Origin of the sequence: Thalassobacillus devorans MSP14 (assembly GCF_000496835.1) — a bacterium.
GTDB lineage: Bacteria > Bacillota > Bacilli > Bacillales > Halobacillaceae > Thalassobacillus > Thalassobacillus devorans_B.
On record NZ_KI543237.1, the window covers coordinates 185521 to 243191 of the forward strand.

General features: G+C 43.6%; 54 protein-coding genes (1 of these 54 running past the window's edge). 9 read left to right on the forward strand and 45 right to left on the reverse strand.

Annotated features, from left to right (window positions below; all coding sequences use genetic code 11):
• Positions 1-150: 150 nt before the first annotated feature.
• The 22 genes from P855_RS0111410 to hprK form a co-directional block, all read right to left on the reverse strand.
• Complete coding sequence (locus tag P855_RS0111410) at positions 151-405, reverse strand: HPr family phosphocarrier protein (protein WP_028783695.1); 255 nt, start codon at positions 403-405, stop codon at positions 151-153.
• Between the two features lie 154 nt (positions 406-559).
• On the reverse strand, positions 560-1525 hold the full coding sequence (gene whiA / locus P855_RS0111415) for a DNA-binding protein WhiA (protein WP_028783696.1): 966 nt from the start codon (positions 1523-1525) through the stop codon (positions 560-562).
• Positions 1526-1558: 33 nt separating this feature from the next.
• Entirely contained in the window at positions 1559-2512 is a 954-nt protein-coding gene (locus P855_RS0111420; RefSeq protein ID WP_028783697.1) for a gluconeogenesis factor YvcK family protein, read from the reverse strand.
• A gap of 1 nt (position 2513) precedes the next feature.
• Positions 2514-3404, reverse strand: a complete 891-nt coding sequence (gene rapZ, locus P855_RS0111425) for an RNase adapter RapZ (protein ID WP_028783698.1) — start codon at positions 3402-3404, stop codon at positions 2514-2516.
• Positions 3405-3451: 47 nt separating this feature from the next.
• Positions 3452-3919 carry an NUDIX domain-containing protein gene (locus P855_RS0111430; protein ID WP_028783699.1) on the reverse strand — a complete coding sequence of 156 codons (468 nt, stop codon included), beginning with the start codon at positions 3917-3919 and terminating at the stop codon, positions 3452-3454.
• Between the two features lie 835 nt (positions 3920-4754).
• Positions 4755-5705 (reverse strand): thioredoxin-disulfide reductase, encoded by a 951-nt coding sequence (trxB, locus tag P855_RS0111435; protein WP_037986015.1) that lies wholly within the window; start codon positions 5703-5705, stop codon positions 4755-4757.
• Between the two features lie 133 nt (positions 5706-5838).
• Positions 5839-6849, reverse strand: a complete 1011-nt coding sequence (locus P855_RS0111440; protein WP_051353187.1) for a tetratricopeptide repeat protein — start codon at positions 6847-6849, stop codon at positions 5839-5841.
• Between the two features lie 103 nt (positions 6850-6952).
• Positions 6953-7579, reverse strand: a complete 627-nt coding sequence (gene hisIE / locus P855_RS0111445; RefSeq protein ID WP_028783702.1) for a bifunctional phosphoribosyl-AMP cyclohydrolase/phosphoribosyl-ATP diphosphatase HisIE — start codon at positions 7577-7579, stop codon at positions 6953-6955.
• A complete protein-coding gene (gene hisF / locus P855_RS0111450) occupies positions 7576-8334 on the reverse strand; it encodes an imidazole glycerol phosphate synthase subunit HisF (protein ID WP_028783703.1) in 759 nt (252 codons plus the stop codon). The genes hisIE and hisF overlap by 4 nt, the downstream gene beginning before the upstream one ends.
• Entirely contained in the window at positions 8335-9063 is a 729-nt protein-coding gene (hisA, locus tag P855_RS0111455) for a 1-(5-phosphoribosyl)-5-[(5-phosphoribosylamino)methylideneamino]imidazole-4-carboxamide isomerase (protein ID WP_028783704.1), read from the reverse strand.
• Positions 9060-9707 carry an imidazole glycerol phosphate synthase subunit HisH gene (gene hisH, locus P855_RS0111460; RefSeq protein WP_028783705.1) on the reverse strand — a complete coding sequence of 216 codons (648 nt, stop codon included), beginning with the start codon at positions 9705-9707 and terminating at the stop codon, positions 9060-9062. Before hisH ends, hisA begins: the two co-directional genes overlap by 4 nt.
• A 2-nt stretch (positions 9708-9709) precedes the next feature.
• Positions 9710-10303: an imidazoleglycerol-phosphate dehydratase HisB gene (gene hisB / locus P855_RS0111465; RefSeq protein ID WP_028783706.1), complete on the reverse strand. Its 594-nt coding sequence runs from the start codon at positions 10301-10303 to the stop codon at positions 9710-9712.
• Positions 10303-11574 (reverse strand): histidinol dehydrogenase, encoded by a 1272-nt coding sequence (hisD, locus tag P855_RS0111470; protein WP_028783707.1) that lies wholly within the window; start codon positions 11572-11574, stop codon positions 10303-10305. The genes hisB and hisD overlap by 1 nt, the downstream gene beginning before the upstream one ends.
• Entirely contained in the window at positions 11571-12209 is a 639-nt protein-coding gene (hisG, locus tag P855_RS0111475) for an ATP phosphoribosyltransferase (protein ID WP_028783708.1), read from the reverse strand. Before hisG ends, hisD begins: the two co-directional genes overlap by 4 nt.
• Complete coding sequence (locus P855_RS0111480; RefSeq protein WP_028783709.1) at positions 12202-13383, reverse strand: ATP phosphoribosyltransferase regulatory subunit; 1182 nt, start codon at positions 13381-13383, stop codon at positions 12202-12204. Before P855_RS0111480 ends, hisG begins: the two co-directional genes overlap by 8 nt.
• Before the next feature lie 296 nt (positions 13384-13679).
• On the reverse strand, positions 13680-15353 hold the full coding sequence (locus tag P855_RS0111485; RefSeq protein ID WP_028783710.1) for a glycerol-3-phosphate dehydrogenase/oxidase: 1674 nt from the start codon (positions 15351-15353) through the stop codon (positions 13680-13682).
• Positions 15354-15619: 266 nt separating this feature from the next.
• Positions 15620-16162 carry a glycerol-3-phosphate responsive antiterminator gene (locus tag P855_RS0111490; protein WP_028783711.1) on the reverse strand — a complete coding sequence of 181 codons (543 nt, stop codon included), beginning with the start codon at positions 16160-16162 and terminating at the stop codon, positions 15620-15622.
• Positions 16155-16703 (reverse strand): acyltransferase, encoded by a 549-nt coding sequence (locus P855_RS0111495; RefSeq protein WP_028783712.1) that lies wholly within the window; start codon positions 16701-16703, stop codon positions 16155-16157. The genes P855_RS0111490 and P855_RS0111495 overlap by 8 nt, the downstream gene beginning before the upstream one ends.
• Positions 16704-16707: 4 nt before the next feature.
• Positions 16708-17346, reverse strand: a complete 639-nt coding sequence (gene ppaX / locus P855_RS0111500; RefSeq protein WP_028783713.1) for a pyrophosphatase PpaX — start codon at positions 17344-17346, stop codon at positions 16708-16710.
• Positions 17321-18277, reverse strand: coding sequence for a nucleoside recognition domain-containing protein (locus P855_RS0111505; protein WP_028783714.1), 957 nt, complete (start codon positions 18275-18277; stop codon positions 17321-17323). The genes ppaX and P855_RS0111505 overlap by 26 nt, the downstream gene beginning before the upstream one ends.
• Before the next feature lie 16 nt (positions 18278-18293).
• Positions 18294-19121, reverse strand: a complete 828-nt coding sequence (gene lgt / locus P855_RS0111510) for a prolipoprotein diacylglyceryl transferase (RefSeq protein ID WP_028783715.1) — start codon at positions 19119-19121, stop codon at positions 18294-18296.
• A 12-nt stretch (positions 19122-19133) separates the two neighbouring features.
• Positions 19134-20069, reverse strand: coding sequence for an HPr(Ser) kinase/phosphatase (hprK, locus tag P855_RS0111515; protein WP_028783716.1), 936 nt, complete (start codon positions 20067-20069; stop codon positions 19134-19136).
• Between the two features lie 179 nt (positions 20070-20248).
• Here hprK and P855_RS0111520 point away from each other — a divergent pair, with 179 nt between their 5' ends.
• Entirely contained in the window at positions 20249-20506 is a 258-nt protein-coding gene (locus P855_RS0111520; protein WP_028783717.1) for a transcriptional regulator SplA domain-containing protein, read from the forward strand.
• Positions 20500-21528: a spore photoproduct lyase gene (gene splB / locus P855_RS0111525; RefSeq protein ID WP_028783718.1), complete on the forward strand. Its 1029-nt coding sequence runs from the start codon at positions 20500-20502 to the stop codon at positions 21526-21528. Before P855_RS0111520 ends, splB begins: the two co-directional genes overlap by 7 nt.
• Positions 21529-21861: 333 nt before the next feature.
• Here the strand turns inward: splB and P855_RS0111530 are convergent, their stop codons facing one another.
• The 9 genes from P855_RS0111530 to P855_RS0111570 all read right to left on the reverse strand — a co-directional run bounded on the left by P855_RS0111530 (position 21862) and on the right by P855_RS0111570 (position 33364).
• Entirely contained in the window at positions 21862-22206 is a 345-nt protein-coding gene (locus P855_RS0111530) for a phage holin family protein (RefSeq protein WP_028783719.1), read from the reverse strand.
• Positions 22203-22400, reverse strand: a complete 198-nt coding sequence (locus P855_RS0111535; RefSeq protein WP_028783720.1) for a PspC domain-containing protein — start codon at positions 22398-22400, stop codon at positions 22203-22205. The genes P855_RS0111530 and P855_RS0111535 overlap by 4 nt, the downstream gene beginning before the upstream one ends.
• Before the next feature lie 17 nt (positions 22401-22417).
• Entirely contained in the window at positions 22418-23485 is a 1068-nt protein-coding gene (locus P855_RS0111540) for a DUF4097 family beta strand repeat-containing protein (protein WP_028783721.1), read from the reverse strand.
• 741 nt (positions 23486-24226) lie between these two features.
• Complete coding sequence (gene bshB2 / locus P855_RS0111545; RefSeq protein ID WP_028783722.1) at positions 24227-24892, reverse strand: bacillithiol biosynthesis deacetylase BshB2; 666 nt, start codon at positions 24890-24892, stop codon at positions 24227-24229.
• Positions 24889-25260, reverse strand: a complete 372-nt coding sequence (locus P855_RS0111550; RefSeq protein ID WP_028783723.1) for a YojF family protein — start codon at positions 25258-25260, stop codon at positions 24889-24891. The genes bshB2 and P855_RS0111550 overlap by 4 nt, the downstream gene beginning before the upstream one ends.
• A gap of 75 nt (positions 25261-25335) precedes the next feature.
• Positions 25336-28212 (reverse strand): excinuclease ABC subunit UvrA, encoded by a 2877-nt coding sequence (uvrA, locus tag P855_RS0111555; RefSeq protein WP_028783724.1) that lies wholly within the window; start codon positions 28210-28212, stop codon positions 25336-25338.
• Between the two features lie 7 nt (positions 28213-28219).
• Positions 28220-30205 (reverse strand): excinuclease ABC subunit UvrB, encoded by a 1986-nt coding sequence (uvrB, locus tag P855_RS0111560; protein ID WP_028783725.1) that lies wholly within the window; start codon positions 30203-30205, stop codon positions 28220-28222.
• Positions 30206-30404: 199 nt separating this feature from the next.
• Entirely contained in the window at positions 30405-31991 is a 1587-nt protein-coding gene (locus tag P855_RS0111565) for a peptide chain release factor 3 (protein ID WP_028783726.1), read from the reverse strand.
• Between the two features lie 305 nt (positions 31992-32296).
• A complete protein-coding gene (locus tag P855_RS0111570; RefSeq protein WP_028783727.1) occupies positions 32297-33364 on the reverse strand; it encodes a multicopper oxidase domain-containing protein in 1068 nt (355 codons plus the stop codon).
• 375 nt (positions 33365-33739) lie between these two features.
• Here P855_RS0111570 and P855_RS0111575 point away from each other — a divergent pair, with 375 nt between their 5' ends.
• On the forward strand, positions 33740-36952 hold the full coding sequence (locus P855_RS0111575; RefSeq protein ID WP_028783728.1) for a DEAD/DEAH box helicase: 3213 nt from the start codon (positions 33740-33742) through the stop codon (positions 36950-36952).
• Between the two features lie 59 nt (positions 36953-37011).
• Here the strand turns inward: P855_RS0111575 and P855_RS0111580 are convergent, their stop codons facing one another.
• On the reverse strand, positions 37012-37908 hold the full coding sequence (locus tag P855_RS0111580) for a COX15/CtaA family protein (protein WP_028783729.1): 897 nt from the start codon (positions 37906-37908) through the stop codon (positions 37012-37014).
• A gap of 183 nt (positions 37909-38091) precedes the next feature.
• Between P855_RS0111580 and P855_RS0111585 the strand changes: the two genes are divergently transcribed.
• Positions 38092-38739, forward strand: a complete 648-nt coding sequence (locus tag P855_RS0111585; RefSeq protein ID WP_028783730.1) for a haloacid dehalogenase type II — start codon at positions 38092-38094, stop codon at positions 38737-38739.
• Positions 38740-39379: 640 nt separating this feature from the next.
• Here P855_RS0111585 and P855_RS0111600 read toward each other — a convergent pair.
• The gene (locus tag P855_RS0111600) at positions 39380-40711 is read right to left on the reverse strand and encodes a CoA-disulfide reductase (RefSeq protein ID WP_028783732.1); all 1332 of its coding nucleotides are present in this window, start codon (positions 40709-40711) and stop codon (positions 39380-39382) included.
• A 19-nt stretch (positions 40712-40730) separates the two neighbouring features.
• On the reverse strand, positions 40731-41651 hold the full coding sequence (locus P855_RS0111605) for an RluA family pseudouridine synthase (protein WP_028783733.1): 921 nt from the start codon (positions 41649-41651) through the stop codon (positions 40731-40733).
• Between the two features lie 121 nt (positions 41652-41772).
• Between P855_RS0111605 and P855_RS0111610 the strand changes: the two genes are divergently transcribed.
• Positions 41773-42102 (forward strand): four-helix bundle copper-binding protein, encoded by a 330-nt coding sequence (locus P855_RS0111610; RefSeq protein WP_028783734.1) that lies wholly within the window; start codon positions 41773-41775, stop codon positions 42100-42102.
• A gap of 62 nt (positions 42103-42164) precedes the next feature.
• Here the strand turns inward: P855_RS0111610 and P855_RS20845 are convergent, their stop codons facing one another.
• A complete protein-coding gene (locus tag P855_RS20845) occupies positions 42165-43280 on the reverse strand; it encodes a D-alanyl-D-alanine carboxypeptidase family protein (RefSeq protein ID WP_051353188.1) in 1116 nt (371 codons plus the stop codon).
• A gap of 189 nt (positions 43281-43469) precedes the next feature.
• On the opposite strand from P855_RS20845, the gene P855_RS0111620 reads away from it, so the two are divergent.
• The 4 genes from P855_RS0111620 (at position 43470) to P855_RS0111640 (ending at position 46103) form a co-directional block, all read left to right on the forward strand.
• The gene (locus tag P855_RS0111620) at positions 43470-44471 is read left to right on the forward strand and encodes a F510_1955 family glycosylhydrolase (protein ID WP_037986018.1); all 1002 of its coding nucleotides are present in this window, start codon (positions 43470-43472) and stop codon (positions 44469-44471) included.
• Positions 44472-44554: 83 nt separating this feature from the next.
• Positions 44555-44854 (forward strand): rhodanese-like domain-containing protein, encoded by a 300-nt coding sequence (locus P855_RS0111625; protein WP_028783736.1) that lies wholly within the window; start codon positions 44555-44557, stop codon positions 44852-44854.
• Between the two features lie 228 nt (positions 44855-45082).
• Positions 45083-45697, forward strand: a complete 615-nt coding sequence (locus P855_RS0111635; protein WP_028783737.1) for a class I SAM-dependent methyltransferase — start codon at positions 45083-45085, stop codon at positions 45695-45697.
• Between the two features lie 103 nt (positions 45698-45800).
• Entirely contained in the window at positions 45801-46103 is a 303-nt protein-coding gene (locus tag P855_RS0111640) for a hypothetical protein (protein ID WP_028783738.1), read from the forward strand.
• A gap of 138 nt (positions 46104-46241) precedes the next feature.
• Here P855_RS0111640 and P855_RS20850 read toward each other — a convergent pair whose 3' ends face one another.
• From P855_RS20850 to P855_RS0111690, 10 genes are all read right to left on the reverse strand, one after another.
• Entirely contained in the window at positions 46242-47777 is a 1536-nt protein-coding gene (locus P855_RS20850; RefSeq protein WP_037986020.1) for a multicopper oxidase family protein, read from the reverse strand.
• 126 nt (positions 47778-47903) lie between these two features.
• Positions 47904-50039, reverse strand: a complete 2136-nt coding sequence (locus tag P855_RS0111650) for a heavy metal translocating P-type ATPase (protein ID WP_084315686.1) — start codon at positions 50037-50039, stop codon at positions 47904-47906.
• Positions 50040-50061: 22 nt separating this feature from the next.
• Entirely contained in the window at positions 50062-50301 is a 240-nt protein-coding gene (locus P855_RS22705; RefSeq protein ID WP_051353189.1) for an SHOCT domain-containing protein, read from the reverse strand.
• A gap of 151 nt (positions 50302-50452) precedes the next feature.
• Complete coding sequence (locus tag P855_RS0111660; RefSeq protein ID WP_028783741.1) at positions 50453-50719, reverse strand: hypothetical protein; 267 nt, start codon at positions 50717-50719, stop codon at positions 50453-50455.
• A 74-nt stretch (positions 50720-50793) separates the two neighbouring features.
• Positions 50794-51474 (reverse strand): response regulator transcription factor, encoded by a 681-nt coding sequence (locus tag P855_RS0111665; RefSeq protein WP_028783742.1) that lies wholly within the window; start codon positions 51472-51474, stop codon positions 50794-50796.
• Positions 51474-52853 (reverse strand): sensor histidine kinase, encoded by a 1380-nt coding sequence (locus P855_RS0111670; protein ID WP_037986024.1) that lies wholly within the window; start codon positions 52851-52853, stop codon positions 51474-51476. The genes P855_RS0111665 and P855_RS0111670 overlap by 1 nt, the downstream gene beginning before the upstream one ends.
• 23 nt (positions 52854-52876) lie before the next feature.
• Positions 52877-53608, reverse strand: a complete 732-nt coding sequence (locus P855_RS0111675; RefSeq protein WP_028783744.1) for a sulfite exporter TauE/SafE family protein — start codon at positions 53606-53608, stop codon at positions 52877-52879.
• 778 nt (positions 53609-54386) lie between these two features.
• Complete coding sequence (locus P855_RS0111680) at positions 54387-55571, reverse strand: PDZ domain-containing protein (protein ID WP_051353190.1); 1185 nt, start codon at positions 55569-55571, stop codon at positions 54387-54389.
• 85 nt (positions 55572-55656) lie between these two features.
• Positions 55657-57183 (reverse strand): S41 family peptidase, encoded by a 1527-nt coding sequence (locus P855_RS0111685; RefSeq protein ID WP_028783746.1) that lies wholly within the window; start codon positions 57181-57183, stop codon positions 55657-55659.
• A gap of 133 nt (positions 57184-57316) precedes the next feature.
• Positions 57317-57671, reverse strand: partial view of a murein hydrolase activator EnvC family protein gene (locus P855_RS0111690; protein WP_028783747.1) — the end only. The gene runs 1010 nt beyond the window's last position; 355 of the gene's 1365 nt are visible here — the last part of the coding sequence; its start codon lies beyond the right edge, outside the window; its stop codon occupies positions 57317-57319.

The window sequence follows — 57671 nt, forward strand, 5'->3', positions numbered from 1 at the left end:
TCCAAGCTGATCAGGGTTTTTTACATTATTTTTATACATTCACGAAAAAAGGCCAGAGACAGTGTCTTGTCTCTGGCCTTTTCAGATTTATTGTTACTGATTCTAAACACAATCATTGTTCATTTATTCACATACGAACGACTAAGTAATTTATACCTTTACGACAAAAGCCTGCAATTCTTCCATAGCAGGTTCTTCATCAGAGCCGTCTATAATCAGAATGACTTCTTCTTCAGTTCCGATTGCAAGACTCATCAATCCCATGATGCTTTTGGCATTGACTCTTTTTCCGTCCTTTTCAATAAATATATCTGATGAAAAACGATTAGCTAATTGTACGAATTGTGCTGCTGGTCTTGCTTGCAGACCAGTATCCAATTCTATCTTCAATGACCGTTCAACCACCTGAATTCTCCTCTCTTTCATACTTCTGGATGGGGAAGCGCTATCATAGTTGGTGATAGAAAAAACGCCCTCGTTGAAAGCGTTTTTTAATTGCATTAATTATAGCATGAATCAACTGCATATGACACGGATTTAAATTAAGAAGTGATCATCTTCATCCCTTTGGAGTTGGATGTATTTCTCCTTTACGTAACTTTTCTGCAAATTCATCAATTTTTCTCAACCGGTGATTGACACCAGACTTACTGATCTTTCCGGTGGAAACCAGTTCTCCCAGCTCTTTCAAAGATACATCCTGATGAAGCAGACGCAGCATCGCGACCTCCTGCAGCTTTTCTGGTAAAGCTTCAATCCCTACTGTATTTTTAATAAGCTTGATGTTTTCGACCTGACGGAATGCCGCTCCAATGGTTTTGTTCAAGTTGGCTGTTTCACAATTGACCAGTCGATTGACTGAATTTCTCATATCACGAACAATACGTACATCTTCAAACTTGAATAATGCCTGATGAGCCCCGATGTTACTCAGGAATTCAGTGATCTTTTCGGCTTCTTTGATATAAGTGATAAAACCTTTTTTCCGTTCAAGGGTACGGGCGTGTAAATCAAACTCATTCATAAGTTCGCACAATGCTTCATTATGTTCCTGGTAAGAGTTATAGATTTCCAGATGGTAGGAAGAGGTTTCCGGATTATTGACAGACCCGCCTGCTAAGAACGCTCCACGTAAGTAGGCGCGTTTACAGCAAATGTCTTTCTTATGGCTTTCCGAAATCGACCGATTAAATGAAAAAGGGCCACCGTTCATGATCTCGAGTTTTTCTAAAAATACTTTAACTTCCTCTTTCATACGGACAATATAAACATTATTCTTTTTCAGTCGCATTTTTTTCCGTACAAGCAGTTCCACTGGCGAATGATAAACCTTTTTGATCAATGTATAAATTCGCCGTGCGATGGCTGCGTTTTCTGTTTGCACATCCAAAGCGTAACTCTTATTGGAATTCAAAGAAACGGATCCATTCATGCGGATTAATGCTGCTAACTCTGCCTCTACGCAGCACGGCTTCTCTGCCTGGGCATTGGTTAATTCTTTTTTTATTTCCGAAGCAAAAGACACGACGTTCACCTCCCTGCAAAAACTCCTTGCTTTCTACAGCATACTGTAGAGCAGGTTCGCAATTTTTTTCGTATCGTGGCGCAACATCGCTTTAGAATGATCGATGATATCTTCCTCAATAACTTCCAAATTCATGTTTCGAATTCTCTCATTATCGTACACGACCGGCTCGGCCTGTTCTTCGGCATATATCTTTCTTACATCATGTTCAATCGGTTGATTGTGTACAATGATGGAATGGACACAACCCTGGCCGACATGATCCAATATCGCTTTAACATGATCTCCTGCTGAGTAACCATCGGTTTCCCCATGCTGTGTCATTACATTACATACATACGTTACTTTCCCGGAAGTTTCTCTTAATGCTTTAGAAATCTCCGGAATAATTATATTTGGAAGCGTGCTTGTATAAAGGCTTCCGGGTGCGATGACAACCAAATCCGCACTTTCTATTTCTTCTACCGCTTCAGGTAGCGGCTTTACCGGGTCAGGCTCAAGAAATACCCGTTTGATCCTGCCCGGATGTTTAGGGATGTTTGATTCACCGGAGACTAACTTTCCATCCTCCATTTCAGCATGTAAATACATATTCTGGTTGGCAATCGGATAGATCTTCCCTTTCACATTGAGGACACGGGAAATTTCTTTTATTCCCGTGAAAAAATCCCCTTTCATCGAGGTCAATGCGGCTAACAATAGGTTACCCATGGAGTGTCCCGATAATCCATTCCCATTTTCAAAGCGGTGCTGGAACAATTCTAACAGCATCGGCTCTGCATCAGACAGAGCAGCAATGACATTCCGTATATCTCCTGGTGCCGGAATAGACATTTCACTACGCAAACGTCCCGAACTTCCTCCATCATCAGCTACCGTTACAATTGCAGAAAGGTCGATAGGAAGATCTTTCAATCCACGAAGCAGAACTGGCATCCCAGTCCCGCCTCCTAATACGACCACTTTGGGCAATACTTTTTTTGTCATATCAATGGCCCTTTCTTTTATCAATATCACGGTGACTGGCATGGGTTACGTAGTCCGTGGAAAAATGCCTGCGTAAATGTTCGGCAATAGCGACAGAACGATGTTGTCCTCCAGTACAGCCGATTCCGATTATCAACTGGCTTTTCCCTTCCCGTTTATACTGCGGCAGCATGAATTGTAATAAATCAATCAATTTCTCCAGGAACTTCTGGGTATCAGACCATTTAAAAACATAAGAAGATACTTCGCTATTCAGTCCGGTCAACGGCTGCATATGTTCAACATAGTGAGGATTAGGCAAGAAACGTACATCGAATATCAGATCCGCATCGATCGGCACACCATATTTGAAACCGAACGATACCATTTGAACAGAGAAAATCTCCCGTTTCTTTTGGGTATTCGCATAGGTCTGAATTATTTGTTCCCGTAACTCTCTTGGCTTCAAATCTGTTGTTTCAATGATTGTTTGCGCCCTTCCTCGTAACTCATCCAGCATCCGGCGTTCTTGTTTGATGCCATCCAGAGGCAAACCGTCTTTTGCCAATGGATGCGAGCGGCGTGTCTCTTTATAACGGGAAACAAGTGCCTTATCCTGGGCATCTAAGAATAAAATATGCTCCTGAAGCCATGGTTCATCCACGAGCTTATCGAGGACTTCAAACAGCGCATCAAAAAACTCCCGGCCTCTCAAGTCCATGACAAGCGCTACATTTTCTATATTATTAGATGAATCTTTCATCAATTCAAGGAACTTCGGCAGCAAGGCAGGAGGAAGATTATCGACGCAAAAAAATCCTAAGTCTTCAAAGCTTTGGACTGCCACCGTCTTACCAGCTCCTGACATTCCTGTGATGATTACCAATTGTGTTTCCTGGTCTTTTTTCGCCATATGAGAACCCTCTCCTTATTAAGCAGCAATCTTCTATCTAACGAAAGTTATTCAGGTTCAGTCGGATCCAGATCAATGTCTAGCAGCTGATAGTCGGGGGTATACACGAATGTCCCGTAAACTTGCTCATCAGTTGTCAGGATATGTTTGAAAATATGGCGATCACCTTCCGCCATCGGCTTACCCAATACATCATCGATATACACCCATTCCAGTTCTCCTTCTTCACTTTCTTCTAAAAGCGATCCGCTATAGTCTCTGCAATAAAAAGTGAACATCATCCACTCTTGCACTGTTTCTTCCCCATCACGGATGATAAAAGTAAAAGAGCCTTTCATTTCAGGGTTCTGAATGGATAGTCCTGTTTCTTCTTTGAACTCTCTGACAGCTGAATCTTTGATTGATTCTCCTGGTTCCATCTTGCCGCCAGGGGCTACATACCAGCCTCTTCTCGGCTTTTTTAACATTAAAATTTTATCGTCTATGTGTAAAATACAATTCGTCACTCGTTGCAATTACGTCACCTCATCCTTATTCGAGGACATCTTCTACTATTATACAATGAATGGGATTCGTCCCACAATGCTGCAGGCTTTATTAACAAACCAAAAGATTCTTTTGCATGTATCTGGTGATTTTTCATATAATCTTTCTTCAACAATATGGCCGGATTATGGAAGACTTGATTTCGAGATGTTTGGTCGAGTTTAGGGGCGTTGGGGAAGGATTCGCTTTCCGCGGGGAAGCCGGCAAGCCTCCTCGAGCTAAAGCTCTGCGGGGTCTTGCCAGTCTATCCTTTCCCGCAGGAGTCTCAACCTTCCCCTACGCCCCTTGCCACATGAGATTATCGAAATCGCTTTTGAATTTCCTTACCTGAATTTGAGAAAAACCCTGTCTCTATGCCGAATTGGTCATATTTTCTGCTTCGTAAGCACACCATTCTTGATAGGTGTTTCGAGATTCTTACAATCATATGGCGGCCGGGAAAACGGTGAGACTCCTGTGGGATGAACATGAGCGGTGAGATCCCGCAAGGCGAAGCCTGAGGAAGCTCACCACATGCCCACGGAAAGCGATCCGTTTTCCCAGCCGCCATAATCGCTACCTATAATCTCGAAACTGAGTCTTCAGGAAAAGCTTTAACTGAAGTTCAATAATGATGTTTAGCATGACCACAAAAAAATGCACAGGCGGCTAGGCACCTGTGCTTAATAGATCTATCTATTAAAAGGGGGTCAATTATTAATAATAGTGTACCCCACAATTGTTTCATGCGTGTTACAGGAGAATTAAGATGCAATTACTATTTTTAATACCCTGTATACACGCCTGCACATCAACCATTACAGCTTATTTATTGGCAACTTTCAATTCTTCCATCAAGTTTTCGATATAATGCTGTGCAGATTGAGCAGCGATACTGCCATCGCCGGTTGCAGTTACAATTTGCCGCAATGTTTTTTCACGGATATCTCCAGCTGCAAAAATTCCAGGAATCTTTGTTTCCATATTATCATCGGTTGGAATATATCCTTGCTCATTTGTAATGCCAAGGCTGGCGAATGGTTCGCTTAGAGGAATCATTCCGATATAGATGAACACCCCATCTGTATCGAATTCGTACTCTTCTTCTGTTTTTTTGTTATAAAGCGTGACACTTCCTACTTTTCCATCCTTTTCATTGATGGATTTCAGCACAGTATCCCACACAAATTCCACTTTTTCGTTATCAAATGCACGCTGTTGCAAAATCGGCTGCGCCCTCAGTTCATCACGACGGTGCACAATGGTCACTTTGCTTGCGAATCGAGTGAGGTAAACACCTTCTTCAACAGCAGAGTCCCCGCCGCCGATTACGACAAGCTCTTTATCGCGGAAAAACGCACCATCACATACAGCACAATAGGATACTCCGCGTCCGCCCAGTTCTTTTTCACCGGGTACGCCGATTTCCTTATATTTAGCACCAGTTCCTATGATTACAGCGCGTGCTTTATATTCTTTATTGCCTGCTACAACGGTTTTATATTCTTTTCCATCTATGATTTCTTTGATATCGCCATAGGCATACTCAGCGCCAAATTTCTTCGCATGTTCAAACATTTTGTTAGAAAGATCCGGCCCAAGGATACTTTCATAGCCCGGATAGTTCTCTACATCTTCTGTATTCGCCATCTGACCGCCCGGGATTCCCCGCTCAATCATCAGCGTATCTAAATTCGCACGTGAAGTGTAAACGGCAGCTGTCATACCAGCCGGTCCTGCACCTGCGATGATTACATCATAAATATGCTCTTCCATTTTTATTCAGCCCCCTAATATACATTGACTCGAACTGTCAGTATTCATACTATCATCCTATAAAATTGAGTCTCCTGCGTCTATTAATATGCTCACCAGGGTATATGCGGAACGTCATCTCCCCAGAAACACTTCAAGAAGCATTCCAGGGGCCACCTTCCTCGCTCAATTCCGGATACTTTTTACATCCCTCTTCCCATAAATGCAGAGCCTTTGCAGGTTTTCCGGTATGATAGGATGCTATGCTGTGCCATTTGTAAAAGGTTTTCGTCCGCTTAACATCCTTCGATCGGATCGATTGGAAACGCTCGCATGCTTCATGGTAATGGCCTGTTCGTGTCAATGCCTGGGCAATATAAAGCTTTTGATGATCATGGATCGGGAAAATCTTTCTTACCATCTGGATATGGTCATCACTACGAGCATCATTACGTACTTTATAAAATATTGCTAAATTGACATGGCTGTGCAGATTATCAGGCTTCTGCTCTAACCATTGCAGTTCTAATTCGATCGCCCCTTCTTCATCTCCATGATGAAATAAGGCGTAGGTATATTCATGCTTTGCTGCCGTATAATCTGGAAACATCTGCATCATTTCTTCCAGCAGGACAAGTGCTTCTTCCCATTCCTGATGCTGGATATGGTGAAGAGCTGTCTCCTGGTAGATAAGCAATTCATCTTCATCTTCCAGCGTCCACTCGTCCTCATCATCTTCTTCTAAGGAAGTGACCAATTCTAATAATTGCTCGGCAGCTTCTTTAAAATCTCCCTGCTGCGTCTTCGCCAAATATGTTTCCGCGTATTTCTTAGCATCTTTGAATAATCCAAGGTGCGCATAGTTATTGGCTATCAAATAATAACAATCCACATATTCTTTGCCGAACACTGATAATACCTCGGTCAATAATTGGTTCGCTTTATGATAGGAGCCTTGCTCTGTGTGGACCACGGCTAATTGACAAGCGTAGAGTGGCTCACGCGGGGACTTTTCTATCGCTTTCTTCAGCCATTTGACAGCCATCTCAAAATTTCTTTTTTGAAACGCCTGTACACCATAACTAAAATAAAACTCCCCGTCTGCTACAAAAGGAATCACGTTTTTATTCAAATTTTCTGTGGCTGCATTCCTGGAAGTAGGCATCCATATCCTCCTATCACCGTTTCAGTACGTATGACAGTATAACACAGATGATTCTGGGGATATAGAGGTTTTTTTGACAAAAACAGTAAATTTGACACTTGAATTATTTACTATGCCGTTCCTCTAAGACACCAAGCACCTGGTCAATAGAGACGTTACGGTCCGTAAGCAGAATTAACAAGTGAAACAGTAAGTCTGCGGACTCCATTGAAAGTTCTTCAGGATCATCATTTTTGGCCGCAATAATCACTTCTCCTGCTTCTTCACCGATTTTCTTTGCAATCCTGTCGACACCTTCCTGGAATAGCTTACTTGTATACGATCCTTCCGGCCTGGTGGCTTTTCTGTCAGCAAGTAAGGTTACCAGCCGGTCGAGAATTTCATACCGGTTCTCTTTAGGAGCTGCTTCTTCAATGGTCAATGATTCAGAAAAGCAACTGTAGTCTCCTTTATGGCAAGCTGGTCCATCCGGCACTACTTGCACGAGTAGTGCATCCTGATCGCAGTCATAATGGATACTGGTAACTGTCTGAGTGTTGCCCGAAGTTTCTCCTTTATGCCATAACTCCTCACGGGATCGACTGTAAAATACGGTTTCTCCCATTTCCAATGTTTTTTTCAGTGACTCTTTATTCATATAGGCAAGGGTCAGCACTGATTTACTGCGTACATCCTGAACAATTGCCGGAACCAGGCCTTTATCGTCAAATTCAATCTCTTCGATATTCATCGCACAACCACTCCTTTTTCTGAAAGGTAATCCTTCACCCGCTGCACGGATGTCTCTTTATAATGAAAAATCGACGCAGCTAATGCTGCATCTACATCTGATTCCTGAAAGACTTGATTAAAATGTTCGGCAGAACCTGCACCTCCGGAAGCAATAACCGGAACATTGACTACTTTTTGGACCGCCTTCAACATTGGCAGATCAAAGCCTGTCTTTTCTCCATCCTGGTTCATGGAAGTCAGTAAAATTTCTCCGGCACCCAGCCGAACCGCCTCTTTGACCCAATCTACCAATAGCCATTCGGTCGGTTTACGGCCTCCATGTGTATAAACACGCCATGTATCCACTTCGACATCAAATCTGGCATCAATGGCAACTACGATGCACTGGGTTCCGAAATAATCCGAACTTTCTTTGATTAAGTCCGGCCTTCGGACAGCAGCTGAATTGAGCGACACTTTATCGGCGCCAGCTCGAAGTATCGCCCGGATGTCCTCTAATGAACCAATGCCCCCTCCCACGGTGAAGGGGATAGCTAACTCGGAAGCAACCTGGCGGACCACATCTATCATGGTTTTACGTCCCTCATGACTGGCGGAAATATCTAAAAATACGAGTTCGTCCGCCCCTTGTTCATCGTATACCTTCGCCAGTTCAACCGGATCACCAGCATCACGGATTTCTACAAACTGAATACCTTTTACAACTCTTCCTTCTTTAACATCAAGACAAGGGATGATTCGTTTCGCAAGCATCTATTCTTCCTCCTTCAGCGCTTCTTCGAGGGAGAATTGATTTGTGTAAAGAGCTTTCCCGACGATCGAGCCAACAACCTGGCTGGACTGATATTTTTTCAACTCCCGTAAGTCCTCCAGCCCTTTGATACCGCCTGAAGCAATAACATTTGTATTCGTCTCTTCAGCCAGACGGACAATTTCTTTTGTATTTGGTCCGGAAAGCATCCCGTCTTTCGCGATATCTGTATAAATGAATGTGGATGCTCCTGCATCTGCAAGCTCTTTCCCAAGTGAAACAGCAGTTACTTCTGAACGCTCCAGCCATCCATCGGTTGCCACATAACCATCGCGGGCGTCAAGACCGATAGCGATTTTGTCCTTGTGCTTGGCAAGCAGTTCTTTTGTCAACTTTAAATCACGTATGGCCAGTGAACCAATAATTACCCGATCGACACCCTGGTCCAAGTAAAAACGGACATCCGCTTCGGTACGGATACCACCGCCTATTTGTACAGAACAGGATAGTTCCTTAGCCACCCGTATCACATGCTCTGCATTTTGTCTGCTTCCTTCTTTAGCTCCATCAAGATCAACCATATGAATCCAGCTCGCACCAGCTTTTGCAAAGCTTTTCGCTACCTCGAACGGGTTTTCTCCATACACCGTTTCTCTATCAAAATCCCCTTGTTCCAAGCGGACACATTTACCATTACGCATATCAATGGCCGGGTAAACTGTAAAGCTCATGCTTGTACTCCTCCTTGAGCAGGTACTACCTTCCTGCAAAAATTCTCTAACAGCTGCATACCTGCCTTGCTGCTTTTTTCCGGGTGGAATTGGCTTGCATATAACGAGCCTTTTCCGACTATTCCAGGTACTTCCACTTGATAATCAGCTGTAGCTAATAATATGGATTTGTCATTGGAATAAACGTAATACGAATGTACGAAATAGACGTAATCATTGCCAATCCCTTCCAACAGCGGATGATCCTTTTGCTTGATATCAAGCCGGTTCCAGCCCATATGAGGGACTTTATAGGAATGACCAGCTTCATCGATACCTGGAAACCTCACGATCCGGCCCGGGAGAAGTCCAAGTCCTTTCGTCAATTGATTTTCTTCACTTTCCTCAAATAACAACTGCATCCCAAGACAGATACCATAAAGCGGCACGCCTTCAGATGCTTTTTCTTTAATGAATTCAACAAATCCATGCTTTTGCAGCGCTTTGACAGCATCAGGAAAAGCACCGACACCAGGAAGGATATAACCATCGCAGTCTGCAATCTGCCCGGGACGCTCTCCGAACTTATAAGGAACACCCAAACGCTCCAATGCTTTGGAAACACTGAATAGATTCCCCATACCATAATCGATGATACCAATCATAATCATAGACTTCCTTTCGTACTTGGTACGCCTTGTATTCTCGGATCAATTTGTGTCGCTTCATCTAATGCACGGGCCAGCGCCTTGAACATCGCCTCGACAATGTGATGGCTGTTATGACCATGATGGACGATGATATGTAAATTGATCCTGGCTTCCAGGGCAAATTTCCAGAAAAATTCGTGAACATTTTCCGTATCGAATGTCCCTATTTTTTCAGAAGGAATCTCCGCTTTCCATTCCAAATGCGGCCGATCGCTTAAATCGACAGCTACAGTAACCAGAGTTTCGTCCATTGGCAAAGTCATCGAGCCATAACGTTTGATACCGGCTTTATCGCCTACTGCTTCACGAAAAGCCTGGCCGAGACAGATTCCGATATCCTCTGTCGTATGGTGATCATCAACCTCAGTATCGCCATGCCCTCTGATCTCTAAATCAAACAACCCATGCTTAGAAAACAATTCCAGCATATGAGAAAGAAATGGGACCTGAACATCGAGCTCTTGCTGACCGGTCCCGTCCAGGCTGATAGTCAGACTGATGTCCGTTTCTCTTGTTTTTCGTTCAATTGCTGCGGTACGTTTGTTGCTCATCATTTGTTCTCCTTCCGTGCCTCGACTGCTCGTGCATGAGCTTCTAACCCTTCCAGCCGGGCAAAACGGGCAATTTTCTCATGGTTATCCTGCCAGGCTTGCTTACTATAAGATATCACACTGGATTTCTTTACAAAATCATCGACATTCAATGGACTGGAAAACCGGGCTGTTCCGTTTGTGGGTAAAACATGATTCGGGCCGGCAAAGTAATCACCGATTGGTTCACTACTATATTTACCGAGGAATATTGCTCCGGCATGTTTTATTTTGGCCAACTGTTCAAATGGTGAACCAGTTACTATTTCCAGGTGTTCAGGGGCGATCAGATTGATAACTTCTTCTGCTTCGGCCATCGTATCGCATGTAATGATTGCTCCATAGTCTTCTATGCTTCTTCTTGCAATTTCTTCCCGCGGCAAAGTTTGGAGCTGCTGATCCACGGCTGTATGGACTGCTTCGGCCAATGAGTCACTGGTCGTCACCAGAACGCTGGACGAACGGGCATCATGTTCTGCCTGGGAAAGCAGGTCAGCTGCTACCTCATTTGCTTCAGCAGTTTCATCGGCAAGAATCGCGATTTCACTCGGACCTGCAATCATATCGATAGCCACATCACCAAATACTTCCCGTTTGGCAAGGGCTACGAATACATTGCCTGGGCCCACGATTTTATCGACAGGTGATATTGTTTCCGTGCCATAAGCAAGGCCTGCCACTGCCTGGGCCCCTCCGACTTTATAAATCTCATCGATACCAAGGATATCAGCAGCTACCAATACGCCGGCCGGCACCTCCCCATTTGGTCCTGGAGGAGTCGTCATTGCAATTCTTTCCACACCCGCCACCTGAGCGGGAATGACATTCATGAATACAGAAGATGGATACGCCGCTGTCCCCCCTGGCACATAAACACCGGCAGCATCGATTGGAGTGATCTTTTGGCCAAGAATCGTCCCATCAGCCTGGGCGTCAAACCAGGAAGTTGATTTTTGTTTGGCATGAAAACTTCGGATGTTTTCAGCCGCTTCTTTTAAGATCGTAACCAAATCAGCTTCGATTTGTTCGTATGCCTGTTTGATTTCAACCTTGTCTACCTTCAGACTGTCTAACTGAACCCCATCAAATTTTTCAGTATAGTGACGGATTGCTTCATCGCCTCGTTGTTTGACATCGGCTATAATCGATTTGACTGCGGCTCTTTGTTCCTCTGTACCTGCATCGACACTGCGCTTGAAGGAGGTAACTTTATCTTTTTTTATAATTTTCATGCGAAGTCCTCCCCTACCACTTCACTCAGCTGATTGACCATCTCATCGATTTCTTTACTTTTCAAGCGGTAACTTACCGGGTTGACGATCATTCGTGACGTAATCCCGACAATTTTTTCATATTCGACGAGTCCATTTTCCTTCAATGTCCTTCCTGTCGATACGATATCCACAATACGGTCAGCAAGACCAATCAACGGAGCTATTTCAATGGAACCGTTCAGAGGAATAATTTCAATCTGCTCCCCTTGTTCCCTAAAGTAGTCAGATGCCACTTTGGGATACTTCGTAGCTATTTTCGGTGCGATTTTACTAAGCGGCTGATCCGGCAGTCCGGCTACGGCAATATAGCAAGGGCTGATTCCAAGATCCAGCACCTCATATACATCCCTGTCCTGTTCTAATAAAACATCTTTTCCTGCAATTCCGATATCGGCTGTACCATATTCAACATAGGTGACGACATCCATCGGCTTGGCCATCATGATCCGTATATTCTGTTCGGGAAATTCAAGGATCAGTTTTCTTGATTCTTCCTGTTCACCTAGCAGATCATACCCTGCTTTTTTCATCAATTCTGCCGCTTCTTCAAAAATCCGACCTTTTGGCATGGCGATCGTCAATGGCTTACGCATCCCGACCACCTCCTGTCGTCAAATCGATCGCTTCAGCCAGATCTGCTTTGAATTGCTGCAGATCCGGTACTTGATCGACATGCTGAAGTATTACCTTTTTTCCTTCTGAGCGCAGATCCTGCGCCTGTTTTAACCCATCTGAAAATGTATCATCATCGACCAGAATACCAATGCGCTGTTCTTTTTCGGTCTGTGCCGCCAGTGCCTCTACCAGGCGCTCGAGACGGATTGCGAAACCTGTCGCAGATGCGTTGAGCTGGAATGAAGGGAGCAATTTATCATAACGTCCTCCATTGCATAACAGTGAACCCAGATTAGGAGCATATCCTTCAAAGAGAATGCCTGTATAATAATCCATATGACTGATCAAGTTAAGGTCGAAACTGACATACTGCTCAACCTCATACTGCTTCAGCATCTTATACAATTGTTTCAATTCGTTGATCGCCTGCAGACATTCCTGATTGCGGGCGAGAGATTTACTTTGATCGAACACTTCATCTTCTCCGCGAAGCTTCATCAATCCCATCAAAGACCTTTTTGCCTCATCACTAACTGCCAGTGCTTTTACTGCTTCCTGGTATCCCACGTGATTTTTCCGATATAAATAACTCATTAATTCTTCTGTAATAGCAGGGTCGTCTCCTAGAATTTCTTTAAAAAAGCAGCGGACATATCCGACGTGGCCGATTGTGATTTGAAAATCATCTAAACCAGCGCGCTGCAACGAACGGATCAATAAGGCGATCACTTCTGCATCACCATAAGAAGAATGATCACCGATCAGTTCCGTACCGACCTGCTCAAATTGCGCCGGCTTGCCTCCTTCTGTCTGCTGAGCACGGAAAACCGGACCGTCATATGCCAGCCGCAGCGGAAATTCCGCATTTTTCAATTGGGACGCTGCGACCCGTGCAATCGGTGCCGTCATATCCGGGCGTAAAACAAGCGAATGACCTTGCTGATCGAGCAATTTGAATAATTGCTGATCCAAGGTCGCGCTGGCTTCTCCGACTGTCTCGTAATATTCAAGAAATGGGGTGTCCATAAACAAATAACCGAACCTGCTGATCTCTTCCGTCAGCAATTCCCGGGCTTTTTTCTTCTGGTTATAAAAAAAGGGAAGCGTGTCCCGCATTCCCAGTGGCTTTTCAAACATTAATCGCTTTGCCATGGAGTGCATCCTTTCTGTATGAGAATATGCCAACAATCCTTTAGCTTGCTAATATGATAACGTAATAAAGGTAGAGCGTCAAACATAATCGGCTTATCATTATGTTCCCCATTCGCAATATTTTAGAACAACGTCATTATCTCTATCTTCATTTCTTCCCTTAGATTAGCCGATTTTAAATATGCTTGGAAATTTTAACTGCTCAGCTATCTTTTTGACTATAGTATAAATTTAAATCCAAATCTCCTGAAAAAAACCTTAGGAAAGCCAGTTGCTTTCCTAAGGTCTTACAAAAACTATGCCATCACAGCTTCGGTGGGCTCCACAGCTTCTTTCAGAAGCTGTTCTAATTCTTCGATATAAGCTTTTTTCTGTGCTTCAGTCCATTGCAATTCATTGGCCATATACTCTATAACAGCATATTTATGCGCGTGTACCCATTCAATTGCAAAGAATAAGGCTCCTGTACGGCGGACGAAAAAGTCGACTGGTCGATAGGCAAGCTCGTATGCCAATGCATATTGAAGCATGGCGAAGACAACCCGATCGACACCTGCTTTTTCAGCGGCTTCTTTTCCTGTTTTATAATACTCAAAGACGGTATCTGTATTGGAGCCATATAAGTCTGCAAGTTCTCTTGCGTCGTCTTCGGAGAGGCCGAGGCTGACCCCTTGCTTTGTTTTTTCGACCAGGAACTTTTCAAATCCTTCGGAACCGCCGACATCTCCGCCTGAAATCGGCATGTGCTTCGTTTCGGAATCCGAATAGCGGATACCTTCTTCTTCCATCAGCATATCGCGCACCTGGTCGATAACGTTTTGTGCCATTTTGCGATATCCCGTAAGTTTTCCTCCAGCCATTGATATCAAACCGGAATCAGAAATAAAAACTTCATCCTTACGTGAAATTTCAGAAGGGTCCTTGCCTTCTTCATGAACCAGCGGGCGCAGGCCGGCCCAGCTGGATTCCACATCCTCCACTGTAATATTGACTGTCGGGAACATATAGTTGATCGACTCAATCAAGTAAGTCCGGTCTGCTTCAGTCATCGTCGGGTGAGCGATATCGCCTTCATAATCCGTATCTGTCGTACCCACATAGGTCTTACCATCACGCGGAATAGCGAAAACCATCCGGCCATCTGGCGTATCATAGTAAATCGCCTGTTTCAGCGGGAATCGCTCTCCATCAAAAACAAGGTGCACTCCCTTTGTTAAGTGCAGGGTTTTTCCTTTTTTCGATCCATCGATCTCACGCAATCGATCCACCCAGGGACCGCCCGCATTAATTACTTTTTTTGCGTAAATATGATAGTGTTTCCCATCTGTTTGATCCTCGACAACAGCTCCATCGATTTTGCCTTCCTTGTTATATAGAAAATCAACCACTTTAGCGTAATTGGCAGACAATGCCCCATGCTCGACAGCCTTTTTCATGACTTCCAACGTCAACCTGGCATCGTCTGTTTTATATTCGACGTAAAATCCAGCACCTCTCAAGTTTTCCCGTTTAATCAACGGTTCCCGTTCAATAGCTTCCTCTGGTGAAAACATCGTCCGACGTTCTTTCTTTTTAACCCCGGCAAGGTAATCATAGACCCGAAGACCGAGGCTGGTAGAGAACGGACCAAAGTTTCCACCTTTATGGAACGGCAGCATCATCCATTCAGGTGTAGTCACATGTGGACCATTTTCATACACGATCTCACGCTCTTTTCCGACCTCTGCTACCATCTTCACCTCAAACTGCTTCAGATATCGAAGGCCGCCATGTACCAATTTTGTCGACCTGCTTGAAGTACCTGCAGCAAAATCCTGCATTTCAACTACCGCTGTCTTCATTCCACGGGAGGCAGCATCAAGAGCAATACCAGAGCCGGTGATTCCTCCACCGATGATTAAGACATCCATCCGTCCTTCGGCCATAGCTGATAGTGTTTCCTGACGTTTATAACTTGAAAATTGATTCATTTTGCACTCTCCTTCTGACGATACTGTAGGATCCGGTCGGAATCATCCTGTACTTCCTTTACCCATAAAACCAATATTTCATGTATTACCGAGAGAAAAGGATAAACAAAAAAAGAGACCACGAACTAACTTTATAGATAACTCTATAAAGAAGTGTGGTCTCTCCGTTTCTCCAACCGAATCTTATTAACTTATCTTTATTATAGCAACGGTACAGCAATTATACAACTAATATGTGATACTAAAAGTTTACTGCATAAGCCGCTTCAGAAATGCCATAAATCGCTGCGTGAAGTAGATATAGCTGTCGCTCCTGCTTCAATGGCCTGATCGACTTCCTGATGATTGCGTATTAACCCGCCGGCAATGATGGGAACCCCTATTGCTTCTTTAATTGCCGTTATTTGCCCGGGCAGGATACCGGGAAGAAGTTCTACATAATCAGGTTTCGTTTTCCGAAGAAGTTTCAGATTGTGATCGATTGCATGACTATCAATCAGGAACATCCGCTGGATAGCTGTCATTTTATACTTTTTAGCCTGTTGGATCACACTTGTCCGAGTGGAGATGACACCGTCCGGTTTGACCTCCTGTCCCAGGTACTCCATACCATATTCATCTGTCTTAAGGCCCTGAATCAAGTCCGTGTGAACAAACACTTTTTTTCCTGTTTTCTTACTGTAACGAACCAGACTTTTCAACAGAGCAATCCGCGTATCTAATAAGACGATATAATTGGTGTCGCTTTCCAGCAATTTCTCGAAGTCCTTCATATTTTTGACTGCCGGAAGAATTCTCTGTTCAATCATTCTGCCGGCTCCTTTCCTCCATGAAAAACTCGTCACTCTGTATACGCTCTTGTACCTCTTTTTCAGTATAAATGACCCGCATGGGGTTTCCCCCCACAAAACAGCCGGCTGGTACATCCTTGTGCACCAGTGTGCCAGCTGAAACAATAGCACCGTCACCGATTTCCACACCTGGAAGTATCGTAGAATTAGCGCCTATCATGACCTTATCACCGATACGGACATCACCCAGCCGGTATTCCCTGATTAAATATTCATGAGCAAGTATCGTTGTATTGTAGCCTATGATGCTGTTTTTTCCTACTGAAACTCTCTCCGGAAACATGACATCCGGCATGACCATCAGCGCGAAAGCCGTGTGCTCTCCTACTTCCATACGTAAGAACATGCGGTAGAGCCGGTTTTTCATACCGAGAAATGGAATGTATCTGGCAATTTGGATGACAAGGAAGTTTTTCACTACCTTCCAAAATGGTACCGTTTTAAAGATATGCCACAGCGAATTAGCATGGTCTATCCGGTATCGTTCAGTCCTGCGCATGGGATCATCCCCCTAAGATTTCGATCAGTTCACGCATTTCAGCTAACATATAATCCGGTTCTAATGCTTCCAGTACTTCTTTTCCTTTGATCGTCCAGGCAACCCCCGCTGTTTTGGTTCCTGCATTTTGTCCAGCAAGAATGTCATGGGTGTTATCACCAACCATCAGGGCCTCTGAAGCGGTCGATTCAAGAGCGCTCAATGCCTGGTTAATCGGTTCGGGATGGGGTTTTGCATTGGTCACATCATCTAACGTAATGACGACAGGGAAAAATTCCTTTAAACCTGTCAGCTTAAGGCCCATTTCCACAGTCTGACGCATTTTGGTTGTAACAATGCCTAATTTGTAGCCCTTATCCTTTAAGGTTTCCATCGTTTCGACGACCGTTGGATATGCTTCCACAAATTCATCATGATGCTTCATATTGTGTTCGCGATAAGTGACAATCATTTCTTCCACACGGTTTTTATCGACTTGTGCCAGACTCTCCCGAAGCGGCGGCCCAATGAAATTCATAATTTCTTCCCGTGAATATGCCCTGTCACCATATTGTTCTGTCGTATGCAAAAATGATGCGATGATTAATTCGTTTGTGTCAATCAGCGTCCCATCTAAATCAAAGAGTATTGTATTTATGCTCATGTATGTGTTCCTCTCTTTTCTGTTCTACTCTGTTCCATATAAACCCTATTGCTGCTGTCAACAGGACGGCTGTAACCAGGCGGAATACAAGCAGCGGCCAAACCGGGATACCTAATGGGAGAAAGATTAAGGTATCCTCCACGACTGCATGGCATGCTACCAGAAATATCATTGCCAGGTACATATCTTTTTTAGATACCCCGTCTTCTTTCACGGCCTGGATCATCATTCCTGCCCCGTAAGCTAATCCAATGGTCAGCCCTGCAACCAATGTCATAGAGGTATTTCGTTCCATTCCCAGAAATTTGGTGGCCGGTGCTACCCATCCAGAAAAAATATCAAGCCAGCCTTTTTCTCTTAAATACTGCATAAAAATCATCAACGGCAGGACGATAAGAATCAATTGCAAGATGCCCATAGAGGCTGTCTGCAGCCCTTGAAACAGGATTTCAGCCCAGCCCTCTGGAGCAGTTTGCTGCTGTGGTGCAAGTCCATAGTCAGCTGATTCACTGCCGCCCTTCCATACCAGGTTGATCACCACGGCAGCTAAAAGTGCAAGAGTTATACGGAAGCCGATGACGAACCACCAGCTGACACCCACCCTGGACGCAACGGTGGATTCAATCAGCAAATTGTGGGAAAAAGACATCATGACAGCAAGAATGAAGACTTCTTTGACCGTGAAATCAAAGGAAAGGATTGCTGCAATGCCAGCATATAAATTCAAAAAGTTACCAAGCACAAGCGGCACTGCCGCTTCTCCTGACAATCCCAGCCACGCCATGTATGGAGCGATCTTTTCCATGGCCCATGGCAGTGCCGGGGTGAACCGGAGGATAGTGACAATCAATGTCACAGGAAAAATCACTTTTCCCAACGTCCATGACACAGATACCCCTTGTTTAAAACCTCTCGTGATGATGCCTGTCACTTTTCCTCCTCCTCACTTAAACTTTCTTTCCGTTATAATGCTTATCTGCCATATTCGTTTTGCGGCGATAAATGATTGCCGCAACGCTGGCAATTACGAGTACGATGGATATAGCCTGAGCTGTCCGGATATCTCCCACCAGGTAAAGGCTATCTGTACGTAGACCTTCGATAAAGAAACGTCCTACAGAATACCAAATCACATAGCTTAAGAATACTTCACCACGAAGCGGGTTATAACGACGTAACACGAGCAATAGAACGAAACCGAGAATGTTCCATGTGGATTCGTATAAAAATGTCGGGTGGTACATCGTGCCCCCGATACACATTTGGTTCGTAATAAAATCAGGCAGGTATTGCATGAAGTTGTTATAAAAACTTTCCGATACCGGTCCTCCATGAGCTTCCTGGTTCATGAAATTGCCCCAGCGCCCAATCGCTTGCCCCAGAATTATGCTTGGGGCTGCAATATCCAATAGCATCCATACTGATACTTTTTTCACCCGGGCATAAACGATTGCTGTGATTACAGACCCTATTAAAGCACCGTGTATGGCAATGCCGCCTTCCCAAATAGCAAGTATGTTCAATAATGAACTTCCGGCATAACGTTCCCATTCAAAAATAACATAATAGATTCTAGCAGAAATAATAGCAACCGGGATAGCGATGACGACTGCGTCGATCATCAAATCCTTTTTCAATCCCAGCCGCTCCGTTTCCCGGACAGCCAGCCAGAGACCTAAATACGCACCAGCTGCTATAATGACGCCATACCAGTAGATCGATAAAGGTCCCAGCTGTAAAAACACCCTGTCCAGGGCTTCAGCGCTACATGACACGAGAACTCCTCCTTACTCTTCCATATGCTTATCGCGATCAATGACATTCGTCAAACGCTGTGAAAATTCTTCTGCGGCATTGACTCCCATCCGCTTTAACCGGAAGTTCATCGCTGCCACTTCGATGATGACAGCCAGATTCCGTCCAGGGCGTACAGGAATAGTCGCTTTCGGTAATTCCACATCCATTATTTTCATTGTTTCTTCATCCAGTCCCAATCGGTCATACTGTTTTTTCGGATCCCACAATTCCAGATTGATGACCAAGGTAATGCGTTTATAACTGCGTACTGCACCAGCACCAAATAAGGTCATCACATTGATGATACCCAGTCCTCGAATTTCCAGCAGGTGTTCGATCAGCGGCGGGCTGTTTCCAATCAATGTATCAAAATCTTCCTGGCGTATTTCTACACTGTCGTCAGCCACAAGGCGATGCCCGCGTTTTACCAGCTCAAGCGCAGTCTCACTTTTACCCACCCCGCTTTGACCGGTAATCAGCACACCGATACCGTAAATATCAACCAGGACACCGTGGATAGCTGTGAATGGCGCAAACTTCGTCTCAAGAAAATTAGTCAGCCTGCTGATGACCCTTGTCGTCTTATAAGGGGAACGCATTAGTGGCACACCAGCTTCACGTGCTGATTCAATCAATTCAGGGGGAATATCCATTCCCCTGGTTATCACAATCCCCGGTGTTACATCCGTACAAAGCTTATCTGTACGGTCTTTACGTTCTTCTGTATTCAGTTCATTGAAATAGGATAATTCCGTTTTTCCAAGCAACTGCAGCCGGTCCTTAGGGTAAAACTTGAAATAACCGGTCATCTCGACCCCCGGCCTGGAGATATCACTCGTATGTATTTCACGATGGACGCCGTCCTCGCCCGTCACCAATTCTAGTTCGAATCTGTCTAATAGGTCCTGGGTGCGAACTTTCGACATATCGTAGCCTCCTCTTATATCATCTCAATCACTGTACCTTATTGTAGCATTTTTTCCAAATAACTTGGACAAAAACAAGTTATTTAAGGATGGCGTAATATTTTACCATGAGTAATCATTCATAATAGAGGTCCTGGGAGGGATAATGAAAAAAAGACGGAAAAGGCTGGTGTAACTTAATGGAAATTTATAATCCGCAGCAAACGCTGGGTGCAGGTGAAATTGTTTATGTCATCTATCGCAATCCACATACACAAAACGTAGCGAATATTCAGGAAGCAGCCGTGGTTCATGATCCGGAAGAACCGGAACAGCTTGCTCTCTTTTTATACGAAACCTATTATCCACTGACGGAGGAAATAGCTGTATATCGTACGGAAGCTGAAGCGGAACAGGCATATGCTGATCATTTTGGCGGGAGTGACCTCCAGTGGTGAAACCATTCATACCACAACTTGTTTATATCGAGCCAAGAGCATTGGAATACCCTCTTGGAAGAGAGCTTCAGGAAAAGTTCGAGAATATGGGAATCGAAATAAGAGAAACCACCTCCCATAACCATGTCAGAAATCTCCCAGGAGACAATCACTTTCAGCAATACCGCGTGGCCAAATCCACCCTTGTCGTAGGAGTAAGAAAAACCTTAAAGTTCGACACTTCCAAACCATCGGCTGAATATGCCATTCCATTAGCAACCGGATGTATGGGGCACTGTCACTATTGTTATCTTCAGACAACGATGGGCAGCAAGCCATACATCCGTACTTACGTTAATGTAGAAGAAGTGTTTGAATCAGCAAACAAGTATATGGAAGAGCGAGCTCCGGAACCGACAAGGTTTGAAGCCTCCTGTACTTCCGATATCGTAGGAGTCGATCATTTAACCCACTCACTAAAAAGGGCGATTGAATTTTTCGGAGAGTCTGAATATGGAAAGCTTCGTTTTGTAACTAAATTCGCCCACGTCGATCATTTATTAGATGCTAAGCATAACGGTAAGACGCGCTTCCGCTTCAGTATGAATGCTGACTATGTCATTAAGTTCCTGGAGCCCGGAACCTCCAGGCTGGATGAACGGATTGAAGCCGCCGTAAAAGTAGCAAACGCCGGCTACCCTCTAGGCTTCATTATTGCACCCATTTATTTGTATGACGATTGGAAAGAAGGCTACCGTGAATTATTTGAAAAGCTGGAGGCCAAATTGCCTGCCTTCGCCAAAAAGGACCTTACCTTCGAACTCATCCAGCATCGCTTTACGCAACCTGCTAAAAAGACGATACAAAAGAACTACCCCATGACCAAACTGGAGATGGATGAATCTAAACGACAATATAAATGGGGGAAATATGGTATTGGGAAATACGTGTATAAAAAAGAAGAACAGCAGGATATGAAAGATACGCTTACAGAATACATTGAAAAATATCTTCCTGAAGGCAAATTTGAATATTTCACTTAAAGAACAAAAGCGCAAGCGCCTTGCTCACCCCCGACAAGCTTAAGACAAGCCTCGCCGTGACGTTCTTTGTACTTTTAGTCAAATCAAGTTTAATAAAGGTTTAAAGTATAAGTAAAACTAAGGCTTTCGCCATACACCTTTGGCGATAAGCCAAGTTTTTCTAATCACAGAGAGGATAGTCTTAAGACCTCGAGGGGGGTAGGAGCTGGATGACACCCACAACCTAAGTTACCCACAAAAAGAAAAATTTTATGATTTCCTAGACAACAAAAAATGGAGTATAAAATCCTGTGATTTTATACTCCATTTTTGTACGGACCTCTGAACTTTTAATCATTTTTTAACAAAAGAATTCAGAATCAAGTTAAGCAGGGAAATGACGATTGCAGCGAGAATCGCCATGAAAAAACCGTCGATCTCGAACATGGTGCCGAGAATCGCATCGGTCAACAATAAAGTTATAGCGTTCACGATAAATAAGAAAAAGCCAAGAGTCAAAATGGTAATCGGCAGTGTTAAAATCACCAAAACCGGCCGGACAATCGCATTTAAGATGGATAATATAAATGCAGCCAGCAATGCGCCGCCTGCACCATCGATATGGACCGCTTGAAATAATGCAGCAACAACAAAGATCGCTATAGCATTTAAGATTATATGGAGCAACCAGTTTTTCATGAATCCATTCTCCTTTCATTCGGCATGATAAATATGGCCGCAAGGTAGACGAGAATCAAAGGAGAAACAGGGATGGTCAACACGACAAAAACAATCCGAAGCAGTGTAACGTCTATCTTAAAATATTCTGATAATCCACCCAACACCCCTGCGAGCATTCGATTGGATTTTGACCTTGTTAATTTCCCTTCCATCCTTCCTGACCTCCTTCTTATTCCACTGTAACCGAACCTGTTTTGGTCTCTGCCTCTAAATGATATTCCTTTTCTTTCTGCTCATTAATCACAAATAACAACTCTTTGCGTACGACTTCTTTCTTCTCTTTATAAATTTTGGCATGATCCAGATTACACTTTAAACTGCCCATATTAGTTTGCAGTTTGCCATCAACTTTCACATCATGTGGTAAATGAACTTTAATACTACCGGTTGTCGTCTGGAAAAAACCGGTATGGGCTTTTTCCCCGAAGTATTCACACGTGACACTGCCAGTCACTGTAGATGCATCTAGCTTGCCAAAATCGCCGCTCAGCTTCACCGACCCGTTGATCGTGTCAGCTTCCAGCTCATCAAAAGCACTCCCTTTAACATGAAGGGTGCCATTCGATGTTTCGATATCCCCCATCCCGGCTTTTATCCGATTTAAATGAATCGATCCGTTGGAAGTTTTGAGCTCCAATTCATTAAGTTCCATATGCTCAAAGGAAATTGATCCATTGAACAGCTTAGCATGAACCTTTTCGTAGATTTGTTCCGGAACATAAAGTGTAAAATCAGCTTTAATTTTTTTCTCATCGAGGACAAGGGAGAGTTTTTCATCGGCTACCAGGAAGTTTACTTTATCCAGCAATTGTTGCTTAGCCGCTGCATGGTCTTCAGCTTGATAGACCTTGGCTTCACATTCAACCCTTGTCGCTGATTCCTTCCACGATTTTAATGTCAGCGAGCCATTGGTAACCGAAATATCCATTGAATTGTAAGCATCTCCGACATTTTGATAAATATGAGAGACTTCTACATAATCACCAAAATTAAAATCTAAATCAGCATTTTTTATTTTTAGAATCGCCTGTTCCACATAGTTCATGAAATTCTTTTTCTTTTTATCAGGTTTCTGTTTCTCAGACTGCTTACTGCTGCTGTCCCAGTCTACCTGCTTAGAAACAGTATTGGACTGTTTTTCAGGTGCAGTTAAGGCATCCAGAAGTTTGGATCCTTCTTCAGCAGAAATTGTACCTTTTTCGATCATTTTAAGTATCCGTAAACGTTCCTCTTCCATCTATACTCTCCCCTTTCTTATACCTCTCTTTCTTACCTCCAATTATACGCTAATTCATCTCTGATTTTATGTTAATTCCCTAAAATGATGTACAAAAAAAGCACTATTAAATTTCAGTGTTGATGTTATAGTAAAGCTCCCAATTGCTGAAGACTCAGTTTCGAGATGGTTGGGTCCGTTACCATGAGCGGAATGGGGAATGGTTCGGGAAACAACTCGCTTTCCTGCGGGGGACCTGGCAAGCTTCCTCGGGCTAAAGCCCTGTGGGATCTCGCCTAGCCCCTTCTCCCGCGGGAGTCTCGCCGTTTCCCTTCCCATCCAGCCAGTTTTGTATTAAACGGACCTTTCAAAAAGAGAAAGAATGTAGCTGAAACTTTCAACTTGAGGCATTTTACAAAGGATGTAAAGCACTAAAGTCTTCAATCATAGGGCAGTTTTCTTAGGCTGATTTCGAGAACTTCCCATGACAAGGGGCGTAGGGAAACGGTGAGACTCCTGTGGGAGCTGAGTGATAGATGAGGCCCCGCAAGGCGAAGCCTGAGGAGACTCAGCACACGCCCACGGAAAGCGAATCGTTTCCTGAAGCCCCTCAACTCCAACAATATCTCGAAATCAAGTCTTCCACAATTCGGCCATATTGTTGAATAAGGATTTTCATGAAAAATCAACCACACATTCCAGGGAGCAACAAAAAAAGCACCTCGATATACCAATTATGCGAGGTGCTTATTCTGGAAGTATTCAGTTGTTGTAATTCCAACGGTAGAACCGTTCATAACGCAAGTGCTCAAGCTCTTCATTTTCATTGAAATCCGGTTTTTCTTTAATCAGACTCATCATCCCGGATGCCTGGGAAAGATGGGTTTCGATGGCAGCCATTTTTTTGTCCCAGTATGGTTTAATATCATGCCTGATATCTGGTTCACCGAGTTCTTTTTCATAGTTGGTTGCAATAGCCTGGGCCCATAATTCCGGGCGGCGGGAATCTTCAATATTTCGGACTGCCTCAATTACCGCTTCTCCTAGCGCATCATGGTCAGGATGGACCGCATAACCAGGGTAATGGGTAATGACCAATGTCGGATTGATTTCTTCCAGTATCGACTGAAGATGCCCGGCTACCTGCTCGACTTGTTCAAACTCGAGTGTCTTATCCCGGTACCCAAGCATGCGGACATCAATATCCAATGCCTGGCATGCTTTCACTAATTCTTCCTTACGGTAACTGGACAGTGTCTCCCTGTTTGCAAACACAGGATTTCCCATATTCCTGCCCATTTCGCCTAATGTGCCGCAAAGATAGGTGACTGGCACACCTTTTTCCCGGTAGCTTGCAATTGTGCCGGCCGCTCCGAATGACTCATCATCCGGATGTGGGTATATCACTACTACATGTTCCTGGGTCATGATTGTCCCACACTTTCATGGGAAAAGGGCGTCTCACTGATTTCAAGTGCAACCATCAACCGGCCTTCACGATCGTGCCCAGCCATCAGAAGCCTGTTCTGATCATCCAATTCATAATCGGTGACACCCTCTGCGTATAGCCAGCCCAAATCCAGCTTTAAACCGACGCGATAAGCATTACCGCTTCCGACAATTTTTCCGTGTTCATATTTAACTTTGGCATTACGAATGAATGCACCCACATTATAAGCATTTTCGTCAAAGTGACTGGCATAAGCGCCATTGGTTGTCTCTAAATGTACATAGACATCTTTACCAGCGAATTGATCGATTATCTGCTGTACTTTTTCTTTAACAATTACTTCCATTAGACAAGACTCCTCCCGTCAGACTCTCTCTTGTTCAACGATACTGAATAACGCTGGTCGCGTCAAAAGATGTACTTACTTAGCTACTTTCTCTTTTTCCTTGAGCTTGTTTTCCATCCTTTCACGATCACGCTCCAGGATTGGCTTCAAGTATCGGCCCGTATGGGATTTTTCATTATCAGCCACCTGTTCCGGCGTACCTGTGGCAACGATCTGACCACCTTTGTCTCCGCCTTCTGGACCTAAATCCAGGATGTAGTCAGCTGCTTTAATGACATCCAGATTATGTTCGATAATCAGCACGGAGTCCCCATTATCAACCAGTCGTTGCAACACATCCAATAACCGTGCGATATCATCGACATGCAGACCAGTTGTCGGTTCATCCAGGATGTAGAAAGACTTCCCGGTAGATCGGCGGTGAAGTTCACTCGCGAGCTTGACTCTTTGCGCTTCCCCTCCGGACAACGTTGTCGCCGGCTGGCCAAGCTTGACATAGCCCAGTCCGACATCAAAGACCGTTTGAAGCTTCCGCCGGATTTTTGGAATATTTGCGAAAAAGTTGAGGGCATCCTCTATCGTCATTTCAAGAACGTCTGCGATGTTCTTACCTTTATACTTCACTTCCAGTGTTTCCCGGTTATACCGTTTTCCGTGACAAACTTCGCATGGCACATAAACGTCTGGAAGAAAGTGCATTTCAATCTTGATAATTCCATCCCCACGGCAGGCTTCACAACGGCCGCCTTTAACGTTAAAGCTGAACCGTCCCTTTTTATATCCACGGATTTTTGCTTCATTTGTCTGGGCGAATACATCACGTATATCGTCAAACACACCCGTATAAGTTGCCGGGTTGGAACGTGGTGTCCGTCCGATTGGGGATTGATCAATGTCAATCACTTTTTCCAGGTGATCGATTCCTTTGATTTCTCTATGCTTGCCAGGCTTTTGCTTGTTGGCCCGGTTCAATTTCATCGCTAAAGATTTATATAAAATTTCATTGATCAACGTACTTTTCCCTGAACCTGATACACCTGTAACCGCTGTAAACACGCCAAGCGGGATGTTTGCATCTACTTTCTTCAAGTTGTTCTCTTCCGCTTTCTTGATTTCCAGATAACGACCGTCCGGTTTCCGGCGATCATAAGGAAGCGGGATGAATTTTTTCCCGGACAGATATTGCCCTGTCAATGATTTACGGTCCTTCATAACCTGCTTAGGTGTACCTTCGGAAACAATTTCGCCTCCATGTACTCCTGCGCCTGGCCCGATATCAATAAGATAATCAGCAGCAAGCATCGTATCTTCATCATGCTCCACTACAATCAATGTATTATCAAGATCGCGCATCCGTTGTAATGTCGAAATCAACCGATCGTTATCCCGCTGGTGAAGTCCAATCGAAGGCTCATCCAGTACATATAGCACCCCTGTCAATGCAGACCCGATTTGGGTTGCCAGCCGGATCCGTTGTGCTTCCCCGCCTGAAAGCGTGCCGGCAGAACGGGACAGCGTCAGATAATCCAGTCCAACATTGATAAGAAAGGTCAGACGCTCGCAGATTTCTTTCAAAATCATCCGGGCGATTTTTTCTTCTTTTTCTGTCAGTTCCAGTCCTTCAAAAAAGTTTTTCGCATCTGTAACTGCAAAATCAACGGTATGACCAATATGTTTTCCGTTGATCAGTACAGATAAGGCTTCTTCTTTTAAGCGATGCCCTTTACATTTCGGACAAGGCTTCTGAGCCATATACTTTTCCATCTGTTCACGCACCCAGTCCGAACTGGTTTCCTTATAACGACGGGCAATGTTGTTTAAAACCCCTTCGAAATAAATATCATTTTCCCGGACCCTGCCGAAATCATTTTCATAACGGAAATGTATTTTTTCCTTCCCGCTGCCATAAAGGATCTTATCCATCTGGTGTTTCGGGATATCTGTTACAGGTATATCCATATCGATTCCATAATGCGTACAGACACTCTCGAGCAGTTTCGGGTAATATTGTGAGCTGGTAGGCTCCCAGGCAACAATCGCATGATCCCGCAGTGTTCTCGACCAATCGGGAATCGTAAGATCAAGATCTACCTCGAGCTGGGTGCCAAGTCCATCACAGCGTTCACATGCCCCGAAAGGGCTATTGAAGGAAAACATGCGCGGTTCCAGTTCGCCGATTGAAAAACCGCAAATCGGGCAGGCGTGATGCTCGCTAAACAACAATTCTTCCTCACCGATGACATCGACGATCACTTGTCCTTCTCCAAGCCTGAGCGCCGTTTCAAGCGAATCAGACAAACGGGACTCCACGCCATCTTTTACGACAATCCGGTCGATGACCACCTCAATGGAATGTTTCTTATTTTTCTCTAAGTCGATTTCCTCGGAAACCTCACGCATCTCCCCGTCTACCCGGAGACGCACGTACCCTTCTTGCTGGAGTTTTTCAAGAACTTTGACATGCTCTCCTTTACGTCCGGAGACGACCGGGGCTAAAATTTGCATCTTGGTACGGTGTTCGTATTCCATGATTCTGTCGACCATCTGTTGGACCGTCTGCGAACTGATTTCTATGTCATGCTTCGGACAAGTCGGACGTCCGATACGAGCGAACAATAGGCGTAAATAGTCATAAATTTCTGTGACGGTTCCGACAGTTGAGCGCGGATTCCGGCTGGTCGTTTTCTGATCAATCGAAATAGCAGGTGACAAACCTTCAATCGCGTCGACATCCGGTTTATCCATCTGGCCAAGAAACTGGCGGGCATAAGCAGACAAAGACTCTACATAACGGCGCTGCCCTTCTGCATAGACGGTATCAAAGGCCAGGGATGACTTCCCTGACCCTGACAAACCAGTCAATACGACGAGTTTATTCTTCGGTATTTCTACATCTATATTCTTCAGGTTATGGGCTCTCGCCCCTTTGATACTGATTGATTTACTGGCCATAATGCCATCATCCTTCCGCTTTAAGTTCCAGAAGTACGTCACGAAGCTCGGCGGCCCGTTCGAAATCGAGATCCCGGGCTGCTTTCTTCATTTCCTTTTCCATATTCTCGATCATCTTTTCGCGTTCCTTCTTGGTCATCTCTTTCGGCTGAGGTGTCGTGTCATAATTTTCTTCATCTTCTGCAGCCATCGTAGCGCGAATGACATCCCGCACTTCTTTTTTGATCGTGGTCGGCGTAATGCCGTGCTCTTCGTTGAAAGCGATTTGCTTTTCTCTTCGTCGTTTCGTTTCTTCGATCGCCGTTCCCATAGAATCCGTAATTTTATCTGCATACATAATAACGCGTCCATTTTCATTACGGGCAGCACGTCCAGAGGTCTGAACCAGTGAGCGGTGGGAACGCAGGAAGCCTTCTTTATCAGCATCGAGGATAGCCACCAGGGATACTTCCGGGATATCCAGTCCTTCACGAAGCAGGTTGATCCCTACAAGGACATCATATTTTCCAAGTCTCAAATCACGGATTATTTCAATTCGCTCCAACGTTTTGATTTCAGAATGCAGGTAAGCTACTTTAATACCGATTTCCTTCAGATAATCCGTAAGGTCTTCCGACATTTTTTTCGTCAATGTAGTAACCAGTACCCGTTCGTTCCTATCGATACGCTTATTGATCTCACCAATCAGGTCATCAATCTGTCCTTTGATTGGACGGACTTCGATTTCCGGATCAAGCAGGCCGGTCGGCCGGATGATCTGTTCGACCATTTTCGGCGTATGCTCCAGCTCGTATGGGCCAGGGGTAGCTGATACGTACATGCTCTGGTTCACTTTGTTTTCAAATTCCTCGAACATAAGCGGACGGTTGTCGAGTGCAGATGGCAGACGGAAACCATGATCGACCAGCACCTGCTTTCGGGCCCGGTCGCCATTGTACATTCCCCGCACCTGCGGCAGTGTCACGTGCGACTCATCAACCATCACCAGAAAGTCTTCCGGGAAATAATCGATTAATGTATAGGGTGTCGCTCCTTCTTCTCTTAATGTCAGATGACGGGAATAGTTCTCGATACCTGAACAGAAACCCATTTCCTGCATCATTTCCAAATCATAGTTTGTCCGTTGCTCCAAGCGTTGTGCTTCTAACAGCTTGTTTTCAGCACGGAACTTTTTCAACTGCTGTTCCAGTTCTTTTTCGATATTCTTGATTGCAATTTTCATTTTTTCTTCGCGGGTTACGAAGTGGGATGCCGGGAAAATGGCTACATGTTCCCGATCTCCGATAATTTCTCCGGTTAATACATCAATTTCTCTGATCCGGTCGATTTCATCACCGAAAAACTCCACCCGGATGGCATGCTCCTCCCGCGAAGCAGGGATGATTTCCACCGAGTCGCCCCGGACGCGGAAAGTACCGCGCTGGAAATCAATATCGTTTCGTGCATACTGGATATCCACCAGTTCACGAAGAAGTTCATCACGTTCTTTTTCCATATCCGTACGAATCGAAAGCACCTGGCTGCGGTATTCATCCGGATTACCTAAACCATAGATGCACGATACACTCGCTACGATAATGACATCGTTCCGTTCGAATAAAGCAGATGTCGCCGAGTGACGCAGCTTATCAATCTCATCATTGATGCTGGCATCCTTTTCAATGAACGTATCCGAAGACGGTACATACGCCTCCGGTTGATAGTAGTCATAATAACTGACAAAATACTCGACTGCATTATTCGGGAAAAACTCCTTGAACTCACTGTATAATTGACCAGCCAACGTTTTGTTATGAGCAATGATCAGCGTCGGCTTGTTCACTTGTTGAATCACATTCGACATGGTGAACGTCTTCCCGGTACCAGTAGCACCAAGTAATGTAAGATGCTTTTCGCCACCGTTGATCCGTTTCACCAATTCTTCTATCGCACGGGGTTGATCCCCTTCTGGTTGATACTGTGAAACAAGCTCGAATTTATTCTCGTTCTTCACAAAGCAACCTCCGTTCCTTGAATATACAACACTAGTTTACCACAATATTATACAATTCTAACATGGATACGAACAAATATTCGACTTTTGCGCTTAGTTAGTAAAATTTGGAAGGGAATAACGTTGGTACGCCACATCAATAAAAAGCAGCAATACCCATGCTATTATGGGAAATTGCTGCTTTTTCTCATTAACAAACTTAGTACGATTGGTCGTATTGATTCACTTCGAATAGATCGATCAAATCGATGTCAGGATTTTTATCCTGGAACCAGCGCAAGGAGAAGTCGTTCTTGAATAAAACTAGCGGACTTCCTTCCCGGTCCTGTACAAGCATGTTTCGTTCGTCAAAAAGGGATTCATTGACCTGATCTTCTTTGAGCCAGCGCGGAATTCTTTCTCCAAGTGGCTGAAGCTCGACCTCGACGTTATACTCGTTTTTCATCCGGTACTCGAATACGTCATATTGCAGCTGACCGACAGCGCCAAGGATATAATCTTCAAATCGATAACGTTTAAACAGTTGGATCGCGCCTTCCTGTACGAGCTGTTCGATCCCTTTTTTGAACTGCTTCGACTTCATGACGTTCTTGGCCGTAACTTTTTTGAATTCTTCCGGTGGGAACTGTGGCAATTCGTCATATTCGAAGTTGGTTTTTCCGGTCAGAATCGTATCACCGATCCGATAGACGTTAGGGTCATAAATCCCGATAATGTCACCGGCATAAGCTTCTTCGACCGTCCCCCTTGAGGAAGCCACGAATTGCTGGGACTGAGCCAATTTGAAAGTCTTCCCGGTACGTCCCAATGTCACAGTCATTCCACGTTCGAACTTGCCGGAGCAAATCCGTACAAATGCGACCCGGTCACGATGCTGCGGGTTCATGTTGGCCTGAATTTTGAAAATAAAACCAGAGAACTCCGGGTCATCCGGGGACACGATACCTTCTGTGGAACGACGTGGTGCCGGAGCAGGCGCCATATCGATGAATGTATCGAAAAAGCCTTCCACCCCAAACGGTGCTAGCGCGCTTCCGAAGAAAACAGGAGTTTGTTCCCCCCGCATCACTTTTTCCATACTGAACTGGTCACCTGCTTCATCAAGGAGCATCAATTCCTCAAGCGTTTCCTGATAAGTGGAATGCTCGACTAATTCCTGATGTTCCGGCTTTTCTAAATCCGAATAAGGAATGTAGGTTTCTTCTTCATTTCCGCTATAGGCAATAAACTGTTCATGATGGCGGTCAAATACACCAAGGAACCGTTTGCCCATCCCCGCCGGCCATGTCATCGGATATGTTTCGATATCGAGGACTTCCTCGATTTCTTCCATCAATTCAAATGGTTCGCGACCTTCACGGTCTAATTTGTTGATGAATGTAAAAATTGGAATGCCGCGCATTTTACAAACCTTGAACAATTTAAGCGTTTGCGCCTCAATCCCTTTTGTAGCATCAATAATCATGACAACACTGTCTACAGCAGTAAGGGTGCGGTAGGTATCTTCACTGAAATCTTCGTGACCAGGAGTATCCAGGATATTGACCTGGTAATCGCGGTAAGGGAAATTCATGACACTGGAAGTCACCGATATACCACGCTGCTTTTCGATTTCCATCCAGTCAGAGGTTGCGAACTTTCCGGATTTTTTTCCTTTGACCGTACCAGCCGAGCGGATCAAATTTCCGAAAACCAGCAGTTTTTCTGTCAACGTCGTTTTACCGGCATCCGGGTGGGAGATGATGGCGAACGTACGCCGTTTATTCATTTCTTCATTTATACTCATAACTTATATCCTCCAGTTTATCTTCAATATCATTTTCCTTTACTTTTTCAGGCAGGATATAAAATCACATCAGTCCATTCAACTCCATTTTATTATTATTCATCACGAAAAAAGCCGCTGCCTGCCTTTACGTTGCCAGGAGCGGCTTTTCTATATATCAACAACTCCATACCTTGAAAAATAGCACAAAACCGCAGGAAAATCAATCTGACAGGTGCCCATTTTAACTGGTTAGAGTTTGATTGAGCCTCCCTTCTTCCGCAACTTCAATTAATGACTAGCCTGCACATAGCCCTCTTTCTTAATCAGTGACTCATGACAGCATTCCCGTCATCTTCTCCGGTTTCGGTCACCTTCAATATTGCTACTGCTCCTTTTTGGGCATGATTGAATTGATGGGTTACGATTGGATAACTGCCTGCCTCTGTTACAGTGAATTCCACGACTGCTCCCCCACTGGCAGGAAGCATGACCGTTTGTAATCCTTTAAAATGGTTATAAGGGTTTCCGTCCATATAGACGTCGTCGAAAATGGTACCGACTACGTGAAAAGAACTTGTTTCATTCGGTCCGACGTTGTTGATGTACATCCGGATACGGTCGCCTACTTTAGCAATCAATGGCTCATCCTTCAATGTGAAGGTATCACCATTGGTGTTACGGCCATCTTCATCGAATGATTTTACAGAAAAAGCAACCTGGCTTGGTTCTCCGTTAGAAAAATCATCCAAATCATTGTATTTGTACCATTCATTCTGAAGCATGATAAATTCGCGATCGATCACATCATCGTTAGGGTAGCCGTCCTTTGGTTTAACGATGATGGTGCCATGCATTCCGTTTGCGATGTGGCTTAAAATTGGTTTTGTGCCGCAATGATACATGAACACGCCAGGCTTAGTGGCTGGGAAGCGGAAGGTCCCTGTTTCATCAGGTTCTACATCTGCGAAGTTTTTCGATGGAGCAGTATGAACAGCATGAAAATCCATGCTATGCGGGATAGCCGGGTCCATGTTCTTGAGGGTAAAATTGATCATGTCTCCTTCTTCAACGACAACCACTGGTCCCGGCGCCTGACCATTGAATGTCCATGCTTTATAAAAATAACCTTTTTCAATCTCAATATCCGTAATCTGAGCAGTCATTTCCACGTTAACCTCATTTTCGCCGACACGATCTACTTTCAAAGGAACAGGGTCTTGATTCAAACCCTGATGAGGCTCAATAGCTTCAATTTCTCCTCCCGCGGCTGCCTCCACTTTACCATCTGCATCTTGATCTCCTTTATCAATTGTCCCTTCCTCTTGCTGGGCACAACCGGCAAACAATCCGAGTAACAATAGAAAACCGATCCAAACTGCTATCTTTTTCATTGCTTCCACCTCTTTTTAGAATAAAGTTATCGATCTGAAAAGAAGAGGAGATGACAACGGAAGATGCAGGTCCGAAATACGAAACTTTTTTAATCCATAAGTTTCGAAAATCTACGGCTCTATGGTACCTCGTCTTTTCATCTTCATTTTATCTTCATAACTATCTGGGCTGTGTGATAGGAATCACATGCAATAGGGCTAATTGTGTATACTTCATGACGTACTTGTGAATGAATTGTATATATTGATGCTCATTGTTTATTGATAGTTATCACCTGTTTAGAATGAAACAAATTCTCACCGAAACAGAAAGAAATGATTTGCCATCCCTGATATAATGGAACGTAAATAATGTAATTAGATAGGATGCTCACTATGCAGTCATATTTACTGGAACCGAATGATATCAAAAAGATTACCGGTGCTGCCTTTTATACAAGAGGAAGACGGTATTTTACTGGCGGCAAAGTCCACGGACTCACATACAATCAGTCAATCAACTCCTGGCGGGCAGTTGTAACAGGAACGGAGGATTACGAGGTACGGGTATTTTACTTTGATGATGATGACCTGGAAGCGAAGTGCGAATGTCCAGCCTATAACAGTTTTTTTAGTTGCAAGCACATCGCCGCTGTACTGCTGGCTATCCGGGAACGTGCATTAAAGGAATCCGGCATAACCGAGGGAAAAACGGAAACATACGAGTCCCAGTTTTTACCGATCGACCGTGATCATTTTTCCAAACGTTTAACAGAAGTTTTTATGGATCAAAGCCAGGGTGAGACAGCTTCAAGCGAGCGTGAAACATTGACCGTCCACTATCAGCTTCATGTCCAATCGACTATGGGGAAATCCGTGTTAGGGCTGGAAATGAAACTGGGCAGCAATTACCTGTATGTCATCAAAAACGTCCAGGAACTGATCGACCATGTGCTTAATGAACGGCCATGTTCAATTACAAACAAGTTCAGCTATCGTCCTGAAGAGCACCAGCTCGCACAAAGTGATAGAGAAATATTCAGACTGCTCCAGCAAATATTGGCTCAGGAACAGTTCTACAAGGACTCTTATTGGAACCATTCTGTCGACAAGCGACGTTTGATCCTTCCGCCTGCTTTCGCAAATTCGCTGCTTGAAAGGATCACTCACCAGCCTGGCAGTCTGCATGAATTGAAAGCCAGTTTTGATGAATGGGGAATACACGAGGAACCTCCTCCACTTACCATTCAAGTGACTAAAGACGAAGAAAATTACCAGCTTCATCTCGCTGATTTAAAAAAGTATGTTTACTTATCTACCTACAGCTTGCTTTATCGTCAGGGACATTTTTATAAAATTTCTGACGAGCAGAAGTCTGTTTATGAAAATATCATGCGTGTACTTCCCTACCGTTCCAATGGAAATCACACGATCTCCCGTAAATACATGGAGCCTCTCCTCTCTGAAGTAATACCTGCATTAGAAAAAATTGCTAATGTTCACTATACACAACCAGTACAGGAGACTATTATACGGGAACCTTTGATAGCGGAAGTATACCTGGATATTCATAATGGAGCTTTGACTGCTGATCTGCGCTTTTATTATGGCCGGCATCTGATACGTCCGTTTTTAGCAGCTGAACCGGAAGAAGATGTCATTATTCAAAGGAAAACAGCTGAGGAAAATGCAATCATGCGTATTATTGAAGCGAGCGAATTTAAATTTGATGGGGAGCATGTCCATTTGACGGATGAAGACGAGATATTTTTCTTCCTTGCAGAACAGCTGCCTGTACTGAAAGAACTGACAGATGTCTATCTATCTGGTGCAGTCCATAACATGCTGAAGTACTCTGAAACCGAACTCACACCTGCCATTGAAATGTCAGAGGAAGGAAATTGGCTTGATATTGCCTTTTCCATGGAAGGGATAACAGCTGATGATATTTCGGAAGTGATGAAAGCTGTTATTGAAAAGAAACGCTATTATAAGTTGTCGGAAGGGGCTTTACTGGCACTTGATTCTCCGGCCTTTGACCGCTTCAGGCAGCTGGCAGATGAATTTGAACTGGATGTTGATGATATCGATCATAATCATGTCCAGCTGGCTCAAGCCCGCAGCCTGCAGGTAGATGAGGTGCTCCACACGAAAAGAGAAGAACGGAACATCGACTTCGATGCCTTGATCAACCGCTTGCGCGACCCCTCGATTTTCGAGGTTTCTGTACCAGAGCATTTGAATGCAGACTTGCGTGATTATCAGCTTACCGGGTTTCGCTGGATGAAAACACTCGCCAATTACAGATTCGGGGGTATCCTTGCTGATGATATGGGACTAGGAAAAACGCTGCAGAGTATCAGCTTCCTGCTTTCCGAAAAGCAAGAAGGGAAAATGACAGACTCAGCTTTAATTGTTGCTCCTGCATCGCTCGTTTATAATTGGAAAAAAGAAATCGAACGGTTTGCTCCCAGCTTAAGCGTTGAAACCGTTTCCGGAGACCCGGAGACCAGGCAGAGCCTCCTTGATGCGAGTACAGACTATGAAGTTATCATCACCTCTTATCCGTTGCTGCGTCAGGATATAGCTGCCTATTCGGATAAGAAGTTCCACGCATTGATTTTGGATGAAGCCCAGGCTATCAAAAATGAGCAGACGAAAACCGCTCAAGCGACACGATCCATCACAGCTGTACACCGCTTCGCCTTAAGCGGGACACCAATCGAAAACTCATTAAATGAACTGTGGTCGATTTTCCGTACGATCATGCCCGGCTTTTACACGAATAAGAAAAAATTCCTGGCCATGAAACCCGAAAAAATCGCCAGAATGACCAGGCCTTTCATATTAAGACGACTGAAAAAAGACGTATTATCAGAGCTTCCGGATAAAATTGAAACAACCCAGTACTCCGAATTGACAAAAGAACAAAAGCAGATCTACCTTGCCTACCTGGAAAAGATCCAGTCAGAGGTGAAAGAAACGATTGCTTCAAAAGGTTTCCAGCGCGGCAAATTAGAAATACTCGCTGGTTTGACCCGATTAAGGCAAATTTGCTGCCATCCGGGATTATTTATTGAGAATTATCAAGGAGATTCCGGCAAACTGACCCAGCTGAAAGAGCTGGTTACAGAACTGAAAGAAGGCGGTCACCGCATCCTCATCTTCTCGCAATTCGCCAGCATGCTGAAGATTCTTTCCCGGGAAATGGAAGAAATGGGGATAGAGGCATTTTATTTAGATGGCAGCACAAAGTCGGAAGACCGTCTTGCTCAAGTCGACCGTTTCAACGATGGTGAAAAGGATGCCTTCCTGATTTCCTTGAAAGCAGGCGGTACCGGCTTGAACCTCACCGGGGCCGACACCGTTATACTTTACGATTTATGGTGGAACCCGGCGATTGAAGAGCAAGCCGCCGGTCGCGCACACCGAATCGGTCAGAAGAAAGTTGTCCAGGTCATCCGTATGCTTGCAGAAGGGACAATTGAAGAACGTATCCATCAGCTTCAACAAAAGAAACGCGACCTCGTCGATCAAATCATCCAGCCAGGCGAAACAATGCTTACCAGCCTGAAAGAAGACGAAATCCGCCAGCTTTTGGATATGTAAAAAATGCGATAAATTAGAAGAGATAAACAAAAAAAGGTCTGAGCCTCTATTAAGCTGGCTCAGACCTTTTTGGTATTCATCTTTCTTTTTTTCAACTTGAACCAGTATCCGCCAAGTATACTGCCTCCGATAACCATCGTCATCGTGGAAACGATCATATGGATGGAGGACATCAACACTGTATTTTTCGTAACGACAATGATTATCCCGACGGCGGCATTCAACAGGATAAAAATGAAATATAACCATGCTAATGGTAAATGATAACGGAATTTCATGGAGTAAATCAAAAACCACAAAGCACCCACAAATACGATGACCGTTGCTACCCAATGCAGTGAATAGATTACATTGGCTATACTTTCACTTTTAATCAAATATTCATGGGCAGGAACGTCAAGCATCACGTTGGAAGCACGGCTGTGCTTGAAAAAGGCACCGAGTACCGTTTGAAAAATATAAAACACAAATCCTAATGTAAAAGCTTTATAACTCATTGCTACTGCTTCCCGATGATGGGGTTCCACAGGTGACTCACTTGCATGCAGGCTGTAGCTCAGTAACACCATATTGAGCAGCAGCAATTGACTGAACATGACATCAAAGGTGGAAAAGCCTGGCGGGGTGCCTAATAATACATTCAATCCCCCGATTACTGATTGTAAAATCAATAAACCGAAACTTAGTATCGATAACCTGCGCACTGCTTTCGATTGACGATTTGTCACAAAAGCACTTACCGCATTGATCAGAATGACTACTCCCAGCATGGTGGTAAAAATCCGGTGGGAATACTCGATCACCACATGATAATCGGTAAACACGGGAATCAAGGAACCGTTACATAACGGCCAGCCTGTACCACATGCATCACCAGATTCTGTCGCTACAACCAGGTTGCCTAATATCAATGCCATAAACGTAAATATGACAGTAAAAATTGAAAATTTTCGCATCTGCTTATCCCTCTATTTCAGTCGAGTGAACTCGATGACTAATTACACAACTATAGAAATCATATCATGATATTCTACCATATAAGAAGCAATTAGACATATTTCGACCATGAACATTTTGTGAACCAATTGTTTTAGCTGCCGACTCCAAGGGGAAGGTTTAATGGAAAGGAGGCTATAACAATGTTTGATGCCTATGTATTTGATGCCTACGGTACATTATTCGATGTTCATTCAGTCACAGAAAAGCTCGAAGAAAAATACCCGGATAAAGGAAAGACAATCAGCCAGGAATGGCGCAGAAGACAGGTCCATTATTTTATGATCCGACAGTTGATCGATGGCTATCTGCCTTTTGACCAAATCACACGAAATGCTCTGATCGACGGTCTGAAATTCAACAGGGTCGATTTTAAACCGAATGATTTAGAGGAATTGATGGATGCCTATCTCCATTTACAGCCCTATGAAGAGGTTGGAAGTGTCAAGAATCATTTACCAGATAATTCCTTGACTATTTTCTCAAACGGTACCCCATCGATGCTCTATCCATTATTAGAAAACAATCAGCTCAAGGATACATTCCAGATATTGAGCGCAGATGAGCCAAAAGTATACAAACCCGTGGCACAAGCTTACGCCTATGCCCAAAAACAATTGCAAATCGCTGCTTCAAAAGATGTTTTATTCCTATCCAGTAATCCCTGGGATATTGCAGGGGCTAAAAATTACGGCTTCACAACCGCCTGGGTCAATCGTCAGCAAAGCGAGTGGCCATCGCTGGATATCAAGCCAGATCATATTTTCGATAACCTGAACGATCTAAAATAAAGACTTTGTTGATTTCAGTGTTGATTTTCCAGAAAAGCTCCCTTTTCCTGAAGACTCAGTTTCGAGAGAAACTGTTTCCGTTACGATAGTAACGGTTTGGAGGTCCGGGAAATCACTCGCTTTCCATGGGCGGACGGTGAGCTTCCTCAGGCTAAAGCCTTGCGGGATCTCACCATGTCCTATCCTCCCATTGGAGTCTCGCAATTTCCCGGCCCTCCTTGCTTTTATAAGAGGAACGGAAACATTGGCAGGCAGAGTCATCCAACCATACTAATAGCTACAAAGAGGCCTTGTTTCGCGGTGAATTTGGAAGACATCTTCATGTATGGCAGGGGTTCGTTTCTCCCATCCTTCGGATGGGGTGGTAGGGAAACTGCGAGACTCCCGCGGGAGAAGGAGTTAGGCGAGATCCCACAGGGCGATAGCCCGAGGAAGCTCGCCAGGTCCCCCGCAGGAAAGCGAGTAGTTTCCAAACCACCCCTGACGCTTTTATGATAAAGAACCCCTTATCTTGAAACTGAGTCTTCCACAATTCGGCCAAATAGCTGAATAAGTCTCTTGTGAAAACTCAACACCAAAGTATAACAAGCCAAAATAAAAAGAACAATCGGAGCCTCAGTCATGCCGACTGGGGCTTTCCTTATTTCGCTTTACGTGCAGCTTGCTGGATCGGATCCCACACACCGTTATACGGGGGAGCATAGGACAAGTCAAGATCAAGCAGTTCTTCCGTCGTCATCTCATGAAACAGCGCCGTAGCCAGCACATCAATCCTCTTATCTACTCCATCACCACCAATGATTTGTGCGCCAAGCACTTTGAAATTTTCTTCATGGTAGGTAAGTTTTAGTGTCATCTTTTCCGGATCCGGATAATAGCCAGCTGAATCTGTGGCTTTTATGGTGATACTCTGATAAGGAATGTTCATCTGTTTTGCTTCCGCTTCGGATATCCCAGTCCTTCCCAAAGTCAAGTTGCAAAATTTGATGATAGATGAACCGACTACTCCTTTAAAAACTTTTGGTCGTCCTGCCATATTCAATCCTGCAATACTACCTTGTTTATTGGCATGGGTACCTAACGGGATATAGTCATCTTTCTTCTTGATACGGTGATATTGTGTCGCACAATCACCGGCTGCATAAATATCTTTGATATTAGTCTCCATATAGGCATTGACCTGAATCGCATCTTTAAAGGTCAAATAGATACCGGTACCACGTAGAAAAGAGGTGTTAGGAGCTACACCGACAGCAACCAGTACAAGATCGGTATCATAAGTTCCCTTGTCTGTTACGACTTTTTCTACCCTGTCTTCCCCCTTAAAACCTTCGACATTTTCTTCTAAATTCAAAGTTATGCCCTGCTTTTCGGCTTCATCATGAATGAAAGATGCCATATCTTCATCAAAAATCTTAGCAAGCTGACTGCCCCGTTCGATAATTCTTACTTTCTTACCAAGCTGGACAAAGCTTTCAGCCATCTCCAATCCGATATACCCGCCGCCGATGATCGTAACATTCCTGATATCTTTGTTCATATATTCCATAATCCGGTGAGCATCCGGAATGGTTTTCAGCTGAAACACCCCTGAAAGGTCAACCCCTTCCCACGGAGGACAAACTGGACTTGCGCCTGTTGCTACTAATAAACGATCATAGTTTTCCTGAAAGGACTCACCTGTTTTCAAATTGGTGCCATGGACTATTTTTTGTTCACAATCTACTCGTGTAACTTTGTGTCTGGTCCGCGCATCGATACCATATTTCTCCCGGAAAGCTTCTGCTGTCCTTGCTTTCAGATTGTCTGTTGATTTTACCTCGTCGCTAATAGCATATGGCAAACCGCACTGTCCATACGAATAAATATCCCCCTGCTCCAGCGTTACTATTTCATGGTTGTTACTATTCCGGACAATTTGCATCGCGGCACTCATCCCGGCTGCATCTCCACCAATAATGACGTATTTCATTATGTAAGCCTCCTTTACATCAGATTTTATTTAATTCTTGCTTAAGTATTTCAGGTAAACGATCACTGGAAACGGCCGATGCTGAAATCCTTTCCTCTGTAATCGGATGGAGAAAGGATATCTTTGCTGCATGCAAAGCCAGTCGTGCATAGCCATCATTTTGCTTCTCATAAAGTTTATCGCCCGCTATGGGATGGCCCTGATGATGCATATGTACACGAATCTGATGCGTTCTCCCCGTTTGAAGATCCAACTTGACCACACTGACGTGTTGCTTTTTATCATACCTGACCACCTGATACTCGGTCACTGCCCTTTGACCACCTGGTGACACTCGTCTTCTGTTGGGATGATGACGATCCTTTCCAATCGGGAAATCGATAATTCCTTGTTCTCGTTTAATCTGCCCATGAACCAGGGCAAGATACGTACGGCTGATGTTTCTCTTTTCCAGCTGACGGTCCATAACAGCTCCGGCCAATGCGTGTTTGGCAAACAGAATAGCGCCTGAAGTTTCTCTGTCCAGACGGTGGATGTGTCTTACTTTAGTCTCTACCCCATTTTCCATGTAGTAAAAAGCTACGCCATTGGCAAGTGTACCAGTCTGCCCGTCTTCATTCGGATGAGTATCGACTCCGGCAGGCTTGTTAACCACAAGTACATGATCATCCTCATATATTATTTGCATATCCAGCTTGTCTGGAATAACCCCAAACTCCTCGCTTGGGAATAAGCGGACCCGGAAACGATCTTTAGCCTTTAACATGGTGGACCAGGAAAGCTGCTCTCCGTTTACCGTAGTGTCCTTATTCATCCGGAATTGATGCAATAGTTTTTTAGGGGTTTTCCAAACATCTTTCAATAAAGACTCGATCGTTACTCCTTCCCATTTTTCAGGGATTACGATTTCAAACCATTCCCCTTGCTTATTCGTCTCCATAAGGCACCAACTTTCTAAATGATGTTTTTTCAGACTATTTTCCCAATTAATGCTAATATGGTTTATTATCTTCATTTATTGGAAAAGTAACTTACGTAACTAAAATTAGGAGGTATTGTATATGAGTCATGAAAAGTATTCCAGTGTGATTGAAGTTTTACATGAATGTATGGAAGCCTGCAACCATTGTTACACATCCTGTCTTCAGGAAGACCATGTAAAAGAAATGGCAGAATGTATTCGTTTAGATCGTGAATGCGCTGATATTTGTGGATTATTCGAACAGGCTCTCACCCGTGATACTCCTTATGTACAGGAGTTTGCACAACTTTGTGCAAAAGCATGCCGTGACTGTGGGGACGAATGCGCTAAGCATGACCATGATCATTGCCAGAAATGTGCTGAAGCATGCCGTAAGTGTGCAGACGAATGTGAAAAGTTAGTTTCATAATACATGAAAAAAGCTGTCACAGAAAAGTTTAACAACCTTCTCCAGTGACAGCTTTTTTATGATCATTTCGTAGAAAAGAGACTTGCAAACCATTGAAAAATGGCATCCTTCCAGGATAAATCCTTATCTTTTACTTCCTCACCCTTCTCCGTACCTACTGGTTCCCCGCTTGTTTCAGACACTTTTGATAATTTTCCTGTCGTCAAAATTCCATTGTCTGCTTCAACCAGCAGATATCCTTTTCTTGTCACTTTTTCTGTCATTACCGTCCCCTTTTTCCTGGTATAGGAAAGGGATTCTTCCAGCTCGTATACCACCCCATCTTGTTCATAAGTGGTTCCAGCAGGAATTGCAGCTGACTCATAATTTTCAAACCCATAATCAAATAAGTTACCAGCCTCCCTATAGGATTGTTCGGCATTCTTCGCCTTCAGTACGACGGCAATCAATTCCATACCACCGCGTTCAGCAGTACCAACCAAGGTATGACCTGATTTTGTAACCCACCCGGTCTTCACCCCGGTGGCATCATCGTAACGCCACAACAGACGATTGTGGTTGATGATTGTCGTTTTCCATTCTTCTCCATTCCATTTCAGCTTTTTTGTTCCTACGATTTCTTTGAAAGTTTCATTTTGCATGGCATATTTAGTTATTTTTGCCATGTCCCTTGCTGTTACGTAATGATCTTTGTTAAATAACCCATGAGGATTGGTGAAATTGGAATTCTCTGTACCTGCTTTTTCTTCAGCAAAGGTATTCATCACCTGGGCAAAATTCTCGACACTTCCGCTCAAATGCTCGGCAATGGCAATTCCAGCGTCATTACCGGAATTCATCAGCAAGCCCTGGATCAATTTTTTGAGTGGGACTTCTTCCCCTTCTTTCAAGTACACTCTGGTACCATCCACATTTCTTGCTCTCTCGCTCACGGTCACCTTATCCTCCAGTTCCCCCTGTTCGATAGCAATGATGCCGGTAAGAATCTTTGTGATACTAGCGGGGTACATTCTTTTATCACTATTTTTTTCGTATAAAACCTGACCGCTCTTCCCATCCATTAAAATAACTGCTTCACTGTTTGTTACTGGCTGCTTATCCTCTGCTGCCATTCCTTCCTGTATGGAGAAGGTAAACAACAGGACATAAATCAACACATGAATCCAAATCCGGTTCATTATCATATCCTCCAGCGTTCGTCATATTCTGACATTCTTCTTTCCTGATTATATATGATGAACTAGAAATTGAAAAAGGAAGATGCAGGAAGCATCATTCCCCATAAAAGAAAAACCTTTTTCTGCATAAATTCTCCACAAAAATTAAATATAATTTGTCCATATGATATTCTTACGAAGGAGCTGCTTATGATTAAAAACCTATTAATAATAACAAGTCTCAGTATAGGCGTAATCCTTACAGGCTGTAGCCAAAGTGAAGAAAATGAAGATGCACAGAACGACAAAACAGAACAAACAGATTCCCAAAAGAGTCAGTCCCAGGATCAATCTAATGGTGATCTGGCTGAATTCCTTCAGCCTTTTGATGGTTCTGTCAATCATGTCCATGGCATCGGCTATATGAATCCTGAGAATGGGGTAGCATTTGCTTCTCATACCGGCCTTAAATTTTATAAAAATGGGAAATGGCAGGAAACAAAAGGACAATATAATGATTATATGGGATTCAATGCGGTGGAGGGCGGTTTTTATACTTCCGGTCATCCAGGTAAAGACTCTGATTTGCCAAACCCTTTAGGCCTTAAGAAAAGTTTTGATGGCGGCCAAACTATGGAGAATCTTGGTTTTGAAGGGGAAAGCGATTTTCATACGATGGGAGTCGGTTATAAAAACCATGCTATCTACCTTATGAACCTCCAGCCGAACTCCAAGCTTGAGGCAGGTTTCTATCGCAGTTTAGATGATGGCAAAACGTGGGAATCCGTAGCTGCTAAAGGATTAAGCACCAGCCCTTACGCTATTGCTGTCCATCCAACAGATGAGAATACTATTGCCGCTTCCACCAAAAACGGTGTCTACCTGAGTGAAGATGGCGGGAAGTCTTTTGAGTCGGTTAAAGAAAACACCCAGGGTACAGCTTTATTTTTCGAAGAGGATACCTTATATTACTCTACTTATTCCAATGAACCAGCTATGGGAGCCGTAAATCTGAAAGATCGTTCCACGGAAACGATCTCGTTGCCTGATATCGGACAGCAAGCTATTTTGTACATTGCTAAGAACCATGCTGCCGAGAAAGAGTTCACTATTCTTTCAAGTAACGGGGAGACAAACAATGCATACAGAACTACCAATAGAGGTTCAAATTGGCAGCAAATCATCGACCAGGGAAAACCGCTTACTAAGTAATTTAATTGTCATATAAAATTACGTTTCTCCTTATACCTGTCGAGGTACATTTATTATATAACAAATCATAAGGAGGTATTTTAATGGCAACAAAAATCAACCAAGAGACAGCTGACGAGAAACGCAATCAGGCAGATGTGGAAGTGCTTGATGTAAGAACAGACGAGGAAGTCGAAGAAGGCATGATTCCTGATGCCATTCATATTCCTCTACACCAAATTGAAAATAAAGTGGATGAGCTTGATGAAAATAAAGAATATATCACTGTCTGTGCATCCGGAAAACGAAGTGACAAAGCTGCCGACTTTTTAAATGAGCAAGGCTATCAGGCTAAAACCCTGGATGGCGGGATGCACGAATGGAACGGAGAAGTCACTCAATAAAGATGTTGCAAAAGCTGGCGGTAGGCCAGCTTTTGTTGTTCATGAAGAGTTACTGAACTGGGGGGATTTCTTCTCTTGGCCGGAACCACGCTGGACAGTATCCTTTAAAGGCGCACCAATATGCATCCACTCATGAACTGCGCAGACGTGAAAAAGAATCATAAGCATTTCATTCTCCTATAATAGCGCACAAAGTTGTTATACTAGATTTAAAAAGGGGACTAAAGTATGGCAAATAAGCAGCATACCGACACGATCAAACAGAGATACAACCGTATTTCCAGCGTATTTGACCTTATGGACCGTATGATTCGTGAAGAATGGCGGGAAGAACTGCTCCAACATGCTGATGGAAAAGTATTAGAAGTTGGAATTGGAACTGGTTCCAACCTTCAATATTATCCACCTCAAGTTGAGGTCACAGGAATAGACTTCAGTCCGGCAATGCTCCGGAAAGCAAGAGTAAAAGCGGAGAAGATGCCTCAAAATTTCAAGTTGCTGGAAATGGATGCACAGCAGATGGAATTCCAGGACAATACATTCGACACCGTAGTCTCTACCTGCGTTTTTTGCTCTGTGCCAGACCCCGTACAAGGCTTAAAAGAAATTCGAAGGGTCATCAAACCCGATGGAAAAATCATCATGCTGGAGCATATGCGTAGTGAAAATGAACTTGCCGGAAAAATGATGGATTTTTTAAACCCGATTGGCCTGCACATTGTAGGAGCAAATATAAATCGGAAAACGATGGATAATATCCAAAAAGCAGGGATGAAAATTGAAAGTGAAGAATTCCTGATGACCACGATTATGCGAAGGCTGATTCTTTCTCCGAATAAATAACAATAATATAGCTTTAATTTTTTCTAATATCGTTTAACCATTACCAAAAACCGGGTACGGTATTATTGGACCCAGAAAGCCCTGAAAATAGGAGATGATTACTTTGAAAAAATTCGTAATTGGCGTATTATCTTTAGGAATTGCTGCTACAAGTGGAGTAACTGGGGTACAGGCACATAGTGATAGCGAGCAACCAAAAGTCAATAGTGAACAGCACATGGAAATGATGAAAGAAATGCGTGAAATGATGCAGGAAACTAATGCTCAAGTCAATTATGGCCAAGTAAAGAAAGCGATGGAAGAAGTAAAACCGGAAATGACAAACACAGAAATCAAAGAGATGATGGCATCTATGCATGGTACGCATGCAGCCAAACCAAGCTCTAACTTTGAGCCAATGGAATAGAAAAACAACCCCTGAAGAATATAAAATTTCTTCAGGGGTTGTTTCATTTTGCTCTTATTTTAACATTACTAGGTTTTAAAAATGACTGTCTAGCCACTATAGTGAGACAGTCTTTTATCCTTTATTCAGTTCTCATAGTTATTGTGGATGGTTTTCATACTTTCCACCAAGTTCAAATGGAGAATAAACTCCCTGGTAATCGACAATCGTTACCATACCGCGTTCTGCATGGTTGTTATCATGACAATGAAACAGCCATTCACCTTTGTTATTCGCTTTAAAATATACCGTATATTCTTCACCAGGCTTTACATGTATCAGGTCTTTGACGATAGGATTGTCTAAAGCCGTTCCATTTTTAGATACGACCTGGAACCTATGGCCATGTAAGTGCATCGGGTGGTTCATTCTTCCAGAATTCGTAATGTTCACTTTTACGATATCACCATTTTCTACTTTGATGGGAGGGGTTTCCGGGAAAACTTCATTGTTGATTTGAAAGGCCATTCCTTGGCCCATATTCATTCCCATACTTAAATCCATATTGTATGTGACATCAGGGTCAGGTGTCTCTTCAAAAATCAATTCTTCACTTCCATAAGTAACACCCGTGGCTATTTCGGAGCTTGAAGCAATATTTATCTGGTCAGATGGATGATCAGCATTTTCTTTTGTCACCACGGGTATTCTCATTTCTTCTGCATTTTCAATATTTGTTTTTTGTGCAATGACTTCTGATTCACTATTTTGTTTCGTATATTCGACATCTATTCGCTCTCCTGGAGCAATTTCCAATACATTTGAAGAACCTTTCTTTCCATTTACCTTTTCTGCATCATTGGCGATTACTTTCATCGAACCCTTTGGGAAAACTAACTGGTGCTGTTGGAAGCCTGCATTTACGAAACGGAGCCGTGCCGTCTCCCCTTCTTTGATCACAAGTGGATCAATGCCTTCTCCTGATTTTCCATTAACGGTGAAAGTATCGTACATTTGCTGTGTATCAGCTTCCCCATCGCCGGACATGGCCCCCATCATCATACCGCCCATATTGGACATATCTCGTTTTTCTTGATTAACAGCCCATTCGTCAAGGATGTAAAATTCATCGCGGTCATATTCTTTTTCTTTTTCCTCAACCACCAGGGAGCCATACAAACCTTTATCCACCTGTGTGGAACTGTGCTGGTGGGAGTGATACCAATAGGTGCCTGCGTCCTCAGCAATATATTCGTACGTAAACGTTTCGCCCGGCTGCACAGCATTTTGAGTCAGACCTGGAACACCATCCATTTTATTTGGCAGCAGAACCCCATGCCAGTGAATAGTAACAGGGACATCCAGCTCATTTTTCAGATTGATTCTTACGAAGTCTCCCTCCGTCACACGCAAAGGTTCCCCTGGCACTGTCCCATTATATGTCCATGCGTTCACAGTTTCACCATTTCCTAACTCCCATTCCGTCTCTTGAGCTGTCAGATCGAATGTTTTTACGGATCGATCTCCAGCCTCCTGGTTGCCTATATCTAAAATACTTGTCCCTTCCTCTTCCAAAATCCCTTCAGGTAAAGACTGGCTGCTGTTGTTGTTATAAAAGGGGGAGTTAAAAAATAGAACGACCCCTATGCCTAATAATATAAGAATACTGACCGACCCGATAATTTTCCTGTTCATCTTGCTTCACCTCATCATTTTTTCTGACTGTACAATTAATACCCGAAAACAGTGCAGATATCGTGCAGATTTTGTAAATAAAACATGAAAGGCTGTGCAAGAATAACTCTCACACAGCCTCTCTTATTAAGCTTTTAATAGTTTGGCGTTGATTGCCACAATGACGGTGCTCAGACTCATCAGTACTGCCCCGACAGCAGGACTTAATATTAGCCCCATAAATGCGAGCGCGCCCGCCGCAAGTGGAATGGCAATAATGTTATAGCCAGCTGCCCACCATAAATTCTGTACCATTTTCCGGTACGTTTTCTTCGATAGATCTATGATACTTACTACGTCTTTTGGATTGCTTTTTACTAATACCACATCAGCTGTTTCCATTGCCACATCCGTACCGCTCCCGATAGCAATTCCTAAGTCAGCTGTAGCCAGAGCAGGAGCATCGTTGACACCATCTCCTGTCATGGCAACCTTCCAGCCTTTCTGCTGGATTTTTTTAACCTGGTCAGATTTGTTATGCGGAAGTACTTCTGCATAGACTTCATCAATTCCTACCTGTTCTGCCACCCAATCTGCTACCTTTTGATTATCACCTGTCAGCATAATCGGGTGGATGTTCATTGCTTTCAATTCAGATATGGCATCTTTGGCAGTATCTCTGACCATATCTGCTAACGCGATCATACCCATCAATTCATCTTCGACCACTACGAAGACAACCGTTTTTCCTTTTTCAGAAAGGGAATTGAATTGGTCCTTATCATAGTCAAACGAACGCTCATTGACATAACCGGGACTGACTACGAGTACTTCTTTACCTTCTACCGTTCCTTTCAGGCCTTTGCCTGTCATCGATTCAAAATCTGATACTTCTTTCAGCTTCCATTCTTTTTCCTGGGCTTTGTGAAGCACGCCCTCTGCAAGTGGATGCTCGGAGTTCTGTTCGGCACTCGCAGCCCATAGCAGGACTTCTTCTTCGTCATGAGAGCCTGCAGGAATAATGTCAGTAACACCGAACTCCCCTTTTGTCAGGGTACCGGTTTTATCAAAGACAACGGCATTCAACTCACGTGCCCCTTCAAAATTGGTACGGTTCCTGATTAATAAGCCTTTTCTTGCAGAAATTGAAGTTGAAACAGCTACCACAAGCGGTGCAGCCAGTCCAAGCGCGTGGGGACAAGTAATGACCATGACTGTAACCATCCGCTCCAGGGCGACATCGAACGCATAGCCTAACGCGAGCCAGATGAACAAAGTGCCGAAGCCAGAAGCTAAGGCGATATAAAATAACCATTTTGCCGCCCGGTTCGCTAAGTCCTGGGCTTTCGACTTCGATTCCTGGGCTTCTTTTACTAAGGTGATGACTTGAGAAAGATAAGTGTCATCTCCTGTCTTCTGAACCTCGATTTTAAGGGAGCCTTCCTGGTTGACTGCGCCTCCGATAACTTCTTCATCGACATTTTTTTCTACAGGCATGGATTCCCCGGTCAGCATCGATTCATCAATAGCTGATTTTCCTTCAGTAATGACACCATCTACCGGGATTTTTTCACCTGGTTTTACTAAAACGATATCACCAGTGCTCAACTTAGAAACAGCAACATCCTCTGTTTCACCATCTTCTTTGACACGGTGCGCTTCATTCGGCATCAGCTTGACCAATTCTTCCAGAGCATTGGAAGCTCCCATGATGGAACGCATTTCGATCCAATGACCTAATAGCATGATATCGATAAGCGTTGCCAGCTCCCAGAAGAAATTCTTTCCGCTCCACCCGAATACGACGAGTGAACTGTAACCATAAGCCACGAAAATCGCTAATCCGATCAAAGTCATCATACCAGGGTTTTTCTGCTTCAATTCACTGAGACCGCCGGTAAGGAATGGCCAGCCACCATAGAAAAATACAATGGTAGAAAGACCGAATAAAATCCATTGATCAAATGGAAAGCTCCAATCCACACCGAGGAAACCCTGGATCATTGGAGATAGTATTAAAATCGGCACGGTTAATAGTAATGAAATGTAAAATCGTTTCTTAAAATCAGCTACCATGTCTCCATGGTCGTGATCATGATGATCATGGCCGCCTTCATGCCCTTCATGGTGCTCATGGTGCTCATGATGTCCAATCTCTTCATGTCCATGCTCTTCATGTCCTTCATGATGATGCTGATCATCGTGATGTTCATGATTAACATGCTCTTCTTGCTCGAGAAGATGATTCTGATTATTTTCTTTCTGTTTGTCTTTATCAGCCATCATGATGCTCCTTTCTTCTGGATTATTCTTCTAATTTACGTTTTAAACGATCGTATTCTTCTTCCGAAATTTCTCCTCTCGCTAATCTTTCTTTCAATGTATCCAGAGGTTTAGTATTCGAGGTATGGTCCGGCTTATTACTGGTACCTGGTTTCATCATCCAAATTACTATAGCAATAATAGCAATGATGATCAGAATCCAAATAAATCCAAAGCCAAAAAAACCTCCCATCCCTCCGTTCATCCCACCGCCATTCATCATAAATATCTCGCTCCTTTTTCATCTTCATATTATACCCATTCCACGGTGGGTATTATTCTAATCATAAATGTATATGAAAAAAGACAGTCCAATAAATCAACTGTCTGACATTTTAATGAAGAAAGAATGGGGATTATCCCATTCTTCTAATTTAAAAATTATTCATCATTCCTCTGTCGGTATTACCTGGTCCGTTCGGGCTGTTTTGGCCATGGCAATCCTGGTACATGTCTTCCAATTGTGTATCATTGAAGTCCGGATGCATTTCTTTCATAAAAGGAAGCATTTCTTCAAAGCTTCCCTGCCAGAATCCTTGCCCTGATCCTTGTCCTGGTCCATCCCCATGAGCCAAAACGACATTACCAAGCCCCAGTACTAAAGTCATAGCTGTTATCCCTGCCAACAATTTCCGCTTCACAACCATCCCTCCTTTCTTACTTTCACTTTATCCTGTAATTATGGAGAAATCATTGAGAAGACGTGACAAATTTATTAACTTTTCGAGGGTTGTATCCATTTATAGCCGACACCCCATACCGTTTGAAAATAGTCATCGATCGGAAATCCGGACTGTCTTATTTTTTCCCGCATATTACGGACATGGGAATCGATGGTTCTTCCTTCTGTATCAGAGTCAAACCCCCAGATCAGTTCAATCAATTGATGACGGTCGTAAACTCGATTCGGATGCTTCATCATATATCCAATGACCGCAAATTCTTTCGGTGTCAATTTGATAGGCTTTCCCTGATATGTAAGTTGATGATTGTCTCCATCCCACTTAAGGCCATCAATTTCTACACTGTTTTCTTTCCCGGTTCTCCTTAATAAGGCTTCCATTCTGGCAATCAGCTCATCCGCATCAAACGGCTTGGTTATATAGTCATCCGCTCCCAGCTTCAATCCTTTGACGATATCCTCCTTTTGCTCCCGAGCTGTCACCATGATGATAGGCACTTCAGAGATTTCCCTAATTGATTCGCAAACCTCCCAGCCACTCATTCCCGGCATCATGATATCCAAAAGGACGATGTCAAACGAAATTTTACTTACCTTTTCCACCGCTTCTTCTCCAGAGGAAGCCTGTTCACAATGAAATCCTTCAGGTGCCAGATATAGCCGTAGCAGATCAAGCATCCGTTGTTCATCGTCTACTAATAAAGCTTTTGTCATTACTTTTCCCCTCCCGGCAGCTCCATCCTAAAAGTCGTTCCTTGCCCAAGGCTGCTATTCACAGTTATTTTACCGTCATGCAGCCGGATGATTTCTTTAACAATCGCCAACCCCAACCCCGAGCCGCCACTTGCCCTGGACCGGGATTTGTCTACACGGTATAACCTGTCAAAGATAAATGGTAATTCCTCTTCCGGAATGCCGCTCCCTTCATCACTTACCTCCACCACAGCTTTCCCCTGATACATTTCTGATAAAATACCTATTGTTGCTCCAGCTGGGGAATGTTTTAAGGCATTATCCAACAAGTTAAGCATAACTTGTTGGAAACGTTCCGGATCCACAAGTGCTATAACATGCATAGGGCAATTTAAGTCAAGCTTCACCTTTTTTTCTTCAAATACTGGATGCAGTCGTTTTACTACCTTCTCCAATGACTCACACAGCTTCACTCTTTCCGGAACGATGGAAAACTGGTTTTGATCCATTTTAGCCAAGGCAAAAAGGTTTTTGACCAATAAGGTCAATTGTTCAGACTCTTCCTTTAAAATATCCAGGTAATGTCCCCGTTCTTCCAGGGATAAACTGCTTCGGCCTGCAATATCAGCGTATCCTTTTATATAAGTAAGCGGAGTCCGCAATTCATGAGCGATATTCGCTAAAAAGTCATTACGATCCCGTTTCAAATGCTCTAGTTCTCTGGCTAATGTCTGGATAGCGCTGGCAAGCTCCCCCAATTCATCTTTACGGCTGGTTGCTTCAAGTGAAATGTCAGTTTCGCCTGTGCTCATCCGTTCTGTTACTTGTTTCATATGAATCAAAGGCAAGGTTAGGAATCTTGTTAAAATAAATATTGTAATAATTGTCAACAAAACCGTAAGCAAGCCGATGATGACGAATTGTCTGGTTAGCTCATTCACCACGCTTTGAACAGCGTCAGAAGGAGAAAACATATAAACGTGACCTACTAATTCCCCCTCTATGACTATAGGAGACACTGTTGCAATATAAGGAGCAGTTCGCCATCTATCTTCAATGACCTTGCCATCATGACTGATAGTGTTTTCATGCTCAATCAGCTGAATAATTTCATTTGTAGCTTCTGTAGATTTAGAAAGGACTTCTCCATTTTTCCCTGTAATGATGACATCAGTAGCAGCTTCTGTTTCCATCAGAGACACATGATTCAAGGTGATGTCATCGAAACTTTTTTCCAGCACGTCTCTATGGCTGCTCCCTCGGGCAAGCAACCCTTCTAACACCTCATCCACCTGATTGGAAACGAGATTAGTATAAAGTACTGAAAAAAGCAGCACCTCTACAATCATAATGAACACAAAAAATATCAATGCCACTTTCAATGAGAGTTTATTCAGCATAATAACAGCCTCTATTCTTTATTCTACCAATACGTCCATGTATCTAAAATTCCAACGATGATTAATAATATACCAGCAATCCGCTGTACTATAGTACCGACACGGCGGCCTTTTCTTAATAGGTTACCACTTAACCCAAAATAAGCAATCAAACCGATGAAGATCAACAGGGGAATGGAAGTGCCTACACCGAAAACCAGGGGCATAATGCTGCCATAAGGTGTCGCTACTACAATTGGCATCAATGTAAAGAAAAACAACACGAACATGGTCGGACAAAAAGCCAGTGTAAATCCAACCCCCAGGAAAAAGCTGCCCCATGGTGAATGCCGACTCGTTAGGCTTTCCGGTAATTTAAGTAAGGTCACCGTCTTATTGAATTTAATCAGACCTGATAAGTAGATGCCGATCATTACTAATAAAGGCCCTATCGCTTTTCTCATCCAGGGAAACATGGCTTGTAAGTTCTGGAAGATGTCCCTGCCGAGCCACCAGAAGATAAATCCAAGTCCTGAGAAAACGATGATTTTCCCAATCATGAACATTCCAACAGAACCCCATGGTACTTTTTCACGTAGTGATCGATTACCATATATGGTGATGGCGCCAATATTGCCTGTCAATTGACATGGAGCAGCTGCACCTACAAGTCCAAGCACCAGCGTATATAATAACGGCCACTCCTGTACACTGTATGAAAACCGGATAACCGGTTCCATTACCACCCTGCTGACCCAGTTCAAAATCTCATACATTAACGGTACCACCCCTTTTTATGACAGTTTCATATTAGTAGTTAATTTTGCAGAAACCATGCATTTTCCTATAAAGGTTTTATAAAGGTAGTAGCAAAAAAAGATGCCCCATAAATAGTACGGACATCATAGAAATAACCATATATTCTTTAAAAATCAGGCGGTGTATTGTTGATTTCTTACAAGAAACTTATTCAATAAAATGGCCGGATTATGGAAGACTTGATTTCGAGATGTTTGGTCGAGTTTAGGGGCGTTGGGGAAGGATTCGCTTTCCGCGGGGAAGCCGGCAAGCCTCCTCGAGCTAAAGCTCTGCGGGGTCTTGCCAGTCTATCCTTTCCCGCAGGAGTCTCAACCTTCCCCTACGCCCCTTGCCACATGAGATTATCGAAATCTCTTTTGAATTTCCTTACCTGAATTTGAGAAAAACCCTGTCTCTATGCCGAATTGGTCATATTTTCTGCTTCAAAAGCACACCATTCTTGATAGGTGTTTCGAGATTCTTACAATCATATGGCGGCCAGGAAAACGGTGAGACTCCTGTGGGATGAACATGAGCGGTGAGATCCCGCAAGGCGAAGCCTGAGGAAGCTCACCACATGCCCACGGAAAGCGATCCGTTTTCCCAGCCGCCATAATCGCTACCTATAATCTCGAAACTGAGTCTTCAGGAAAAGGGAGCTTATATGTCATGAACACGGAGAATTAAAAGTTCTGTTAATTAAAATTAACTCCATTCTTATACGCTCTGGTTGCTGAAGACATTTTTCTATTGATTTTAATGGGATGCCGCTTTTCTTCTTACATTTTCTTTCACAAATAACAAGCCTAACTCATGTGGGTCGTTCTCATACATGGCACGTTGGGAGAAACGGATTTCTCCTCTGCTATCTCGGACTTCGATTTTACACAGTGCCCGATTCACCTGTAAAGCGTAATAGAACTCATCTTCATTTGTCACTTTTCTTTGGTTAACACGCTCAATCTGATCTCCTACTTCTACCCCCATCTGAGCAGCCGGGCTGTTTTTAATCACCCCAAGTACCTTCAAACCATCATCATTGGCAGAAAAGTAAGTACGCCTATTATCACGGATTCGATGGAGCATGCTGACGAGCATTTTACCGATGACCGCAACTCCAATTGCAACGAAAGCCAGCCACTCCCACCAATAACTTGCAATAATAAGGGCCGACACCATTAAGGCAACCATAAACAAACCCGTCCCTGCCTTTTTCGCAGCTGCCACAGGATGCTGCCCTTTAGTTCTAAGTTCAAAGCCAGCCATCAAAGGAACCACCATTAACCCGTAACCACTTCCAGCTATGTCAAGTAGCGGCCACCATGGTAGAAACGATGAGATAGCCCCGCCAGGAATTAGTACAAAAAAAGGAATTAAGCCAAGTTTTTTTAAGCGATGTTGTCCGATCCACTTCCCTCGTGCCCCAGCTATTAATTCAGGGAAGGTCTCTTTTTGACTTAACCTTAACATCCATAAAGATTCTACTAATAATATTACTGCCATCAGCACACCAACCGCAGTCAATGATACACTGTCAATCATATTCTCCCATCTATCAGGCAAAATAGGGAGTGAAAATTCTTGTAGCGAAAAAATGAGACCATAACTGATAGCAAATGTATAAGCTGCTGACAAAAAATCAAGGCGCATTGTCAAGCTTACTATCAAAATCACCGTGCTGATCAGTAAAATAACCGGAAAAGGTATGACGATTCCAGCTCCAATCATAACGACAGATAAGAGTCCACCAGCAGAAAAACCAACCTTCCAGGTACCCTTCATCTCGGCAAATATATCAAAGACGCGGATACCGAACATACTTCTCTCAATGGTAATTCTCTTAATAGAAATGATAATACCGAATATAAAAAACCAGTAAAAAAGCGGTAGCGTTAATAATCTTTTTCCAACATTCGCTAACTCTTGCAGCCAGACTTCCACTATTCATACCTCCTTATGTAAGCAGAAAAATATCCGCAGTCAGTGACTACGGATATAATTCGCTATACATTTGTTAAATCCTGCTTTACTGCTGGAATAAAACCTCCAGGGCCTTTTCCATTTGTTTATCGTTCTTCTCGTCGCGGATCAGTTCCACTATTTTAGATTCAATAGAACCACCCGTTTTCTGATCGATCACGCCAGTCACTTCAAGACCTTCCTCTTTCTGGAATTTCTCGACGGCCTCTTCTGTACTCTTATCAAAATATCCATCCGTACGTGCTAATTCATAACCGAGACCTTTCAGCATCAACTGGATATTTTTTATTTTTTCACTATTTTGATCGAATTTCAGCGGCTTCTCTATTTCCACTGGATTCGTATAAAAATATGCAGGCTGCTTTACTTTAATGGTTGGTTTGACGCCTTTATCATGGATCCAGTTCCCTTCAGGAGTCAACCATTTATACAAGGTTATTTTTATCGTACTGCCATCCCCCATTGGAATTGCCTGTTGGACCGTACCTTTACCAAAAGTAGTTTCACCGACCAGTTCATAACCGCCAGCTTCTTTCATGGCAGCCGCCAATATTTCGGATGCTGATGCGCTGCCTTCATCCATAAGTACCGTTACGGGATAATCCTTCTTTTTTTCTGTATTGGAGTAATAACGTTCTTTTTTCCCATTTTTATCTTCGACTTGTACATATGGTACATCATCTGGGATAAAATTCTTTAAGATTTCCTGCACATCCGTAAATAAACCGCCAGGATTTCCTCGTACATCTATGATTAAACCTTCCATGCCTTTACTTTCTAATTCATCCAAGGCTTTTTTGAACTCATCAGAGGTCTTTTCTGAAAAAGAGGTAATTTCAATTACTCCCGCTTTTTGGCCGTCTACTTCTTTTATTTCAGAATGCACGGTTTCCAGAGGGATATCGTCGCGGACAATTTTTATGGTAAGCGGGTCGGAAACACCTGGCCGGTCAATTTTCAAACTTACTTCTGTGCCTTTTTCCCCTCTGATTTTCAAAACAGTTTCGTATAGATCAAGACCTTCTACACTTTCTCCATCTACTGCAAGAATCTGATCATTCGGTTTCAAGCCTGCTTCTTCAGCAGGTGAACCTTTGATAGGAGCTACAATCGTCACCTTATCATCGACCATGCTGACTTCCGCACCAATTCCTTCAAATGAAGATTCTATGGATTGATCGAACTGCTTCATTGTTTCTTTATCCATATATACACTATATGGATCGTCCAGGGTTTCGAGCATCCCCTGTATCGCACCTTCAATCAGCTGCTTTTTTTCTACATCCTGCACATAATTTTCCTGGATGATATTATAGGCCTGCTCCACTTTCTTCATGTCTGCTGAACCGTTGCCATTCTTCCCATTAGAAGCTGCGAACTTCTCTAATATACTTTGGCGCTCACTTTCACTCAAGTCAGCAAAGCTTTCTGCTTTTTGATCGGTTTGTCCACTGTTATCCGCAGGCTCGCCTGGTTCTGATTGAGCAAGCTTAATGCCAAAAAACGAACCGGCAGCTCCAAGCAGCAACGCGGCCACCAGCAGAATGACGACATGACTTTTTTTCAAATTCATCATTTTCACCCTCTATCATTAGAAATTCCATGGGGTAGCTCGTAATTGCAGAAAAAGGCATCACACCGAATTGTGCGATGCCTTTTTCTATTATAGTTTATGAACTGCATGTCCTGGTAATACCATGATTTATTTAATTAAGGTATGGCATTGGATTGATGCCGCCTTTATGGCTCCATGAACCATTGTGTACTTCAAAGTGTAAATGGCTGCCGAAAGATTGTCCGGTATTACCCATAGCTCCAATATTCTGCCCGTTACCTACGGACTGACCAAGGGAAACAGCACGGCTGGACATATGCGCATATACGGTAGTCTTATTATACTGCGGATGGTAGATATATACAACATTACCATAACTGCTGGAATAGGAAGAACGCGTAACTGTTCCAGCTGCAGCTGCACTGATTGGAGTGCCGGTACCATTGGCAATATCAATTCCTAAATGGTTGCCTAAACTGCGCGTGCCATAACCGGAGCTTAAACGC

Excerpts from the sequence above, each read along its gene's own strand:
- P855_RS0111420 (WP_028783697.1), bottom strand. The coding sequence starts at position 2,512 with ATGACAAAAAAAGTATTGCCCAAAGTGGTCGTATTAGGAGGCGGGACT.
- rapZ (WP_028783698.1), bottom strand. The coding sequence starts at position 3,404 with ATGGCGAAAAAAGACCAGGAAACACAATTGGTAATCATCACAGGAATG.
- trxB (WP_037986015.1), bottom strand. The coding sequence starts at position 5,705 with ATGGAAGAGCATATTTATGATGTAATCATCGCAGGTGCAGGACCGGCT.
- P855_RS0111440 (WP_051353187.1), bottom strand. The coding sequence starts at position 6,849 with ATGCCTACTTCCAGGAATGCAGCCACAGAAAATTTGAATAAAAACGTG.
- hisIE (WP_028783702.1), bottom strand. The coding sequence starts at position 7,579 with ATGAATATCGAAGAGATTGAATTTGACGATAAAGGCCTGGTTCCGGCA.
- hisF (WP_028783703.1), bottom strand. The coding sequence starts at position 8,334 with ATGCTTGCGAAACGAATCATCCCTTGTCTTGATGTTAAAGAAGGAAGA.
- hisA (WP_028783704.1), bottom strand. The coding sequence starts at position 9,063 with ATGAGCTTTACAGTTTACCCGGCCATTGATATGCGTAATGGTAAATGT.
- hisH (WP_028783705.1), bottom strand. The coding sequence starts at position 9,707 with ATGATTGGTATCATCGATTATGGTATGGGGAATCTATTCAGTGTTTCC.
- hisB (WP_028783706.1), bottom strand. The coding sequence starts at position 10,303 with ATGAGCAACAAACGTACCGCAGCAATTGAACGAAAAACAAGAGAAACG.
- hisD (WP_028783707.1), bottom strand. The coding sequence starts at position 11,574 with ATGAAAATTATAAAAAAAGATAAAGTTACCTCCTTCAAGCGCAGTGTC.
- hisG (WP_028783708.1), bottom strand. The coding sequence starts at position 12,209 with ATGCGTAAGCCATTGACGATCGCCATGCCAAAAGGTCGGATTTTTGAA.
- P855_RS0111480 (WP_028783709.1), bottom strand. The coding sequence starts at position 13,383 with ATGGCAAAGCGATTAATGTTTGAAAAGCCACTGGGAATGCGGGACACG.
- P855_RS0111485 (WP_028783710.1), bottom strand. The coding sequence starts at position 15,353 with ATGAATCAATTTTCAAGTTATAAACGTCAGGAAACACTATCAGCTATG.
- P855_RS0111490 (WP_028783711.1), bottom strand. The coding sequence starts at position 16,162 with ATGATTGAACAGAGAATTCTTCCGGCAGTCAAAAATATGAAGGACTTC.
- P855_RS0111495 (WP_028783712.1), bottom strand. The coding sequence starts at position 16,703 with ATGCGCAGGACTGAACGATACCGGATAGACCATGCTAATTCGCTGTGG.
- ppaX (WP_028783713.1), bottom strand. The coding sequence starts at position 17,346 with ATGAGCATAAATACAATACTCTTTGATTTAGATGGGACGCTGATTGAC.
- hprK (WP_028783716.1), bottom strand. The coding sequence starts at position 20,069 with ATGTCGAAAGTTCGCACCCAGGACCTATTAGACAGATTCGAACTAGAA.
- P855_RS0111520 (WP_028783717.1), top strand. The coding sequence starts at position 20,249 with ATGGAAATTTATAATCCGCAGCAAACGCTGGGTGCAGGTGAAATTGTT.
- P855_RS0111530 (WP_028783719.1), bottom strand. The coding sequence starts at position 22,206 with ATGAAAAACTGGTTGCTCCATATAATCTTAAATGCTATAGCGATCTTT.
- P855_RS0111535 (WP_028783720.1), bottom strand. The coding sequence starts at position 22,400 with ATGGAAGGGAAATTAACAAGGTCAAAATCCAATCGAATGCTCGCAGGG.
- P855_RS0111540 (WP_028783721.1), bottom strand. The coding sequence starts at position 23,485 with ATGGAAGAGGAACGTTTACGGATACTTAAAATGATCGAAAAAGGTACA.
- bshB2 (WP_028783722.1), bottom strand. The coding sequence starts at position 24,892 with ATGACCCAGGAACATGTAGTAGTGATATACCCACATCCGGATGATGAG.
- P855_RS0111550 (WP_028783723.1), bottom strand. The coding sequence starts at position 25,260 with ATGGAAGTAATTGTTAAAGAAAAAGTACAGCAGATAATCGATCAATTC.
- uvrA (WP_028783724.1), bottom strand. The coding sequence starts at position 28,212 with ATGGCCAGTAAATCAATCAGTATCAAAGGGGCGAGAGCCCATAACCTG.
- P855_RS0111565 (WP_028783726.1), bottom strand. The coding sequence starts at position 31,991 with ATGAGTATAAATGAAGAAATGAATAAACGGCGTACGTTCGCCATCATC.
- P855_RS0111570 (WP_028783727.1), bottom strand. The coding sequence starts at position 33,364 with ATGAAAAAGATAGCAGTTTGGATCGGTTTTCTATTGTTACTCGGATTG.
- P855_RS0111575 (WP_028783728.1), top strand. The coding sequence starts at position 33,740 with ATGCAGTCATATTTACTGGAACCGAATGATATCAAAAAGATTACCGGT.
- P855_RS0111580 (WP_028783729.1), bottom strand. The coding sequence starts at position 37,908 with ATGCGAAAATTTTCAATTTTTACTGTCATATTTACGTTTATGGCATTG.
- P855_RS0111585 (WP_028783730.1), top strand. The coding sequence starts at position 38,092 with ATGTTTGATGCCTATGTATTTGATGCCTACGGTACATTATTCGATGTT.
- P855_RS0111600 (WP_028783732.1), bottom strand. The coding sequence starts at position 40,711 with ATGAAATACGTCATTATTGGTGGAGATGCAGCCGGGATGAGTGCCGCG.
- P855_RS0111605 (WP_028783733.1), bottom strand. The coding sequence starts at position 41,651 with ATGGAGACGAATAAGCAAGGGGAATGGTTTGAAATCGTAATCCCTGAA.
- P855_RS0111610 (WP_028783734.1), top strand. The coding sequence starts at position 41,773 with ATGAGTCATGAAAAGTATTCCAGTGTGATTGAAGTTTTACATGAATGT.
- P855_RS20845 (WP_051353188.1), bottom strand. The coding sequence starts at position 43,280 with ATGAACCGGATTTGGATTCATGTGTTGATTTATGTCCTGTTGTTTACC.
- P855_RS0111620 (WP_037986018.1), top strand. The coding sequence starts at position 43,470 with ATGATTAAAAACCTATTAATAATAACAAGTCTCAGTATAGGCGTAATC.
- P855_RS0111625 (WP_028783736.1), top strand. The coding sequence starts at position 44,555 with ATGGCAACAAAAATCAACCAAGAGACAGCTGACGAGAAACGCAATCAG.
- P855_RS0111635 (WP_028783737.1), top strand. The coding sequence starts at position 45,083 with ATGGCAAATAAGCAGCATACCGACACGATCAAACAGAGATACAACCGT.
- P855_RS20850 (WP_037986020.1), bottom strand. The coding sequence starts at position 47,777 with ATGAACAGGAAAATTATCGGGTCGGTCAGTATTCTTATATTATTAGGC.
- P855_RS0111650 (WP_084315686.1), bottom strand. The coding sequence starts at position 50,039 with ATGGCTGATAAAGACAAACAGAAAGAAAATAATCAGAATCATCTTCTC.
- P855_RS22705 (WP_051353189.1), bottom strand. The coding sequence starts at position 50,301 with ATGATGAATGGCGGTGGGATGAACGGAGGGATGGGAGGTTTTTTTGGC.
- P855_RS0111665 (WP_028783742.1), bottom strand. The coding sequence starts at position 51,474 with ATGACAAAAGCTTTATTAGTAGACGATGAACAACGGATGCTTGATCTG.
- P855_RS0111670 (WP_037986024.1), bottom strand. The coding sequence starts at position 52,853 with ATGCTGAATAAACTCTCATTGAAAGTGGCATTGATATTTTTTGTGTTC.
- P855_RS0111675 (WP_028783744.1), bottom strand. The coding sequence starts at position 53,608 with ATGTATGAGATTTTGAACTGGGTCAGCAGGGTGGTAATGGAACCGGTT.
- P855_RS0111685 (WP_028783746.1), bottom strand. The coding sequence starts at position 57,183 with ATGAATTTGAAAAAAAGTCATGTCGTCATTCTGCTGGTGGCCGCGTTG.